The 57473-nt window shown below is 49.7% G+C and carries 57 protein-coding genes, 4 tRNA genes and 2 pseudogenes (1 of these 63 only partly in view); 14 read left to right on the top strand and 49 right to left on the bottom strand.

The window, feature by feature from the left end:
* The 8 genes from NSQ24_RS02685 to NSQ24_RS02650 form a co-directional block, all read right to left on the bottom strand.
* Window positions 1-166, bottom strand: the 5' portion of a protein-coding gene (locus tag NSQ24_RS02685) for a siderophore ABC transporter substrate-binding protein (RefSeq protein ID WP_024984291.1). It extends 830 nt beyond the left edge of the window; only the first 166 of its 996 coding nucleotides appear in the window; its start codon is at window positions 164-166; its stop codon lies beyond the left edge, outside the window.
* Window positions 167-294: 128 nt separating this feature from the next.
* Window positions 295-1053 carry an ABC transporter ATP-binding protein gene (locus NSQ24_RS02680; protein WP_003392803.1) on the bottom strand — a complete coding sequence of 253 codons (759 nt, stop codon included), beginning with the start codon at window positions 1051-1053 and terminating at the stop codon, window positions 295-297.
* Window positions 1047-1997, bottom strand: a complete 951-nt coding sequence (locus NSQ24_RS02675) for an iron chelate uptake ABC transporter family permease subunit (protein ID WP_003392805.1) — start codon at window positions 1995-1997, stop codon at window positions 1047-1049. The genes NSQ24_RS02680 and NSQ24_RS02675 overlap by 7 nt, the downstream gene beginning before the upstream one ends.
* A complete protein-coding gene (locus NSQ24_RS02670) occupies window positions 1987-2940 on the bottom strand; it encodes an ABC transporter permease (protein WP_003392809.1) in 954 nt (317 codons plus the stop codon). Before NSQ24_RS02670 ends, NSQ24_RS02675 begins: the two co-directional genes overlap by 11 nt.
* A 242-nt stretch (window positions 2941-3182) precedes the next feature.
* A complete protein-coding gene (locus NSQ24_RS02665) occupies window positions 3183-3731 on the bottom strand; it encodes an NADPH-dependent FMN reductase (protein WP_003392811.1) in 549 nt (182 codons plus the stop codon).
* Between the two features lie 69 nt (window positions 3732-3800).
* Window positions 3801-4190, bottom strand: a complete 390-nt coding sequence (locus NSQ24_RS02660) for an MFS transporter (protein ID WP_339168007.1) — start codon at window positions 4188-4190, stop codon at window positions 3801-3803.
* A gap of 445 nt (window positions 4191-4635) precedes the next feature.
* Window positions 4636-4923 (bottom strand): HesB/YadR/YfhF family protein, encoded by a 288-nt coding sequence (locus tag NSQ24_RS02655; RefSeq protein WP_003392817.1) that lies wholly within the window; start codon window positions 4921-4923, stop codon window positions 4636-4638.
* Window positions 4924-5197: 274 nt separating this feature from the next.
* Window positions 5198-6142 (bottom strand): DMT family transporter, encoded by a 945-nt coding sequence (locus NSQ24_RS02650; protein ID WP_122958028.1) that lies wholly within the window; start codon window positions 6140-6142, stop codon window positions 5198-5200.
* A 134-nt stretch (window positions 6143-6276) separates the two neighbouring features.
* On the opposite strand from NSQ24_RS02650, the gene NSQ24_RS02645 reads away from it, so the two are divergent.
* Complete coding sequence (locus NSQ24_RS02645; protein WP_122958027.1) at window positions 6277-7656, top strand: PLP-dependent aminotransferase family protein; 1380 nt, start codon at window positions 6277-6279, stop codon at window positions 7654-7656.
* An 8-nt stretch (window positions 7657-7664) separates the two neighbouring features.
* Here the strand turns inward: NSQ24_RS02645 and NSQ24_RS02640 are convergent, their stop codons facing one another.
* From NSQ24_RS02640 to NSQ24_RS02625, 4 genes are all read right to left on the bottom strand, one after another.
* Complete coding sequence (locus NSQ24_RS02640; RefSeq protein ID WP_122958026.1) at window positions 7665-8798, bottom strand: NADH-dependent flavin oxidoreductase; 1134 nt, start codon at window positions 8796-8798, stop codon at window positions 7665-7667.
* Between the two features lie 131 nt (window positions 8799-8929).
* Window positions 8930-9964: an LLM class flavin-dependent oxidoreductase gene (locus NSQ24_RS02635; protein ID WP_003392825.1), complete on the bottom strand. Its 1035-nt coding sequence runs from the start codon at window positions 9962-9964 to the stop codon at window positions 8930-8932.
* A 165-nt stretch (window positions 9965-10129) separates the two neighbouring features.
* On the bottom strand, window positions 10130-10432 hold the full coding sequence (locus tag NSQ24_RS02630; protein ID WP_003392827.1) for a metalloregulator ArsR/SmtB family transcription factor: 303 nt from the start codon (window positions 10430-10432) through the stop codon (window positions 10130-10132).
* Between the two features lie 77 nt (window positions 10433-10509).
* Window positions 10510-11487 (bottom strand): NADPH:quinone oxidoreductase family protein, encoded by a 978-nt coding sequence (locus NSQ24_RS02625; protein ID WP_172920442.1) that lies wholly within the window; start codon window positions 11485-11487, stop codon window positions 10510-10512.
* 103 nt (window positions 11488-11590) lie between these two features.
* Between NSQ24_RS02625 and NSQ24_RS02620 the strand changes: the two genes are divergently transcribed.
* The gene (locus NSQ24_RS02620) at window positions 11591-11866 is read left to right on the top strand and encodes a hypothetical protein (protein WP_003392831.1); all 276 of its coding nucleotides are present in this window, start codon (window positions 11591-11593) and stop codon (window positions 11864-11866) included.
* Window positions 11867-11939: 73 nt separating this feature from the next.
* Here NSQ24_RS02620 and NSQ24_RS02615 read toward each other — a convergent pair whose 3' ends face one another.
* The 8 genes from NSQ24_RS02615 to NSQ24_RS02580 form a co-directional block, all read right to left on the bottom strand.
* Window positions 11940-13664: an ABC transporter ATP-binding protein gene (locus tag NSQ24_RS02615; RefSeq protein ID WP_024984283.1), complete on the bottom strand. Its 1725-nt coding sequence runs from the start codon at window positions 13662-13664 to the stop codon at window positions 11940-11942.
* Window positions 13665-13892: 228 nt separating this feature from the next.
* Window positions 13893-14432 (bottom strand): GNAT family N-acetyltransferase, encoded by a 540-nt coding sequence (locus NSQ24_RS02610; RefSeq protein ID WP_003392834.1) that lies wholly within the window; start codon window positions 14430-14432, stop codon window positions 13893-13895.
* 206 nt (window positions 14433-14638) lie between these two features.
* Window positions 14639-16069: an amino acid permease gene (locus NSQ24_RS02605; RefSeq protein WP_339167188.1), complete on the bottom strand. Its 1431-nt coding sequence runs from the start codon at window positions 16067-16069 to the stop codon at window positions 14639-14641.
* Between the two features lie 192 nt (window positions 16070-16261).
* Window positions 16262-16450 (bottom strand): 4-oxalocrotonate tautomerase, encoded by a 189-nt coding sequence (locus tag NSQ24_RS02600; RefSeq protein WP_003392838.1) that lies wholly within the window; start codon window positions 16448-16450, stop codon window positions 16262-16264.
* A 25-nt stretch (window positions 16451-16475) separates the two neighbouring features.
* The gene (locus tag NSQ24_RS02595; protein WP_327925712.1) at window positions 16476-17657 is read right to left on the bottom strand and encodes a M20 family metallopeptidase; all 1182 of its coding nucleotides are present in this window, start codon (window positions 17655-17657) and stop codon (window positions 16476-16478) included.
* Between the two features lie 382 nt (window positions 17658-18039).
* Window positions 18040-18552, bottom strand: a complete 513-nt coding sequence (locus NSQ24_RS02590; protein WP_003392842.1) for a DinB family protein — start codon at window positions 18550-18552, stop codon at window positions 18040-18042.
* Window positions 18553-18659: 107 nt separating this feature from the next.
* Complete coding sequence (locus tag NSQ24_RS02585) at window positions 18660-19832, bottom strand: MFS transporter (protein WP_339167187.1); 1173 nt, start codon at window positions 19830-19832, stop codon at window positions 18660-18662.
* Between the two features lie 423 nt (window positions 19833-20255).
* Window positions 20256-21176, bottom strand: a complete 921-nt coding sequence (locus NSQ24_RS02580; protein WP_339167186.1) for a DMT family transporter — start codon at window positions 21174-21176, stop codon at window positions 20256-20258.
* A gap of 213 nt (window positions 21177-21389) precedes the next feature.
* Between NSQ24_RS02580 and NSQ24_RS02575 the strand changes: the two genes are divergently transcribed.
* Together NSQ24_RS02575 and NSQ24_RS02570 are read left to right on the top strand one after the other, a co-directional pair.
* Window positions 21390-22772 (top strand): PLP-dependent aminotransferase family protein, encoded by a 1383-nt coding sequence (locus NSQ24_RS02575; RefSeq protein WP_339167185.1) that lies wholly within the window; start codon window positions 21390-21392, stop codon window positions 22770-22772.
* Between the two features lie 441 nt (window positions 22773-23213).
* Window positions 23214-24335 carry a GNAT family N-acetyltransferase gene (locus NSQ24_RS02570; protein WP_339167183.1) on the top strand — a complete coding sequence of 374 codons (1122 nt, stop codon included), beginning with the start codon at window positions 23214-23216 and terminating at the stop codon, window positions 24333-24335.
* Window positions 24336-24484: 149 nt separating this feature from the next.
* On the opposite strand, the gene NSQ24_RS02565 is transcribed toward NSQ24_RS02570, so the two are convergent.
* Together NSQ24_RS02565 and NSQ24_RS02560 are read right to left on the bottom strand one after the other, a co-directional pair.
* Entirely contained in the window at window positions 24485-25120 is a 636-nt protein-coding gene (locus tag NSQ24_RS02565; RefSeq protein ID WP_031933386.1) for a C39 family peptidase, read from the bottom strand.
* A complete protein-coding gene (locus NSQ24_RS02560; protein ID WP_003392852.1) occupies window positions 25107-25679 on the bottom strand; it encodes a GNAT family N-acetyltransferase in 573 nt (190 codons plus the stop codon). Before NSQ24_RS02560 ends, NSQ24_RS02565 begins: the two co-directional genes overlap by 14 nt.
* Window positions 25680-25810: 131 nt before the next feature.
* On the opposite strand from NSQ24_RS02560, the gene NSQ24_RS02555 reads away from it, so the two are divergent.
* Window positions 25811-25966 (top strand): hypothetical protein, encoded by a 156-nt coding sequence (locus tag NSQ24_RS02555; RefSeq protein WP_003392854.1) that lies wholly within the window; start codon window positions 25811-25813, stop codon window positions 25964-25966.
* A gap of 333 nt (window positions 25967-26299) precedes the next feature.
* Here the strand turns inward: NSQ24_RS02555 and cyoE are convergent, their stop codons facing one another.
* The gene (gene cyoE, locus NSQ24_RS02550) at window positions 26300-27244 is read right to left on the bottom strand and encodes a heme o synthase (protein ID WP_003392856.1); all 945 of its coding nucleotides are present in this window, start codon (window positions 27242-27244) and stop codon (window positions 26300-26302) included.
* A gap of 273 nt (window positions 27245-27517) precedes the next feature.
* Between cyoE and NSQ24_RS02545 the strand changes: the two genes are divergently transcribed.
* Window positions 27518-28132 carry a helix-turn-helix domain-containing protein gene (locus NSQ24_RS02545; protein ID WP_338462796.1) on the top strand — a complete coding sequence of 205 codons (615 nt, stop codon included), beginning with the start codon at window positions 27518-27520 and terminating at the stop codon, window positions 28130-28132.
* A 54-nt stretch (window positions 28133-28186) separates the two neighbouring features.
* On the opposite strand, the gene NSQ24_RS02540 is transcribed toward NSQ24_RS02545, so the two are convergent.
* The 7 genes from NSQ24_RS02540 to NSQ24_RS02510 form a co-directional block, all read right to left on the bottom strand.
* On the bottom strand, window positions 28187-28504 hold the full coding sequence (locus NSQ24_RS02540) for an HAD family hydrolase (RefSeq protein WP_081924473.1): 318 nt from the start codon (window positions 28502-28504) through the stop codon (window positions 28187-28189).
* Window positions 28505-28538: 34 nt separating this feature from the next.
* Window positions 28539-29291: a metallophosphoesterase family protein gene (locus tag NSQ24_RS02535; protein WP_003392865.1), complete on the bottom strand. Its 753-nt coding sequence runs from the start codon at window positions 29289-29291 to the stop codon at window positions 28539-28541.
* 92 nt (window positions 29292-29383) lie between these two features.
* A complete protein-coding gene (locus tag NSQ24_RS02530) occupies window positions 29384-30034 on the bottom strand; it encodes a DUF6198 family protein (RefSeq protein WP_003393069.1) in 651 nt (216 codons plus the stop codon).
* 489 nt (window positions 30035-30523) lie between these two features.
* A complete protein-coding gene (locus tag NSQ24_RS02525) occupies window positions 30524-32494 on the bottom strand; it encodes an FtsX-like permease family protein (protein ID WP_327955957.1) in 1971 nt (656 codons plus the stop codon).
* 95 nt (window positions 32495-32589) lie between these two features.
* The gene (locus tag NSQ24_RS02520; protein WP_171506039.1) at window positions 32590-33348 is read right to left on the bottom strand and encodes an ABC transporter ATP-binding protein; all 759 of its coding nucleotides are present in this window, start codon (window positions 33346-33348) and stop codon (window positions 32590-32592) included.
* A gap of 96 nt (window positions 33349-33444) precedes the next feature.
* The gene (locus NSQ24_RS02515) at window positions 33445-34452 is read right to left on the bottom strand and encodes an ATP-binding protein (RefSeq protein WP_339167181.1); all 1008 of its coding nucleotides are present in this window, start codon (window positions 34450-34452) and stop codon (window positions 33445-33447) included.
* Window positions 34427-35104: a response regulator transcription factor gene (locus tag NSQ24_RS02510; RefSeq protein ID WP_172920434.1), complete on the bottom strand. Its 678-nt coding sequence runs from the start codon at window positions 35102-35104 to the stop codon at window positions 34427-34429. The genes NSQ24_RS02515 and NSQ24_RS02510 overlap by 26 nt, the downstream gene beginning before the upstream one ends.
* A 237-nt stretch (window positions 35105-35341) precedes the next feature.
* Here NSQ24_RS02510 and NSQ24_RS02505 point away from each other — a divergent pair, with 237 nt between their 5' ends.
* Window positions 35342-36061 (top strand): glycosyltransferase family A protein, encoded by a 720-nt coding sequence (locus NSQ24_RS02505; protein WP_003393058.1) that lies wholly within the window; start codon window positions 35342-35344, stop codon window positions 36059-36061.
* Between the two features lie 153 nt (window positions 36062-36214).
* On the opposite strand, the gene NSQ24_RS02500 is transcribed toward NSQ24_RS02505, so the two are convergent.
* Window positions 36215-36619 carry an ASCH domain-containing protein gene (locus NSQ24_RS02500; RefSeq protein ID WP_152562264.1) on the bottom strand — a complete coding sequence of 135 codons (405 nt, stop codon included), beginning with the start codon at window positions 36617-36619 and terminating at the stop codon, window positions 36215-36217.
* 418 nt (window positions 36620-37037) lie between these two features.
* Here NSQ24_RS02500 and NSQ24_RS02495 point away from each other — a divergent pair, with 418 nt between their 5' ends.
* Entirely contained in the window at window positions 37038-38288 is a 1251-nt protein-coding gene (locus NSQ24_RS02495; RefSeq protein WP_003393054.1) for an MFS transporter, read from the top strand.
* A 44-nt stretch (window positions 38289-38332) separates the two neighbouring features.
* On the opposite strand, the gene NSQ24_RS02490 is transcribed toward NSQ24_RS02495, so the two are convergent.
* A complete protein-coding gene (locus NSQ24_RS02490; protein ID WP_122958184.1) occupies window positions 38333-39223 on the bottom strand; it encodes a LysR family transcriptional regulator in 891 nt (296 codons plus the stop codon).
* Window positions 39224-39369: 146 nt separating this feature from the next.
* Between NSQ24_RS02490 and NSQ24_RS02485 the strand changes: the two genes are divergently transcribed.
* The 3 genes and pseudogenes from NSQ24_RS02485 to NSQ24_RS02475 all read left to right on the top strand — a co-directional run bounded on the left by NSQ24_RS02485 (window position 39370) and on the right by NSQ24_RS02475 (window position 40975).
* A complete protein-coding gene (locus tag NSQ24_RS02485) occupies window positions 39370-40584 on the top strand; it encodes an MFS transporter (RefSeq protein ID WP_031933395.1) in 1215 nt (404 codons plus the stop codon).
* A 119-nt stretch (window positions 40585-40703) separates the two neighbouring features.
* A pseudogene (locus tag NSQ24_RS02480) lies at window positions 40704-40790 on the top strand (short-chain dehydrogenase); the annotation flags it as partial.
* Window positions 40787-40975 carry a hypothetical protein gene (locus NSQ24_RS02475; protein WP_172920431.1) on the top strand — a complete coding sequence of 63 codons (189 nt, stop codon included), beginning with the start codon at window positions 40787-40789 and terminating at the stop codon, window positions 40973-40975. The pseudogene NSQ24_RS02480 and the gene NSQ24_RS02475, both read left to right, overlap by 4 nt.
* Here the strand turns inward: NSQ24_RS02475 and NSQ24_RS02470 are convergent.
* Window positions 40960-41553, bottom strand: a complete 594-nt coding sequence (locus NSQ24_RS02470) for a TetR/AcrR family transcriptional regulator (protein ID WP_031933396.1) — start codon at window positions 41551-41553, stop codon at window positions 40960-40962. The two genes, NSQ24_RS02475 and NSQ24_RS02470, sit on opposite strands and share 16 nt — an antisense overlap.
* 185 nt (window positions 41554-41738) lie before the next feature.
* Here NSQ24_RS02470 and NSQ24_RS02465 point away from each other — a divergent pair, with 185 nt between their 5' ends.
* Together NSQ24_RS02465 and NSQ24_RS02460 are read left to right on the top strand one after the other, a co-directional pair.
* Window positions 41739-42368: a DUF2306 domain-containing protein gene (locus NSQ24_RS02465; protein WP_339167177.1), complete on the top strand. Its 630-nt coding sequence runs from the start codon at window positions 41739-41741 to the stop codon at window positions 42366-42368.
* A 75-nt stretch (window positions 42369-42443) separates the two neighbouring features.
* Window positions 42444-43280 carry a DUF92 domain-containing protein gene (locus tag NSQ24_RS02460; protein ID WP_031933398.1) on the top strand — a complete coding sequence of 279 codons (837 nt, stop codon included), beginning with the start codon at window positions 42444-42446 and terminating at the stop codon, window positions 43278-43280.
* Between the two features lie 104 nt (window positions 43281-43384).
* Here the strand turns inward: NSQ24_RS02460 and NSQ24_RS02455 are convergent.
* From NSQ24_RS02455 to sigW, 11 genes and pseudogenes are all read right to left on the bottom strand, one after another.
* Window positions 43385-43483, bottom strand: a pseudogene (locus NSQ24_RS02455) (oxidoreductase); the annotation flags it as partial.
* A 33-nt stretch (window positions 43484-43516) separates the two neighbouring features.
* Entirely contained in the window at window positions 43517-44554 is a 1038-nt protein-coding gene (locus tag NSQ24_RS02450; RefSeq protein WP_339167176.1) for a sensor histidine kinase, read from the bottom strand.
* A gap of 4 nt (window positions 44555-44558) precedes the next feature.
* Window positions 44559-45227 carry a response regulator transcription factor gene (locus tag NSQ24_RS02445; protein WP_031933400.1) on the bottom strand — a complete coding sequence of 223 codons (669 nt, stop codon included), beginning with the start codon at window positions 45225-45227 and terminating at the stop codon, window positions 44559-44561.
* 37 nt (window positions 45228-45264) lie between these two features.
* Window positions 45265-47430, bottom strand: coding sequence for an ABC transporter permease (locus tag NSQ24_RS02440; protein ID WP_339167175.1), 2166 nt, complete (start codon window positions 47428-47430; stop codon window positions 45265-45267).
* Entirely contained in the window at window positions 47420-48199 is a 780-nt protein-coding gene (locus tag NSQ24_RS02435; RefSeq protein ID WP_031933401.1) for an ABC transporter ATP-binding protein, read from the bottom strand. The genes NSQ24_RS02440 and NSQ24_RS02435 overlap by 11 nt, the downstream gene beginning before the upstream one ends.
* 248 nt (window positions 48200-48447) lie before the next feature.
* Complete coding sequence (gene glmS / locus NSQ24_RS02430; RefSeq protein WP_031933402.1) at window positions 48448-50280, bottom strand: glutamine--fructose-6-phosphate transaminase (isomerizing); 1833 nt, start codon at window positions 50278-50280, stop codon at window positions 48448-48450.
* Window positions 50281-50743: 463 nt separating this feature from the next.
* Window positions 50744-52090 carry a phosphoglucosamine mutase gene (gene glmM / locus NSQ24_RS02425; RefSeq protein WP_003393033.1) on the bottom strand — a complete coding sequence of 449 codons (1347 nt, stop codon included), beginning with the start codon at window positions 52088-52090 and terminating at the stop codon, window positions 50744-50746.
* A gap of 47 nt (window positions 52091-52137) precedes the next feature.
* A complete protein-coding gene (locus tag NSQ24_RS02420; protein WP_339167172.1) occupies window positions 52138-53379 on the bottom strand; it encodes a CdaR family protein in 1242 nt (413 codons plus the stop codon).
* Window positions 53372-54193, bottom strand: coding sequence for a diadenylate cyclase CdaA (cdaA, locus tag NSQ24_RS02415; protein WP_003393030.1), 822 nt, complete (start codon window positions 54191-54193; stop codon window positions 53372-53374). The genes NSQ24_RS02420 and cdaA overlap by 8 nt, the downstream gene beginning before the upstream one ends.
* Window positions 54194-54301: 108 nt before the next feature.
* Window positions 54302-54925 (bottom strand): zf-HC2 domain-containing protein, encoded by a 624-nt coding sequence (locus tag NSQ24_RS02410; RefSeq protein ID WP_003393028.1) that lies wholly within the window; start codon window positions 54923-54925, stop codon window positions 54302-54304.
* A 17-nt stretch (window positions 54926-54942) separates the two neighbouring features.
* Window positions 54943-55506: an RNA polymerase sigma factor SigW gene (gene sigW, locus NSQ24_RS02405; RefSeq protein ID WP_003393025.1), complete on the bottom strand. Its 564-nt coding sequence runs from the start codon at window positions 55504-55506 to the stop codon at window positions 54943-54945.
* A 179-nt stretch (window positions 55507-55685) separates the two neighbouring features.
* Between sigW and NSQ24_RS02400 the strand changes: the two genes are divergently transcribed.
* Window positions 55686-55835, top strand: a complete 150-nt coding sequence (locus tag NSQ24_RS02400; RefSeq protein WP_003393023.1) for an aspartyl-phosphate phosphatase Spo0E family protein — start codon at window positions 55686-55688, stop codon at window positions 55833-55835.
* 78 nt (window positions 55836-55913) lie between these two features.
* Here the strand turns inward: NSQ24_RS02400 and rocF are convergent, their stop codons facing one another.
* The 5 genes from rocF to NSQ24_RS02375 form a co-directional block, all read right to left on the bottom strand.
* Entirely contained in the window at window positions 55914-56810 is an 897-nt protein-coding gene (gene rocF / locus NSQ24_RS02395; protein WP_003393022.1) for an arginase, read from the bottom strand.
* Between the two features lie 186 nt (window positions 56811-56996).
* Window positions 56997-57070, bottom strand: a tRNA-Gly gene (locus NSQ24_RS02390).
* A 64-nt stretch (window positions 57071-57134) separates the two neighbouring features.
* Window positions 57135-57211 (bottom strand) — tRNA-Pro (locus NSQ24_RS02385).
* A gap of 77 nt (window positions 57212-57288) precedes the next feature.
* Window positions 57289-57365 (bottom strand) — tRNA-Arg (locus NSQ24_RS02380).
* Window positions 57366-57393: 28 nt separating this feature from the next.
* Window positions 57394-57469 (bottom strand) — tRNA-Lys (locus NSQ24_RS02375).
* Between the last annotated feature and the right edge of the window lie 4 nt (window positions 57470-57473).

Here is a 57473-nt window from a genome sequence, read left to right as displayed (position 1 = left end):
GCTCTTCGCCTTGCGCTTCCGTTGCCGGCGTTCCTTGCGCTCCCTGCGCTTGCGGCTGCTCTGCCGTGCTATTAGTGCTGCCGGTCGTGCTGGAACCGCCCGAACCGCATGCTACTGCAAAGACTGCCAGTACGGCAATCATGAGATATACTGCTACCTTCTTCATGTCGTCACCTCTAAAAGGGATTTTTTATATTGCATCGATGATTGTCTGGAAAAGAGTCTGGCTATTTAAAAACGGGATTTCTCTTTTTCAGACACCATCGAAATGATGCCTGACACAATAGATTTTCATCAAGAGAAGTAAATACAGATTTTATTGTCATCGATGTGCTGGATCGGAATGTCCATGTCATAGACCTCTTTCAACACGGGAGACGTGATAATCTCCTCGATCGTTCCCTCCCGGACGATCTTTCCGTCCTTGAGCGCCACGATGTAGTCGGAGTAACAGGAGGCGAAATTGATGTCATGGATGACGATCACCACTGTTTTCCCCAGCTCATCCACCAGTCTGCGGACAATCTTCATGATCTGTACGGAATGCTTCATGTCGAGATTGTTGAGCGGCTCATCCAGCAGGATGTATTCGGTGTCCTGAGCAATGACCATCGCGATATAGGCGCGCTGCTTCTGTCCCCCGCTGAGCTGGTCCAAATATTTGTCCTGCATGTCATGAAGCTCCATATAGCGGATCGCTTCGTCGACATGCTTCCAATCCTCCTCTGTCAGCCGTCCCTGCGAATAGGGGAAGCGTCCAAAGGAAACCAGCTCGCGGACCGTCAGCCGCAGATTGATGTGATTGGACTGCTTCAGAATGGAAATCTTTTTGGCCAGGTCGTTGCTTTTGCACTTGCCGACTTCCTGACCGTCAATGTAGATATCCCCTTCGTCCATGGCGATCAAGCGGCTGATCATCGACAGCAATGTGCTTTTGCCTGCCCCGTTTGGACCGATAAAGGAGGTGATTTTCCCTTTGGGGATTTTTACAGAGACGTTTTCCACTACTTTTTTCTGTCCGTATTTTTTGGACACGCTTCTTACCTCTACCATGATTTATTCTCCTTCAATAGTAGATAGATAAAATACACGCCGCCGACAAAGTTGATGATGACGCTAAGGGTTGTCGAGAAGGTAAACACCCTCTCTACGATGAGCTGCCCTCCGACGAGTGCAATCACGCTGATGAAGATGGAACCGAGAATCAAATACTTGTGGTTGTAGGTTCTCATGAATTCGTACGTGACGTTGACCACAAGCAGTCCCAGGAAGGTGATCGGCCCGACCAAAGCAGTCGAGATCGAGATCAGAATCGCTACGGCGACCAGCAGCCTTTTGACTACATAGTCGTAATCAACCCCCAGGTTTATGGCTTGATCTCTCCCCAATGACAGGACATTGAGGTATTTATTGAACCGCCAAAAATAAGCGAATACAAGCACCATCAGGATACCGGCGATGCCGATCAGATTGTTGTTGATGTTGTTGAAGCTGGCGAAACTCTTGTCCTGGATGACCTGAAACTCGTTCGGATCGACCAGCACCTGCATGAACGTCGCCATGCTCTGGAACAATGTCCCGAAGATGATGCCGATCAGCAGCAGATAGTAAATATTTTGCTGATCCCGTTTAAACAGGATCTTGTACAAAACAGCCGAGAACAGAACCATCAGGCCCACGCACAACAGAAAGTTCAAATTGTTGTCTACCATGGTGAGCGACTTGGAGCCGAATACGTAAATGACGAAGGTTTGGATCAGCATATAAAGCGAATCCAGGCCCATGATGCTCGGTGTCAGGATTCGGTTGTTCGTAATCGTCTGAAACACCAGTGTCGAGTAGGCGATGGCTGTTCCCGTCAGAATAATCGCCAGTACCTTCAAGCTCCGCCGGGGAAGGATGTAATCCCAGTTGCCCCCTGCTTTGATTGTCATAAAAATGGCGATCAAAACGAGGGCCGCCGCTGCCAACCAGACCATTTTCTTTTTATATGCCATATGCCTTTCTCCTCATCAGTAAATAAGCAAAGATACCACTTCCGAGCACCCCGACGGTCAGGCTGATGGAAATTTCGTATGGGTAGATGATGACCCGGCCAAGGATGTCGCAGAAGAGTACGAATACGGCTCCCAATAAAGCGGTATGAGAAAGGCTGTTTTTCAGGTTGTCGCCACGATAGATCGAAACGATGTTCGGGATGATCAGGCCCAGAAACGGAATCATCCCCACAGTCAACACGACGGACGCGGTGACCAGGGCAACAATCACCAATCCAATGTTGACCACCCGCCTGTAATTCAGGCCCAAATTCTTGGAAAAGTCCTCGCCCATCCCGGCTATCGTAAATTTGTTGGCGTACAGGTATGCGATAACAAGCAGCGGAATGCTGATGTACATCAGCTCGTAGCGCCCTTTCATGATCATGGAAAAATCGCCCTGCAGCCATGCCGACATGTTCTGGATCAGGTCGTACTTATACGCGATAAAGGTAGCGAAGGAGCTGATGATGTTCCCGAACATCAGTCCGACGAGCGGGATGAAGATCGTATCCTTGTACTTGATCTTCTCCAGGATTCTCATGAACACAAAAGTGCCCAGCAAGGCAAAGACGAAAGAAATCAGCATCTTGACCAACGGACTTGCCGTGGTAAACAGCATCAGCGATACGAGAATCCCCAATCTGGCGGAATCTAGCGTCCCTGCTGTCGTGGGAGAAACAAATTTATTCCGGCTTAGCTGCTGCATGATCAGACCGCAAATACTCATGCTGACGCCTGCAATAATAATGCTGATCAGACGGGGAAGCCTGCTCACGAGCAGTATTTCGACCTGGTCGTCTGTCAGCTGGAATACATCCAGCGGGGAAATGTCCTTTACACCGATAAAGACAGACCCGAATGAGAATAGAAGCAGTGCAAGAAACAAATATCCGATTTTCATTGGCTCTTTCCTTTGTGGTCAGGTAAGATTCTCAGTCAAAATGCCTATGAAGCACAAGAATATGTACTTCCGGCATCCAATAATGATATTCATTATCATCTGATTACATTGAGTATTATACCCATTCATTTACATACAGTCAATGAGAATGATTAGAATTCTCAGTGGCGGATGTGCTCTTGATGCGTCCATGAATGATAAAACCCGGAGCGGCGCCCCGGGCTTTATCCTTTTACATCTTCCTATCTCAGCTTTTCGGTGTACGCAACCAACTGGGCAGCAAATGCGTCCAGCCTTTGCTTCAAATCCTCGGCTGTAACGGCGTACCGTCCATTCTCAAGTATAAAATCGCTTTTGCAAGACGCCACCTGCATGGGGATCGCCACGCCCAACAGTCCCCTCACGACAATGCGCAGATGATCGATCGGCTGCGTACTGCGGATGCCGCCCCCATTGCCTACGAGCCCCACCGGTTTGTCCCGGAACATATCCATATTGAGAATATCCAACGCATTTTTCAGGACACCCGAATACGAATTGTGGTAATTGGGCGACCCGAGTACAAATGCATCTGCTTGCCCGGCCAGCCGGATCAGCTCGCGAGCGGTTTCATCGGGGTGCTTTTCCGGTTCATAGTGATATTTCGGATCGGCGATAGGCAGCGGACGTACCCGTAAATCCCAGACATTCGCTTCACAGCCTTTTTCCCGCAGCCGTGCGGCGATCTCCTCAATCAAAGCCGTTGTATGCGCAGGCTCCGCTACACTTCCCGATATGAGCAAAATTCGCATCAGATCATTCTCCTCTCTTATTGATGCTCAGATACCGCAAGTCAGCTCCCGCACAGGCAGGCAAAGGCATCAGACACATTGCCGACGCTGGAGCGGAGGGCCATCACCTTTCCCAACATTTCGTTGGGGGTCCTCAGCTGCAGAACAGTCGTCAATGTCGTGCCGGATATCGTATTTCCAAAGCCTTGGATCAACGCCGATAGAAATGTTTAAATCTTTTTTGTCAACAGCCAGCAACGGGATGCTCGCTTGAATAGCCGGAAAGAAAAAGGCCCGCAGGCAGGTCATGACAAAGCTGACGATCATGATGTGCTCCAATGTCAACACATCGGCAGCATGAGCAATGGGAATGGACAAGGTAAGCAATCCCCGTGTCCAACCGCAAAACAGCATGATCGCTTTGCGGTCTACTCGATCGACAATGACACCGCCTATGATTCCGAGAAAAAAATAAGGAATCTACGGAGACAAACAGCACCGCTCCCGCTCCCAGTGCACTGTCGCTGTATTGCAGGGACAGCAGTGTCAGTGCAAGCGTATAGACCGATGTGCCGAAAATAGACGAAGCATCTGGAAACCAAAGCAGTTTAAGATTGCGCTTCACGATTTTTCCTCACTTTTACTTATGTAGTAACTCCTTTACTGTCATTACATTGCTCCAGATGTCTACTCCAGCTAAACTGCCTTGCCTTTTGCAGCTTCTGATACCTTTCCTCGTTTTCAGCACTTAAAATGTCCGATATTTCTAACAATTATATCCGTACTGCTATTTAAAGTGAAGGCGCTTTTATGCGCCTTCACTAAACTCTCCCCGTCAAATCCCGTCAAATCTTCCAGCGTATCCGATCATCGACGAAACAAAAAATTCCACTCATCGCTTCTAAACAAAAAAGCCAATAGCGAATCAAGCGTACAAGTATACAATCTCATCCCGGTCCTTCCGGTAATCCACCAGCATGTCCTTGCCGTCCAGATACCAGATTTCATCCTCTACGATGTAAAAGGTAATGCCGTTCACTTCAGTGGAGAGACCGATATTGTCCGGCTCTTCTTTGGTGAATCCCATGGAAAACGAGTCCTGAATCGTGCTGCTGCCGCCATAGCGGGCAAAAAAACGAACGTAGTCCCCCGATTGAAAGCCGCACTCCTCCTCGAACCAGGCAAGTGCCGACTGTGTAACTGTTAGTTTCATGCGCTAGCGCCCCTTTCGGCAAAAGGCTGCCGATGGAATAGGTGATGCAGAAAAAGAAGACAGCTGTTTTCCCCATGAAAAGGCCCTTCTGGGAGACAAGTGGACGTACCAGAGAGGAATGCGCCTTCTATGCAAACAGAAAACAGCCTGGATCAAACTTTGCTATACATACAGTATAGGCAACTTACTATACTATTTCAATCATTTAGTTTATAAATCAACCAAAAAATGATGAGCTCCTTCACAAGGGTCGGATGGTATGAACCCAAACCATTCATTGGTCCAAAGCTTTATCACCTGAAAGCGCACTCTTTCTGCCGGACGAGAACACATTCGCCCCGACAACCCCGATGAGGATCAAAGCGCCGCCAACGACATGGAAAATCTCCACTCTCTCGTTTAACCAGATCACACCCGCAATTATCGTTACCAGCGTCGATATTTGATTGCATACACTCATCTTGGAGGCTTCGATATGCGACAAGGCATAATTGGACAAAAAGGAGGTAACGAGCGACGACAGCACGCCCAGGTACAGGACGCTGACCAGAAAGGACGGATTCGCCAAAGGCTGAAAGAAAGCGGCGAGCGTCCCCGCCGAGATATGGCTGACAACGGACATGCCGTTGAAAAACAGGAAGCCGAACACGGTCATTGCATACGTGACATCCATGTAGTGGTGTTTCTTCACAACCTTGCGGGCCATCACGCCATAAGCGGACAAGGAAAGAGCGGACAAAAACACCAAAACGGTTCCCGTCAGATTGGCGGATTGCGGGTCGACCCCTTTGGAGGCGAAGATGTAAACCACTCCCGCTACGGACAACAACGTAAACACCTTTTGCATCCCATTCGTATACTCCTTTAGGAAATAAGCGGCCAAGATCATGGTGAAGATCGGTACGGTAGCCTGAATAATCCCTGCCTCCGATGACGACGTATAGACCAGGCCAAACGCCTGCAGAGCAAAGAAGATGACGGGATAGAACAGTGCCACAGGCAAAAATGAAACGATGTCCCGCAGCGTGGTCCGCAGCCTGACCCAGCCCAGCAGAACGGGAATCGAAGCCGCCAGAAACGACAGGGTAAACCGGTGAGCCAACGTATCCAGCGGATCGCTGATCGCAAGCGCCACCTTCACGAACAAAAACGACAATCCGACGATAAGAGCGTTCAACACCGCCGCCAGATACGCTTTTTGAATTGTCTTTTGTGTCATATGATTGCCTCCTCATGCATGGCGTAACTGTGATTTCATGACCGGTCATGGCTCTATCGTAAATGGCAGGCACGTGTGCTACAATTCAAAAAAAACAAATCTGTATCGGTACAGATTTGTTCTGGAGTGAGATGATGCACAAATATTTGCAGTTGCTAAGCGAGCTGGAATCAAAAATCGAAAGCCGCCAATGGACAGATGGAAATAAGCTTCCCTCCATCAGGGTCCTTGCAGACAGGTATGGATGCAGCCAAAGTACAGTTATCCGCGCTCTGAATGAACTGGAGAGGCGCCACGTCATCTATTCGGTCCCGAAAAGCGGCTACTATGTAGTGAAGGGGGCGCTTGCCTCACCCAAGGAAGGTACTGGCGTCATCGACTTCGCTACTTCCGCTCCGGATCGCAGCGTCTTTCCCTATCTCGATTTTCAGCACTGCATCAACAAGGCCATCGACACTTACAGCGGCGACCTGTTCGTGTACGGGACACCGCAAGGACTGGATACCCTGATCCAGGTTGTCCAAAAGCAATTTGCCGATTATCAGGTTTTTGCCAGCCCGAAACAGATCTTTATTACCTCGGGCGTTCAACAAGCCTTGGCCGTTCTCGCTGGGATGCCTTTTCCCAACCGAAAGTCAAAGGTCGTCCTCGAGCAGCCCGGCTATCACTTGTTGATTGAATACCTTGAGACGCACAACATCCCGGTCGTAGGTGTAGGGCGAACCGCAAAAGGACTGGACCTGGAGGAGCTGGAGAGAATTTTTCGCGGAGGGGACGTCAAATTTTTCTATGCGATGCCGAGATTCCACTCTCCCTTGGGTACGTCTTATACAAAACGGGAAAAGCTCGCCATCATCGAATTGGCCGAGAAATACGACGTGTTTGTCGTAGAAGACGACCACATGGCCGATTTTGAACAAGACAGCAAGGCGGACCCTTTGTTTGCCTACGACAGGTCCGCCCGCGTCATTTATTTGAAAAGCTATTCGAAAATCCTTCTGCCCGGCCTGCGGGTGGGAGTCGCCGTTGTCCCGGACCAGTTGGTCGATGTCTTTCAGCGGTACAAGCGATTACTGGACATCGATACCTCGATGCTGTCCCAAGCAGCGCTTGAGATCTACATCAAAAGCGGGATGTTTGAGCGGCACCGGCACAAAATTCGCGCGTCCTACGCCAGGAGGTCGAACGTATTGGCAGCGTCGATCAAACATCATTTCGGGCCATTGAGCGACATTTCCGCTATCTGCGATGCCAGCCAGCCGATGATTCATACCCATGTTGCGTTGGATCGGAGCATTTCCGTCCCGAGAGTCATTTCCCTTCTGAAAAAGAAAGGCGTCGTAATCGAGCCGATCGACAAGCATTATTTGACTGCCTATCCAAAAGAAAATCTCCTGAAGATCAATGTGTCGAACACAAAGGACGAGGATATTGACCAAGGAATTTGCCGCCTGGCGGAAACGGTCAAAAAGCTGGCGAATACAAAGCGCAGATCAGCTGCCCGCGATCAGTGACAGCCGGCTTACTTGACAGGCGTTTCTTTTTTCACCGGAAACCAGCCTTCGACGGTCATGATGCGCTCCCACAGCGGATCGGGAATTTCCAGTTTCTCCTGGTCGTTTGGACCCACCGTGGTGGCGATTTCGTCCTCTTTGCCGTCCATCACTTTTTCCACCCATTCCGGTTCGATAATGATTCCGCGTCCCAGCGCGATCAGCGGCACTCCCGTCTGTCTGGCGGCCAGCACATCGTCTGCCGTATACAAGGAACCGACGCCGATTACCGCCGTGCGATCACCGATCCGCTCTCGTATCTGCTCGATTCGCGTGCGGGCCGAATCGCCGCCCCGTCTCGGCTTGGACCAAAAATCCTGCAGCGACACATGTAGATAGTCGAGTTCCTTATCTGCGAGAGCGTCCACCAAAACGAACGTGTCGTCCATCGTAATTCCCTTTTCATATGGCTCTTCCGGTGAAAAGCGATATCCTACGAGGAACGGGCGGTCTGCGTGTTTGGCCACCACTCGCTTTACCTCGTCTACGACGGCGAGCGGAAAGGCAAGGCGTTTTTCCAGGCTGCCTCCCCAGCGGTCCGTACGGCGGTTCGTATGGCCGGAGAAGAATTGCTGGACCAGGTAGAAGTTGGCGCCGTGAATTTCTACACCGTCAAAGCCGGCTTCGATGGCGCGGCGGGTCGTTTCTCCGTATGCGCGAATGATCTCCTGAACCTCTTCATCCGTCAGCGCACGGGGAATGGGCGCATTGTCATCAGCGACTTCACTTGCGCTGACGATCTCTCCTCCGGGAACAAGCTCCGGCGGAGCCATTCGTCCGGCATGAAATATTTGCAGGACTGCCTGCGCTCCCTTTTCCTTAATGGTCGAAGCCAATCGGCGCATGCTCGGGATCATTTCGTCACTGGTTCCAGAAAATTCGCCGGGGAAGCCCTTGCCGTTCTCTGTCACATAGATGCAGGCGGTAATCACCATGCCCACGCCGGTAGCGCGACGGGAATAGTAGCGAAGTTCCGCATCGGAAACGGTCCCGTCGTCATTCGAAGAATAATTGGTCAGCGGAGCCATGACGATCCGGTTTTTCAATGTGATTCCGCTGCGAAAAGTAAAGGGTTCAAACAAAGGCGTATATTTTTCTTTCATGTACCGTACACTCCCAACATATTTCGCTATTGTGTCCAATTTGGCTTTTGCTCTCCAATCACTGCTCGCGTATCTCGTCCCTCCAGGTCCGCCCGAGTCTCCCCATCATATTCTTGCCTGGGATCCAGCCTTTACTCCGCTGCAACCTGTTTTACGATCTCAAAGGAGCGCAGGCGAGCCTGATGATCGTAAATCGCGCCGTTGATGATGATCTCGTCGGCTTGCGTGGCATCCAGCAGCTCCTGCAGCTTTTCTTTGACGACCGCGGGACTGCCGATAATCGACGCCCGCAGTTGGGCATCTATGCTCGCTTTCTCATAATCGGCCCAAATTCCCTCCATGCTCTCGACCGGCGGCTGAAATTTTTGCGGACGGCCTCTTACCAGGCTGAGGAAATTGAGTTGCTGCGAGGTTGCCAGACGTTTCGCCGTTTCATCGTCATCCGCTGCGATCACGTTTACCCCGACCATCGCATACGGCTCCTCCAGCACTTCGGATGGGCGGAAGGCACTCCTGTACAGCCGGAGCGCCGGCAAGATATTGTCCGGCGAAAACTGGCCCGCGAAAGCGAAGGGCAAGCCCAAAAGACCCGCCAACTGGGCATTATACAGACTGGAGCCCAAGAGCCAGATCGGGATGTTCATGCCTTCGCCGGGAACAGCCCGAACGCGCGGCCCATCCGAACCCTCTGTGGAAGTCGGGTTCAAATATTCCCGCAGCTCCGCTAGCTGTTCCGGGAAGTCTTCACCGCCGCTCTTGCTGTCTCGGCGAAGCGCGCGGGCCGTGAGGTGATCCGTACCCGGCGCTCGCCCCAGTCCAAGATCGATGCGGCCCGGAAACATGGACTCCAGTGTGCCGAACTGCTCGGCGACGACGAGCGGGGCATGGTTGGGCAGCATGATGCCGCCGGAACCGACCCGGATCGTCGAGGTGCCTGCCGCCACATATCCAATCACCACGGACGTCGCGGAGCTGGCGATTCCCGGCATATTGTGGTGCTCAGCCAGCCAGTAGCGGTTGTACCCCCACTTTTCCGCATGCCGGGCCAGATCCAGCGTGTTTCGGAAGGAATCGGCCGGTGTCCCTCCCTCCAGGACAGGCACGAGATCCAGTACGGAAAGCGGGATGTCGCGAAGCTGTTTGTTTCTTTCAGTCTGCTTGGCCATTGTTTTCATCCTTTGCTATGAGAAGATCGTTCCCCTGATCATTCTTACAAAATTACATATCTGAATATCTAGATTTATAGATGATAGAACATCCGCATACATGGCTGGGTCTCGCAGCAACGCGGGAAACACATCCATGTACATTTCGGCTGTCTGGACAGGCAGCTACAAGTCGTGTTGGATAAACGCAGCCAACTCTTTCAACTTCTGCTCATTTCGCTTGTAGTAGGTCCACTGGCCGTATCGGTATACTTCCAATAGGCCTGCCCGCTGAAGTGTCAAAAGGTACTGGGAAACGGTCGATTGCGATAAGCCAGCCTTTTCCTGAATGTGGCTTACACATACCCCGATTTTTCGGCAATCTCCTCCTTCTTGCGGGGGGAAGTGTTTCTCCGGTTCCTTCAGCCAGTCCAGAATTTGCAAACGCGTTTCATTAGATAAAGCCTTGAAAATGAGAAGGGGATCCATGCCCTTTATTATATCTTTATATCCCGATAGATCAATGCAGCAAGTGTAGGCAAAAAAAAAGAGAGGGCTCCCCCCTCTCAGCGTACATCCAGCAACACTTTTCCCGTACTCTGCCTGCTTTCTACCCACTCGTGGGCCTTGGCCGCCTCGGCGAGAGCAAAGCGTCTCCCGACTTTGATCTTGAGGCGCCCATCCGCCAAATACGGCAGCACCCGCTCCGCTGTCTCGCGCAAAAGCTGCGGCCGTTTGCTGCGGGTCGTTCCCAGGCTGAAGCCCAGCACGGAGCGGCAACTGGTATGCAAATCAATTGTTCTGATTTGTCCGACTTCCCCGCTCGCATTTCCAAAGTGAACCAGCCGTCCGTATGGAGCCAGACATTCCATGCTCTTTTCCGTGACCCGGCCAGCGATCGAGTCCAGAATAACATTCGCGCCTTCCCCATCGGTCCATTCGTTTACCTTTTCGGCAAAGTCTTCTCTATCCGTAAAAATCACATGATCGGCACCGGCCTCCAGCGCGATCGCCGCCTTGCTCTCGCTGCCCACTGTCCCGATGACCTTCCCTGCCCCCAGCAGCTTCGCTAGCTGGATTGCGGTCGTACCAATGCCTCCCGCCGCGGCGTGGATCAGGACGGTTTCTCCCTTTTCCAGCCGCGCTACATCAGCGAGGAGCTTGTAGGATGTAAACGAAACGATCGGGCAAGCTGCTGCGGTGTCAAAGTCGAGCTGGTCCGGAATAGCAAACGTGAGGTTCTCGTCGGCAACGATATACTCCGCGTAAGAGCCGTTGTGAGGGAATGCGATGACGCGCTGGCCCACATGCAGCGACTGCACCTCGGAACCGACTCTCTCAATCACGCCGGCTGCGTCGAGACCGGGAATAAACGGCAGATTTCCTCCGCCCTTTTTTCCGTAGCGCGATTTGATATCCGCAAAATTGACGCTCGTTTTTTCTACCCGGATCAATACCTGCTTTGGGTGTATGGACGGCATCTCGACTTCCGTATACACCATGCCCTCGGTTCCGCCAAAAGCTGTGACAAGAACTGCTTTCATGTACCTCTCCCCCTTTTGCCGCATTGGATCAAATGGAATTTCGTTACATTCCGATGAGGCTCTGTTATTATAGTACTAGACACCTTGTTTCAGGAGTGATCGCATGCTTGCCGAAAAGCTGTTTAGCAAAATATCCAGCTTGTTATTTTTGTCTACGCTTGCGATAGCACTGGCTGGATTTCCCCAATCCACACTCTCCGTCTATTACGCGATCCTGATGCCGCCTTTAGGTTTGGGACTGTCGTTGGTTGGAGTCTACCTCGGTGAAAAAGGAGTGCTTCGATTCATCGGTATCTGGGGAAATGCTGTTCTTCTCGTTTTTTCTGCCTTTACTTTGTTTACCTATACTTTATTTGTTTCTCTTTGGGGGAGTCTGTAGACAACGCTCTTTCTGTTGCACCTACAGACTCCCTCGGACTTGCGGAGCCAACCCAAACCTTTTTGCCGTTTTCTTACTGGTATACCGCGCCAAACTGAGCCTGGTGCAGCCGGTGGTAAATGCCGTCCGCAGCGATCAGCTCCTGGTGCCGTCCCTGCTCAGCAACACCGTCTTCATTGACCACGACGATTCGGTCCGCATTTTTGATCGTCGTCAGACGGTGCGCCACGACGAGGGTCGTACGCCCCTGGGACAGCTCGGAAAGCGACTGCTGGATCGCCAGCTCCGTCTCTGTATCCAGCGCCGAGGTGGCTTCATCCAAAATAAGGATCGGCGGATTTTTCAAAAACATGCGGGCGATGGCCAAACGCTGTTTTTGTCCGCCGGAAAGCTTCACGCCCCGCTCTCCGATCACAGTATCCATCCCTTCCGGCAGGTTCCGGATCACGTCATCCAGACGGGCTCGTCTCGCTGCTTCCCAAATCTCGTCCATACTGGCATCGAGCTTGCCGTACGCGATATTTTCCCGAATCGTCCCCGAGAACAGGAATACATCCTGCTGAACAATCCCGATCTGCTTTCTGAGCGAAGCTAAAGTCATCTTGCGGATATCGATTCCGTCGATGGTAATGCTGCCTTCATTCACCTCGTAGAACCGCGGCAAAAGACTGCAGATCGTCGTCTTACCCGCACCCGATGGCCCGACGAAAGCAACGGTTTCTCCGGCGCGAATGGACAGGTCGATGTTTCGCAGAATGCTCCTGCCCTCTTCGTACCCGAATGTCACCCCGTTGTAGCGAATATCCCCCTTCAGGTTTGCCACTTCAATCGCATCGGGCGCATCTGCCACATCCGGTTCTGTGTCGAGAATCTCTACATAGCGTTTAAACCCGGCGATTCCCTTCGGATAGCTCTCAATCACCGCGTTGATTTTCTCGATCGGGCGGAAAAAGACATTGGTCAACAGCAGGAACCCGACAAACTCTCCATACGACAGCTCGCCTCTGATCACAAACCACGTACCGCAGATCATGACAAACAGGGAGATGAGACGCATCATCATGTAGCTGATCGACAAGCTTTTGGCCATGATTTTGTATGCGAGCAGCTTTGTCTGGCGGAACTGCTGATTATTGACGGCAAACAGCTCTTTTTCGTAGGCTTCATTGGCAAATGCCTGAACCACGCGAATGCCGCTGACATTGTCCTCCACCCTCGCGTTGAACTCACCCACATCGCCAAACAAACGGCGGTATGTCTTGGTCATTTTTTTGCTGTAAACAGTCGCAACGACAGCCATCAGTGGAACGACCAGGAACGTTAAAATCGCCAGCTCCAGATGAATGTATGCCATCAGTCCGAATGAGCCGATCAGTGTCATGACCGCGATGAAAATATCTTCGGGTCCGTGGTGGGCAATTTCCCCGATCTCGTTCAAATCATTTGTGATCCGGCCGATCAAATGCCCTTTTTTGTTGTTGTCGAAAAAACGAAACGACAGCTTCTGGAGATGCTCAAACAGCTTTCTTCGCATATCTGTCTCGATGTTGACCCCGAGCATATGTCCCCAATAGGTGACGATATACTGGAGGACCGTGTTCAGCGCATAGATGGCAAGCAGGCCCAAACATGCCAAAAGAATCAGCGACCAGTCTTTGCCGGGCAAGAGCTTGTCGACGAACTGATTGACAGCCAGCGGAAAGCCAAGCTCAAGCAAGCCGGCGATCACCGCACACGAGAAGTCCAACAAAAAAAGTCCTTTATAGGGACGGTAATAAGAGAAAAAGCGCTTGATCAATTTGGGATCACTTCCTTCCTGCTTCGTTACCTTTGCGATACATGCTATCATACCAATCTTCCCAAAATTTGAAAATGGAGTTCTCGGCTGGCAGTTTTGAAAAGGGGAGCGATTGGCTTCTGGTCAGTGTCACGGCAAAAAGGCTGCCGAATCATCGGCAACCCGCTTTCCTCTGTTTTATCTCTCTATACGTTTTATTCGCGTATTCAGTTATGTTCAGTCCCGTATTTATTGCTTCAAATCCAATACTTCATCCGGATCGGCCACGTCTCGCCCGTAATATCGCTTTGCACGGAAGTTGTGGATTTCCTGGCAAGCCTTCGCCATTTTTTCCAAAATGACCTCTTGCGGCTCGTCCTGATCCGGACTCCAGTAGTAAATCTTCATCTCGTACGTCTCGCCGCTGTCATCCTCCCGGCGGTACTGGATCCGGTCCGCCTTTACAAACCCGTTTTTCCGATAAAAGTTGACCCGTTTCCACGTGTCCTCGTCTTCCCGGTCGATCGGCTCCACTTCGAGGATGATCGTCTTTCCTTTTTCTTTCAGCCGGTTGAGCAGCTTGGTTCCGATCCCTTTCCCTCTCGTCTCCGGGTTGATCAGCAGGTAATCGATGAAGAGAAAGGTCGGAAATTCCGCATACAACAGCAGATAGTCCTCTGTCTCTTCCTTGTGGTAAACATCCTTGTCCTCGATCAGAGCCTGCAGCTGGCGCGGGTCCTTCATCTCCTGCTCAGGAAAATATTCGCTTAAACGCTCGTACCATTCCATGACGACTCCCCCACATTCGATCACTCTAACTATCTGTCATAGCATTTCCATGAAGAAACGATTCCACTCGCTTTGGAGAGAACCTTCTGCAATATAAAAGCCGCTTGCTGTGAGGTAGACAATCCAAAAAAGAGGACGCTCCATAGCGGATTCGCCCCCCTTCATGGCACGCAGCGCTGGATGGCTCTAGCGTATCCGGGCAACTGCTACGACGAGATCTCTTTGTCTATTGGATCTGTCGGTTGCTGAAAGGCTGTCGGATTGGCCTTCTTCCAAATAAAGTAACAAATCGTGATCAGGATCAGCCACGGAAAACCGAGCCTCAGCGTGTCCTTAAACTCCGGCTGAAACCAGGTCGACAAGACGACAGACGCAAGCAAAACGGCTCCCAGGACACTCAAATACGGATAGCCGATCATCCTCACGGGCAGCTTTCGCCCCCCCATTTGCTCCCATTTCCGGCGGAAGAACAGGTGCGTCACGAATACCATGAACCAGGCGAACATCGCACCGAAGCTGGAAAGCGAGATCATGACGGCAAAGGAGCTGTCCGGCACCACCATGCCTACGATCGTCGCAATTGCAATCCCGATCGTAGACAAAGCAAGCGCCTTTACCGGAACGCCTTTTTTGCTCAGTTCGCCCAATTTTTTCGGGGCAAAGCCTCCACGGGACAGCGAGAATACCATCCGGGTCGAGATATACAGCTGGCTGTTCATTGCCGAGAGAGCTGCCGTCAGGACGACGAAGTTCATAATTCCTGCTGCGCCCGGAATGTGGATGAGCTCGAACACCTTTACAAATGGGCTCCGATCGCTTCCCGTCTCGTTCCAGGGCACGATCATCAGCATCAGGGCAAGCGTCAGGATGTAGAAGAGCACCAGCCGGACAACAGCTGATTTTAATGCGATGGGTACGGCCTTCTCCGGTTCCTTTGCTTCCCCGGCGCTGACCGCGATCATTTCGATGCTGAGGTAGCTGAACAGCGAGATGAAAATGGCAATCCACATGCCCCAGAATCCATTGGGGAAAAACCCGCCGTTGGCCGTGAGATTCTGGATGCCCATTTCCGGATGGCTGCTGCTCCCGAATACGACAAAGGATCCCAATACGATAAACAGGATAATAGCCGTTACTTTAATCATAGAGAACCAGTATTCAACAGTACCGAACAAATTGACACTGGTTGCGTTTACATAAATGAGGACGGCGGAGAAAATCAAAATCCAGACAACTCCCGGCACAGCGGGAAACCAGTATTTCATGTAGACGGACATCGCTGATACCTCGGTTCCGACCGCACACACCAGGCTGAACCAGTACGAATACCGGACTGTAAAGCCAGCCCACGGGTTGATATACCGCTCGGCGTGTGCTCCGAATGAGCCTGTGGTGGGATGAGCGACCGTCATTTCAGCCAGGCAGCCCATCAATAGCAGAGCAATGACTGCGCCGATCAGATAGCTGACGATGACACCGGGACCGGCGAAGCCGATTGCCATCCCGCTTCCGAGAAAGAGCCCGGTTCCGATCGCTCCGCCGATGGCAATCATCGTGAGCTGGCGGGTCGTCAACCCGCGCTGCAGCCCTTTCTCCCGCTCCATAATATCTTGAAAATGAACGTTCTTCTCCGACATCGCAGCTCCCCCTTTTTCCAAACGCTAGGCAACCACACTGCACGTATTTCCGAACTTTTCGCGAAATTCATTGCACATGATCTTCCGGGCGTAGAGCTCTTCGGCAAAGCATTTGGTCACGGGTAACGTTGAATTCGCGATAAGGCCCTCCTTTCATCTTTTCATGCTTCGTTTGCAGCATCTAATGTGAACTCAAGATTGCTTCTCTTTGGTGACGCCGCCAACACCCCAGTGCGTGGGCGGAACTTCGGACACAATTACGCGCACCTGTTCAGGTCTGACCTCCAGGCTTTCGACGACAGCTTCGGTGACACTCGCGATCAATCGGGCGATTTGCTGTTTGTCTCTTCCTTCCAATACCTGAATCTGTACTATTGGCATGAATCCACCTCCTATTCGGCAGTTGTCAGGAAGCAAGGCACAGTCTCTCAACGAGCCGGGCAAATATGCCGACCCCTACGGCCAAGGCATCCTCATCAATCGTAAAGCGCGGATGATGATGGGGAAAAGTGATGCCCTTCTCTTTGTTGCCTGCCCCGATCAAGAGAAAGCAGCCGGGGGTTTTCTGCTGGAATGAAGAAAAGTCTTCCGCTGCCATAACCGGTGCCATCCGTTCGATCGCATTTTCTCCGCAATACTCTCGTACAGCGGCTTCTGCCTGCCTGGTCACCTCCTCATCGTTTATGACTGCCCGGTATCCAAAATCGTAGCGGAATTCATAAGAAGCGCCGTGGGCTTCCGCGATCCCTTTTACGATACGCTCCATCAGCGGAGGGACTTGTTCGCGAAACTCAGGCTGAAAATACCGCACCGTCCCCAAAATTTCGACCGTGCCGGGGATGACATGAAAAGCCGTTCCAGCCTGAAACTTCGTAATCGACAGAACCAGCGTTTCCAACGGATCGGTATTGCGGGAAACGATCTGCTGGAGGTTGCTGACGACTTGGGCGGCAACCGCGATACTGTCAACGGACAGATGGGGCATTGCAGCGTGGCCGCCTTTTCCATGAATCCTGATCGTAAAAGAATCGCCAGCGGCCATAGCCGGACCGTAGAGAATACCAATTTTGCCGTATTCCAAAGGGGACCATAGATGGGCGCCGACGATCATGTCTACTCCGTCCAGCACTCCTGCACGAACCATCTCTTCTGCCCCGCCCGGCGGCGACTCTTCCGCGTGCTGAAAGAGAAAACGGACCTCACCGTTCAGCCTGCTTTTGCTTCCGGACAGTATTTTGGCCGTCCCCAGCAGCATTGCCGTATGGCCGTCATGACCGCAGGCATGCATGACGCCAGGATTTTGCGAGACAAAATCAAACGTGTTTTCCTCCGCAATCGGCAGGGCATCCATATCGGCCCGAATGGCGATGACCGGTCCCGGCCGTGCTCCGCGCAAACGGGCCATTACGCTTGTTTGGGTCGGCCTGGACAGTTCCAATCCTCCAAATGAGGTGAGTGTGTCGCAGACGAACTGGGCTGTTTTTTCCTCCTGGTAGGACAGCTCTGGATACCGGTGCAAATACCTGCGCCATTCGATGACCTCCATCTGAATCTCGTCGACCAGCCTGCGTAGCTGCTCTGCTGCCATTCAGGCACCTCCCCTCTCCGCGAGTTTTTGTCAGTTGGAAACGAAGAATATCAATCGATAGCGACGTTTTTTGTACGACAGTATCGAGCAGCATTTGTTCTTGTTCCGTTGGCTAGGATTTTATTATAAGCTTCCTCAAAAGCACGTACAACACACTATTCAGAATATTCTAACCCAAAATTTGTATGCTCATTTCCAGAAAAGCAAACGGTCAACCGGTACAATCCGGTCGACCTTCAAAGGAATTGCATTACATTTTTCTGTTGGCCGCTTCCTCCCCAAATGCCGGAAGTGGCAAACACGCCGGAGCTTGTCATATGCACCAGTCAAACGCAGCCGTCCAAACCGAGCCGTCTAAACGCTGCCGCCAAACTCGATCAACCTATTCGTCCTGCTTAGCGTACCAAAAAAGCGCAAATTCTGTCATGACCGAGGCGTGGCCGATTTGCCGCAGCATGGCGGAAATATTGCCGCGATGATACGTGCCATGGTTTACGACCTGCAAAACAATTTCGGCATAGCTCGTTTTCCGGAACCCTGCATATGGATTGTCAAGCTCGATCGTCTGGTCCATGTTGTCCTGCCTGCTGAAAAATGCTTTGTACCGCTCCGACAAGTCTGAAAACAACGCGTCCAGCTCCTCGATGCTTTTGGCTTCCGCCTGTTCTATCAGCTGATTGGCAGATGCCAGCGCTTCATTCATGCTTTTGCCGGAAAGAATGTCATACCAACAGTGATCGACCATATAAATATGGGACATTACTTTTGAAACGGAAGGAAAGACGCTTTGCATCTCCATCGTGTATACGTCTTGGGGCAGTTGTTTTAAGTGATTGAAAATGGTTTGATTTGCCCATACATGGTAGTCGTACATATTGAATACAAGCTTTTCCATAATAGTTCCTCCCTTTTTCGGAAACCCATCGTCTGCATCAGTATGTAGCCATCATAAAACAGCTTCCCTGACATCGGCGGTCAGGGAAGTTTTGATCATCTATATTTTTAATTTTGAGCCGGCTTTGCATCATTTCTCCCGCTCAGTGAAACACAAGCGAGGGCGGCAACCAATCCGAGCCCTACAATCAAGCTCGCCAGCCACGGATTGTAAAGGACGGTTGAAGCCGCATTGACCATGACTCCCCCTGCTCCCGCTCCAGCCGCCAATCCCAAATGAATAATCGATGTTTGCAAGGAAAGTACGAGATTCGCTGACTGAGGGGCCTGCTGAATAAAGAACGTTTGAATCGCAGGAGCGGTCGTAAACATGGCAAGCACGATGACGGCTATCAGGAGGCAACCGATTGCCGGCGATGAGGAAAACAGAGGCAAGAGCGCCAATGATACCACATGAACAGCCAATCCGATCAAAATCATCCGAACAACTCCCCACTTGTCGACGACAAATCCGCCCAATCGCGACCCGATCACGCCAAATATGCCAAACACGAGCATCAGCATACCGACCGTAGAGAGCTTCATCTGCAAAATGGACTGCAAAAACGGCGTCAAATACGTAAACATGACGGAATTTCCCGATTCCCTGAAAAAAGTCAGGAACAAACCGCTTACGATGACGAGATTCCCCAGTACCTTAAACTGGTCTTTGAACGAAACGGGAGCGTCTCCCTCAATCTTGGGGAACCTGCGGAAAATGACAACCATGACAAGCAGACTGAAGAGGCCCAATATGAGAAAAATGGCTTGCCAGCCAAGCCAGCCGGCAATGGCTATCCCGATCGGCACTCCCAATACCATCGCACTGCTGAACCCAAGGATGACCGTTCCAATCGCGCCGCCCATTTTTTCGGCAGGCACCAGTTTTGCGACAGAGCCGAGTGCGACGACAAGATATACGCCCGAGCTTGCACCCAGGATCATTCGAGATACCATCAGGGTCGCATACTGGGCGCTAGCAAACGAGACGAGACACCCGAGGATAAACACAGCAAGTGAACCAACCAGAACCTGTTTGCGCTCCATACGGGACGTAAACGACACAATGATCGGGGTTCCAATCGCAAACGCGAGCGAATAAGCGGTGATCAGCTGCCCCGCCAGAGCGGTGGATATATGCAATTCTTCGGCGATGACATTCAGGATTCCGGATACCACCAGTTCAGAAGTCGCTGTGAAAAAAACGCCGAATGCAAGAAGGTAAACATACAGTTTCTTCATCATTGTTATTCCTTTCTGACCTATTCACGGGCTTTTGGTCGATGATCCTGTTTCGGGCGCTGGCAGGGATTTCTGCCGCTTTCGTCACCCCGCAGGTCTGGGCGGCTATCCCCGCGCTTGTTCCCCTCAAAACATCATGAAGGCGATGGGAATTGCCACAGCAGGTTTACAGCGATATGCTTCGCCCTTTCGCTGCTCTTGTGGGCAAGCAGCGGTGTACTGAGGTCCGTTGCAGCAAAAGAAAACGCGGCCTGAAAATAGAACAGACACATAGGCTAGGTATCATGCCGCTCACAAAAAGCGGCTGATAACAAGCAATGCACCGGGGCTTGCGCGATTTGGTCTTCGTTTTGCCAGGGTTTTGCCCGAGTTTTGCCCGGTTTCTGTTTGAACCAATCGCACAAGCCCCGCTCCCTCTGCCGACTATTTCATCGATTTGGAATGTGATGTGGCCTGAACCTTTCTCACGGGCGCATTCTTCCCTACCATTACGGAAAGCACGACAATGACAGAGGTTGCTATCGTGAAAAGCGTGATCGATTCGTTCAACAAAAGAGCGGAGAACAGAATCATCAAAAAGGGCTGCAAATACTGCATCTGGCTCACCCGCGAAATTCCCCCCATGGCAAGGCCGCTATACCACGCTACGTATGCCAAAAACTGACTGACGACGGCAAGGTAGATAAAACTGATCCAGGCTTTCAGGGGGGCGTGCAGCATTTCCCCTGTGACGTTCATCAGGACAGGGACGACGATAAACGGAACCGCAATGACTAGTGCCCAGGCTATTACCTGCCAAGCGCCCAAGTCCCGTGCCAGCAGCCCTCCCTCGGCATAGCTGAAGGCGAGGATGATGACTGCCGCAAGCAGCGCGAAATCGGCATACTGCAATTGGCCGAATCCGAGGTGGAAGGCGTACGCGATAACCGCCAGAAAGCCTACCACACTGGCCACCCAATACTTGAAGGAAGGAAGCTCTCTTGCGCGAAGCATGGCGCAGCCTGCAGTAGCCAATGGCAACAAGGCGACGACTACGGCTCCGTGAGAAGCAGGCAATCTCTCCATCGCCCAGGATGTGAGTAAAGGAAAGCCCAGGACAGCACCGAGAGCGACGACAATCAGTCCTTTAAACTGTTTGGCAGACGGAAGCTTCTCCCTCCGAATCAATAAGACAATCGCAACCAGGACCGAAGCGATCACCGTTCTTCCCAGCCCGACAACTGTGGGGCCGAAATATTCGACCGCTATTCGCGTGGTCGGAAGCGTTAAACTAAAGCAAAACACCCCGATTACACCGAGCAACAACCCTAGCCGTTCTTTCTTTTCCTGTTTTTCTCCCAGCATGACAATCCCCCACTTTTTGCTCGCAGCCGGGGGTCAGGCATCTGTCCCCCGTTTGCCCAAGCTGCAAGCGAAATAAATGAACTGTACCACTCCAAATTTTCATACATTGCTTCCAAAGACATGTCAGAATAATTACACTATAGGGGAGACAGACAGCGATTGAAATCGCGCTTTTCCTCATCTGTCCTGGTACAGAATCGGGAGGTTTACCTTGTGGCCGCAAAATACGAGATGATTATGAGCGTAATCAAGCAGCAGGTGGCAAACGGAACAATCGGTCCCGGAAGCAAGCTTCCCTCGGTCCGCATGCTGGCCGACCGATTTTCCTGCAGCAAAAATACCGTCATTCAGGCTTACAGCGAGTTGGAAAAAGAGCATCTGGTGTATTCCGTTCCGAAAAGCGGGTACTATGTGGTGAATGAATACCGCTCGCCGCATGATGAGCTTACAAACAAAAAGGTTGATTTTTATTCCGCCGGTCCGGACAGGGAAGCGATGCCTTACATTGAGTTTCAGCATTGCATCAACCAGGCCATCGACATTTACAAAGAAGAGCTGTTCAGTTATTCCGATCGCCAAGGCTTTTATTCCCTGCGCCTCCAGCTCATCAAATACTTGCAAAATCTGCAGGTGTTTACAGATCCGGAGAGGCTTTTCATCACGTCGGGAGCGCAGCAGGCTCTCCATCTGCTGGTGTCTATGCCATTTCCCAACGGCAAAAGAAATATCCTTATGGAACAGCCAACCTACTTCGGGTTTATAGAGGCAGTGGAGCTTCAGAACGCCACGGCATTGGGCATCGAACGGACAATGAAAGGACTTGATCTCGACCGTTTGGAATATATGTTCCGAAACAATGACATCAAATTTTTTTATACCGTCCCGCGGTTTCACAATCCGCTTGGTCACAGCTATACAAATGAAGAGAAAAAACAGATTGTGAAGCTGGCGCAAAAATACGATGTGTACATCGTTGAGGATGATTTTCTGGGCGATCTTGATCCGAACCCCAGGCATGACCCCATGTTCTCCTACGATCCTTCCGGGCGAGTGATCTATCTCAAAAGCTTTTCGAAAATCATGCTGCCCGGACTAAGACTTGCCGCCGTCGTCCTGCCCAAGCTCATGATCCACACATTTTCGCGCCATAAATTCAGTGCAGATTTCAACAGCTCCGCACTTTCTCAAGGAGCCTTGGAAATTTATTTGAAGAGCGGCATGTTCCAGGGACACATCAAAAGAATAAAAAAGCTTTATCAACGAAAGATGAAGCTGCTTCAAGAAGCCTGCGACATCCACTTGCCCCCCGGCGCTTCCATCTCCAGGCCGACTTCCGGTTTTTATCTGGCCGTCTCTCTCCCTGAACATGTGAAGGCCGGGCGGATGGCCGATTTGCTGCTCCGGGCAAATGTCTACGTCGATGACGCGGTGCGCATGTTTTTGCCTGAATATCGCCAGGAAAATATGCTGCGCCTCTGCATCTCCCAGGTGAGCGAGGAGCAGATTGGCCGCGGGGTCGAACAAATCGCCCGGTGCATTGTCTTTCTTCAAGGGAAAAAGGATCATTTTCATTCCAGACCATCTTTGCTGCTGTAAGCCTGAAGCTGTACCCTTTTTTGGAAAATACAGGTTGTATCTGCAATCCATTTGCGTTATTCTAATGGCATCTCGCTTTTGAAGGGAATGATTGGCATGAAACGCCGGGCTTATTTTCCTTATGGAATGATGATGAACTAAATAGTGCAGATGGTGCTTCCTCTGCAGTTTTATAAGGATATCGCTGCTCATGGCTCCTATAAAAAGGGGGTTTATTTGCTTTGCAGATAAACCCGGCAACAATAGGCCGATAGAGACCGCAGGCGTTGTCTGCGGTCTTTTTGCGCCCAAAAACAGGCGTACGCAGAGATTACGGAACGAAAAGGCCGCGATTTTATCAAAATCCGGGCGATGCGCAAGCAAGGCAGTTGCCGTCATGGAACAGCGTTTTAGCCGTTATGCGATTTTATGCTTTTCCCAAACAAAAGGAGGTTTTGCTTCATGGAGCTGCAAAGCAAAAACTATACAAAGGCCCTGGACATTTTTCAGGATTGCAAGAACCACTTGTGTATTCACGGAGTGATCCATGGCCTCATACCCGGCCGAATTTTTATGGCGGATGATTCTGCTACGGCCATGGTGGCAAGCACAGAAGGAATATATCTGGGCGGCAATCCCGATAATGATCTGTTTTTACGGGAGATGAACAGCCTGTTACGACATGAGATTTTTCCCAAGCTTGACGCCGACGATGTGCTGGACTATGTCGTCTATTACCCGCAAAGCCCGCTGTGGGAAGCGAAAATGGATATCGTGATGAAAGATCTGTACGCGATGAAAAGCGGCAGAATGACTTTTTCTCACGATCTGGGCAACACGGATGCACCGCTTGCCGACAGTGTCATCCCTGTGGATCAAAAGCTGCTGGCACGCGAGGATTGCATCGGTGTGGACGACGTTTTGGAGGAAATCTCGAACCAATGGCCTTCGCTGGAGGCATTTCTAGACAAAGGTTTCGGATGCGTCGGCATTGAGGAAACAGAGCGAAGACCGGTCATTGTCAGCTGGTGCCTGACAGATTGGGTGGTCGGCAGCGAGTGCGAGCTGGGCGTTGAAACCGCAGAAGGCTACCGGGAAAAAGGCTGGGCCAAAAAGACAGCCGCAGGCGCTCTCGCACTGGCCCGGAAACGGGGCCTCACACGAGCAGGCTGGCAGTGCTGGTCCAGCAATGCAGCCTCTCGACGAACGGCCCTTTCTGTCGGATTCAAGCCGCTTGCCGAATACCCGGTCCTGTTCGGGTGGACGAATCCGCTGAACAATTTTCTCGTAAACGGCAATTATTACATGCAAGGAGACGGGACTGTGGGCACTCAAAAGGATTATGCCCGCGCCGCATGGAGCTACGCCCAGGCCCTTGACAAAGGCTGGGACTGGGACGGCATGGCCTCGCTGTATTGGAATGCGGCCTGCCTGTTCTACCGGATCGGCGAGAAGGAGCGCGCCAAGCATTATTACCGGATCGCTGTGGAGAAAGGCTGGGACGGTACCGAGTGCCAGACCGCCGCAGACTATGTGTACTCCGAAGCGGATTCCGCGGCCATAGCTCTGGAATTGGCGAAATAAAAACGCAGGCGACCGACGCATTGGCGCCGGAGAGCAAATCCCGGACTGTCCCTCCGTATGAATTTTGCAGTAAACAAGTTTAGCTGAAACAAACAAAAAATGGATAGAGTTTCAGGCATCAACTGAAGCTCTATCCATTTCTATTACCTTTATTGCGAAGGCTTGATCAATACCCCCCGCCCGGCGTAAAAACGGGCGAAGACCTCGAAGCTTAACCGGACATTTTCCTGACTGGCGGGCGTGTCCCCGGATGGATTGTGAAAAACGACCTCCCGGGTTTGAGCATTGCCGCCAAATACATACACCAGATGCCCGCCTTGCCGGGGCGGCGTCACCTCAGGCGTGCGGATACTCGGGTGGACAGAAGCAAAGAAGACATGGCCTTGATCGAGCAATTCGCCGATCTCTTCAATCGGTGTATGCTCCTTGACCTCGGCTGCAAGCCCGAATTTGTCCGCGACAAAGGAAACAAAGGGACGGTAGAACAAGCCTTTGATCGTCCCGTCCCCGTTCTCGACATACCCTCCGTATTCCCGGCATTGTTTCATTAACTCGATGGTTGGAATGATTTGCTTTTGCCGATGGGCGAGCAGCATTTTCAGGCAAGCCATGCCGCAGATGTGAGCGCTCCAGGTCGCATATTCCTCCCGGTTGGAGGCGCCGGACAGATGCCACAGGGGGTCATCGGCAGGAAGCATGCGCCCGGACAAAAAATCCGGCACCAGCTCCCGAGATTCCCATTGCGAAAAATAAGGCACTACAGCCATATTCTCATTCCTTTCCATGGCGATTTGTTCGCTCCCGATCAAAATGAAGGTACCAGTACAGCGCAGTCTCGCCGCTGCTTTCGGGAATGCCTTTATACACAAAAAAATCAAAGCCGCCTATGACAAAGCCGCAGCTCTCGTAAAATTTGCATGCGTTTACATTGTTGCTTTGCGTCTCCAGCATGATGCCGGCCATTCCGCCCGCCTTCGCCCAAAGCACGGCCTGCTCGATTAATTTGCGGCCGATACCAAACCTTCTGCAGCTTTTGTCTACTTTGATGTCTTCTATATAAGCGAAATGGTTCCAATTCCGCTTCAACACAATCAGGCCCGCGACTTTATCGTCTGCCAGTGCGACATAGATGATTTGATCGGGATTGCCGATGTATTCGGAATAGTCCACGTCTTCCTCTTCCAAATAGCTTTTCTGATAAGCAGGCACTTCTCTGACTGTATACCCGATTCGCCCATCGGTTACGGATAGGACAAGCTCGGAATCAACGAGAAAGCTGCCATCGATGCTATCCACGCGGTAATCTCCGTGAGCGTCCTTCAGTTCCGCTATTTTTATATTCATTGTCTTCCTCCCGTACTTAACTGGCCCCCACAAGAAGACCGACAATCCAGCTACTCTCCCTTTGTTCTAAATGGACAGCCTTGCTTTGGATATACTAAGTCCAAATTCATTGTCCATACATGAAAGGAGGATTGTTCCCCATCGACACACACCGCGAGGACCATTTGCCCGATTTTAAACAGTTGACCGACCGCGTGATCGCCCCGCCTCCCCAAGGTCCAATCATTGGCATTCGGACCAATCTGGACAAAGAATCCGAGGATGCGGGAAAAGAAGCGCCGAAATAGGCGATCCAGCCTCTTGTCCGAAAGGCTACAGGCACAAGCCGCCCAGCTTTGGTACGACGGCTTGTGCCGAACCATCAAGGGCGCGGATTTGGCCTGGGGGAATCAGCCACTCTTTTGCATCCCCTCTGGCATGTTGCTCGCGCAGCCGCTGCCTTCCATAGTTGCAGTCCGCCAGGGAATACTTACTATTTGTCCATTCTGCTGCCTAAGTCCTTCTCTTTATATCGGGCAGCTCAATTTTTATCCGGGAATAGAAAAAGACAGCCCCTTTTCAGAGCCTGCCTTTGCCATTGCGAATACCCGCCAACATATGAATTTGTCGGACTGGTATGCTTACAATTCCAGAAAGACGCCCACCAGCGAATAAAGAATCACGGTAGAAAACAAGACGGTCATGTGCAGCAGTGAAAACAGGAACAGCGATTTTGCCCACTTCTCCGGGTCCATTTTTTTATAGCCATACACACTTAAAATCAGCCATGCGACACTCAACAGAAGAGCCACCAGCATCAGTCCGAGGCTAAGCGAGCCAAGCAGAAAGCTGGTCGCGATCAATACGACCAAATACACATTCGTTTGGATATAGGTTCTGCGGACGCCCTTGACTACAGGCAGCATGGGAACCTTTGCTGCCTTGTACTCATCGTGCTTGCGGATCGCGATTGCATAGAAATGGGGCATTTGCCAAATTACCATGATCACAAAGAGGCCCAGGATCGCCGGATGCGTGATATCCGGATGAATCGCTGCCCACCCGATGAGCGGAGGAGCTGCTCCAGAGATGCTTCCCACCTCTGTATTGTAGATCGTCCTTCGTTTCGTCCACATCGTATAAGGGACGACATAAAAAAACAGTCCCAAAAACCCCAGCAATGCCGCAAGCGGAGTAGTCCATGCGAGAGCCGCCAGTCCCAGGATCGTCATGACAATCCCCAGCCACAATACCGTCTTCGGCTCTATTTCCCCTGTTACAGTAGGTCTGTTTTTGGTCCTCTCCATCACAGAGTCAATGTCGCGGTCATACAGGTTATTAAAAGCCCCCGCCGCCCCCATTACCAGACTCGAACCGACGAAAGCCAAGATGATTTCCGGAAGCTTTTCAAACGGGCTGATCTTGTACGTATATAAGGCCAATGTCAATCCCGCAAACATCGGAATCAAATTCGACTTGATAATCCCCGTCTTCACGGTTTGCGCCAAAATCTTTGACAATGTCTGTTTCGGAGCCGTTGAGAGGGCTTGTTGTATGTTCGTATCGATTTTTTCGTCCTTTTGCATTTTCCCTATCTTCCTTTTCTAATCTACCCGAAATGTGACCAGCTCTTTTTACTCCTACCTAGTATATCAATTTATCATTCATTATGTTGCGAGTTCAAACAATTGGCACACACCAGTACCTGCCAAATGGGAAATGACTATCCCGAAAGACGCTGCAAATAACGATTTAAAGTAGAAAAATACAGATGTTTCCTTATATACTCATTGGAATTTACATACTAATCGGTATATTAATAGTATATGGGACGGCAGTCAAGAAAGGAAGGACGAGCGGTGACGAGACGACGATTGACCCAAGAGGAGCGCAAGCAGGAAACACGGCAATTGCTTCTGGAATCGGCAGCGAAGACTTTTGCCCAGCTCGGTTTTCACGGGGCCTCTGTCGATAAAATCGCGGAGTTTGCCGGGTTTAGCAAAGGAGCCGTTTACGCCCATTTTCAGTCCAAGGAAGAGCTGTTTCTTGCTATATTGGAACAGCAAATGAAATTGCATGTGCACACTATCCATAAAATTATTAGCCAACAGCCTTCACTTGAGCATTTTCATGAGACGATGAACCGCTATTTCCATTCAGCCAGACAGCAAACCCGGACCTGGAGCATGCTGAACATGGAATTTCTTTTATATGCGATGCGAGAGGAATCGGTTCGCCAGAAGTGGTCGAGCATGATCTTGGAATCGGCAGAACAACTCTCAAAGACAATCGAGGAAATGATGGCAAAGGAGCATTGCGAGGCGTCTTTATCTGCGGAAGAAATGGCGTGGACTCTATTGTCGCTGGAAAATGGCATGGCTATCTTTTCTTCTATTGTGGAAAACGCCGCTCCTCCCGATTTATTTGGAAAAGCGCTGCAAAGCATGCTCCAGCCCCCTCGTGAGGAAGAATAGGTTTCCCCTGATGGGAGGGGGCAGCATGTCAAATGCAGGGTTGGGCGTTTGTGATCATCTATACGGAAATAAGGGGTGAACATGATCGTGCCATACAATATGGATTAGCTCCCCCAAATCGTCAATGACAGCATCCGCCTCTGCTACAGTTTCAAACTGTTCATTTCTCTTCCAAACCGCCTTCATTCCGACAGCCCGGCTGGCTCTGACATCGTTCTCCGGATGATCCCCTACAAATAGAGCATCTTCTGCCGGAACGCCAAGCTTTGCAAGCGCCCGAAGAAAAATCGCCGGGTCTGGCTTTTGCAGCCCTTCCCATTCCGATATCAATGCCTTATCGAAAAAATGCTCAATGTGCAGCGCCGGACACACCCCTTTGCGCTTTCATGCCTCGCTAAAAAAGCGGCTATCCAGACATACGCTCAAACACTTCCATTGCTTGAGCAGCCGTGGGGACCTGGACGACATTCTCCTCTGCGAACTCATGGGCTTGTGGATCGTCACTTCTTCTAATTTCGCTTGCGGCCGCTTCTACGTCGTAAGCCGTCCGCCGAAACTCGCATCCGTTCGGGCCAAGCAGCAGCCAATAGGCACCGGGCTGGTCGGCATAGGGCATACCCACGCTTCCTGCATTGATGACGCGAGTTTTTCCGGCAAGCAGTTCAAACTGAATATGCGTGTGCCCGCAAACAACCGTTCCTTGCTCAACTCCCTGAAAGATAGCGTCCAGCCTTTCCTGCTGCGTGAGCGGTGTAAAAATCACCTCGTCGCTATGCGGGGTCGCATGACAGAACAATACCTCCCCAATCCCTTCGATATCATGGACAAACAGTTGCGGCATCTGCGACAAAAAATCGCGCTGAGCGCGTGTCAACTGTTTGGCGACCCATTCGGTCTTTTCACGCCCCTTCGCTGACATTCCGGGACGAAGCGGCTCACCGTCAAAAGCCATGACGACTTCGCGATCACAGTTGCCACGTATGAAGCGGACCTTTGTTTCCAGCCGGAAAAGACGCTCGAGCGTCTGTGCAGGCATTGGCCCAGAGACGATATCTCCCCCAATGACAATCAAGTCCGGCTTCACGTCTTCAAGCTCATCCAACACAGCGTGTAGGGCTGGCAAATTGCCATGGATGTCATAAAGTGCTGCCACTTTCATCGTACATCTCTCCTTTCGACCATCAAACCGTACTTTTAAAAAAACCACCACGGAAACGAAATGCTTGCGTGGTGGTTTTGCTTTGTGCCAGGTTAAACCGCTGTTTTCTTTGGCGCTCTTCCGTACGGGACGGCCATCATTCGCTCCCACATCGGGATAAACTGCTTGATCAACGGCCCGATCGCTACTGCCGTCACCAGTGTACCGATCGAAACCGGCCCTCCCAAGAGAAAGCCCACGAGCGCAACTGTACATTCGATCCCGACCCTGACTTTGCCGATCCCCCAGCCCATTCGTTCATGCAGCGCCAGCATAAAGCTGTCGCGGGGTCCGGCCCCGATTCGCGGCGAAATGTACATCCCTGTTCCGAACGTATAGATCAGAAGCCCGCCCGCGAACAAGACGACGCGCTCCGTCAAGGTTTCGCCGGTAGGAATCCATTCCAGCCACAAGAATAAGTCAATGAACAGCCCGAAGAAAAACATGTTTAAAAACATGCCCACGTTTGGCCTGATCTTTCCGATTACGTAAGACGCGAGTATGATGAGCGCTCCAACGATTTGCGACCAACTGCCGATGGTCAGTCCAAATGTCTTTTGCAATCCAATGTGCAATGTATCCCACGGAGCCACACCGAGATTCGCTTCGATCATCATCCCGATTCCAAAGCCCATCACAGCCAGGCCCAGCATGAAAACGGCATACTGAACCGTTACCGGGCTTGAAAAAAACTTCTTTATCATGATTGGTTCCCCCTGTTGTGTTGGGGTGGTCAGCCCCTATTTTCGGTTGTCCTCTTCAGGACGCATAAGGGGGAGATTGTGCGAATGCTATCCATTGTCCGAAGACGGGCATCACGTGTGTATCCATAAGCTTCACCTTCTTTCTGCAAAATTGAATATTTGGACTACTTGACCGAGTAAATGACCCTACAGGAGGAACCGGCTTCAAGCTCACGCCATCTTGCATCTTATGATAATTTTTCAGGATTTATTTCTCTTTCCCTCTCCCGTTGAACGAAAGGACTTGCTTATTCTCTCTTTTCTACCATTCTCGTTTCCACTTGTCTATAGGAAAAAGGCAGTCCCATACCAAATCATGGTGATGTAAGGAACCCCTCTTGGCTATTTGGGAACAGGAAGAGTGCAGATAAGCAAGAGACTCTTTCAACTTTCATTCACGCTGGAAAGTTGAAAGAGCCTTCTTCAGGCAGCCAGAACGGCAGAATTTGACTAGTCGTTTAGACTGGAAAGATACTTTCTCTTTAACCCGAAGTAAAAAAGAACCTGCAAGAAAAGGTACACGGCCACCACATACAACGCCTGCAGCATCGTATAATGGATTTTTGAGTAGTTGGTATTCACCAATGCGATATAGTACAAAGCCATAGCAACACCAAAGATGGCTGGTACCGAAAAGATCAATTTTAACTGTTTCGTCAGATTTTGCGTCATCTCGCGGTTGGTGATCCCGATTTTTCTCAGTATCGTGATTCTCTGCGTTTCTTCCGCAATATCTGTAACAATTTTATAGAACAGCACAATACTTGAGGAGATCAGGAGCAACGCTCCCAAAAACGCCATGGAGAAGTAAAAGACGCCATTTATTTGTACATCTATTTCTACTTTCTCGGCCTTGGAGAAAGGGCGATATGCTTCCAGCAAGGTCCTTTCGTTTTTCGGTCCACCCAAAAAGGTTTTGTCCTTCCAGATGGACTCATCAGCGTGATTCGCTTCCCGCAAAGTGCGGAGCATCTCAGCAAATATCTTGTTTTTATCACCGCTGGCGAGGTTGATCAAATGATACTTGGAAGTATCGGGATAGCCGCTCTTTCTGCGGATCATTTCATAGTCTGCATCATCGACTACATAGATGTGATACGTTGAATACGCATTGGTATACTCTAAATTTGCAAACTGAGCCATATCACTTTGAATCCGATCTTTCGAGACGGTAAATACATCGGCAGGGTCGACCTGACGAAAGAAGTCTGAAGAGCTCATTGTTATATTCGCCTCATCGAATGATGTGCCTGGGCTTTGCACGCTTTTTTTATTCATCAAAAACATGACATCTTCAGCAGGTTTCGTTTGAATCTCTCCGCCATCAAGAAATACATCCAGCATGTAGCCTTGTTTTACGTCCTTGTTTGCAGCCATATGCTTGTTGTAATTCCTTTCGCTAACAAGGACACCGTTGAAATACGTACGCTCACCCGTTTTCACTTTGCCATCCTTCATTTTGTAAATCGGTAAGGAAAGATACTCCAAGACCGCATATTTCTCGAGCTTTCCGCCGCTATCTTCAATGACTTCCCGCATCTCATCTGGCGAAACATGATTGTATATACCATCTTCAACGAACATGAAGTCATACGGCCTCTCCAAATCATTGAATGTAACGGTATTTTTATGGATCGTGTAACCGACTCCGATCAGAAAAACACCCAGTGACACCATGAGGGAAACCACGTAAAGAATCGTCCGGTAGGATAAAAAACGGTGTGCAAGATTAGACAGAACCAGCAAGTTGTTATTGTACACCCTCGGAAATTTACGAATGAACAATTGGCATGTGCTGATCAATGTACCGAAAATGAAGAATGGACTAGCTAATACCACCATCGCACAAAGCGCAAGCATCGCCTTGCTACCATCAAAGATTTCATCCGTGTAAATTTTCGGCAATAGGTACAAGGCTAGTCCAAATAACAGGATAGATACCAAGCCGACGAAGGGATTGGCAGTGGCTACTTCTTTTTTCGAGCTGGATTGAATGACTTCAATGATGGACAGTTTGGTCAAATATCTCTCTGTAAAAAATGTGCTGATGATATAAATCGGCAAAAAGACACCGATCGTCAGCAAAAAAGAATCAAAGCCGATGCTGTATTCGATAGTTTTCAGCAATTTGCCCAGAATCAGGTAAAACATCCTCGAAAAAAGCAATCCTGCCGTAATTCCGGTTAGCAATGAGATGGAGATAATGATGATATTTTCTCGTCGCGTCATCTTTTTGAGGTCTCTGGCAGTCATCCCCAATGTCAAATAGACGCCAAATTCTTTTCCTCGGAATTTTACAAAATACGTTTGCGTGTAGGAGATAAAAACGATACAGAACAGCACGATCGCCACAAACGAAAAATTGAACACACTTTTCGTGTTGTCCGGGATGCTGTCGTTAAAAAACAAGGTTCCATACATAAATAGAACAGCGACAATAAAACTGTTTACGAGATAAAAGGAGATATAACGGGCGAGGTTGTACTTCAAATTTTTATATACAATCGCGGAAAACGTCATTGGAGCTCTCCCCCAATCATGCTTTCAGCTTCCAGGATGCGGTCAAAAAATTCCTTTCTGTCGCCACTCGATGCGATTTCCATCTTGATCGCTCCATCTTTGATAAAAATGATTCTTTTGCAAAAAGACGCAGCAAAGGGGTCATGACTGACCATGAAAACCGTGCTGTTTCTTTCTTCATTGATCTTTTTCAGCGTATTCATAATATTTTTGGAGGATTTTGAATCGAGATTTCCCGTCGGTTCATCGGCGAATACGATGGCGGGGTCATTGATCAACGCTCTGGCTACAGCTGCTCTTTGCTTTTGTCCACCCGATATATGATAAGGATATTTATTTTGGATATGCTCGATTTCGAAAAATGCTGCAAGCTCCTGAACTTTTCCGTTAATTGTTGCCGGGTCGATCTTGTCCAGTATCAAGGGAAGGGAGATGTTTTCCGAGATCGTCAGGCTGTCCAGCAAGTTAAAGTCCTGAAATACGTAGCCTACACTGTGCCTCCGAAAAAGCGCCATTTCCTCCTTCGACAGGTTTGTGATGTTTTTGTCCTCGATAAAGATTTCTCCCGACGTGCATTGATCGATACCAGACAGCAAATTCAGCAAAGTGGTTTTGCCGCTACCGCTCGGCCCCATAATGCCAACAAAATCGCCTCTCCTCACACTGAGGTTTATTCCATGCAAAGCCGTAACTTCTTTGGCTCCTTTAAACGAGTTGTACACTTTTGACAGGTCATTTACTTTTAATACTTCCATCAGAAAGAAAACCTCCAATACGCAACGTTTGTTCTGTTCTAAGCAGAAGTTTATAGGAGGAATGGATAACAAAATATCGATTTTGCTCTCAAAGTCTTACAGTTTTGAAAGAAAAACGATGTCGACCGTCGTTCCTTTATTCTTTTGTGATTGAATGTGAATGTGATGTCCCAATCGATCCGAAATAAGCTTGACCATATAAAGCCCGATTCCTGTGGCATTTCTGTCCCGTCTCCCGCCATCTCCCGTAAAAAATGGATCAAATACGCGATGGAGATCCTTTTCGTCAATCCCAATCCCCTCATCAATAATCGATAGAATCACCTTGTCCCGTTCTTTTCTTGCGCGAATCATGATTGATTCGCTCCGCTCTGCTATGGAATACTTGATGGCGTTTGACAGGACTTGCTCAAGCATATACTGTGCCCATTTTTTATCGGTCAAGATTTCAAATTCTTCCGGTATATCCACAATCGGTTCGATTCCTTTATACCTGATTTCTCTTCTTCTTTCGTTCAAGGCTTGATAGACGAGTTGCTTCAACGGCATGCGCTGAGCGATAAAATCCCTGGAAAACTCTTCGATTCTAAGCAAGTTCAGAGCTTCCTCCAGGTTCTTTTTCAATCCTTCATTCTCTTCCTTGATGTCTTCCAAATACTCATCATTTTCTCTTTCCGCAAGTCCGATTTCACAAGCCAGGTGGATGACGGAAACCGATGTTTTCATGTTGTGGATCCATTGTGAAAACAAGGCATTTTTATTGTTCTGTTTGACTTTGTTATCATAAAGCCTTGCGTTATAGTGACGATGGAGTTTGGAGAGCGTCTGAAAAACAAGCTTGTCTTTGTGATTCGAGACATGCTTGGCGTAGTCCGGACTCTTCCCTCCGTCCTCGATCTCGCTTACAAATTGATGATATTTGTATACTTCGTAGCCTACATAAAGAATGAGCAGAGTACTGCTCAACAGGATCGGATATACATACTCCGCGCTATCCAGCAAAAGCATATAAAATAAAATGATCAAGAGCGTATTCATCGTGTACACGAAGATCGTCACTTTCTTGTCCTGGATCACTTCAATCAGTAACGGAATGAAAGACATATCCCAACCCCCTTTTCGTCGTGATGACATCCTCAAGCCCCAATTCCCTCAGCTTTCCCTTTATTCTGGACATATTGACATTGAGCGTATTTTCCGCCACGAAGGTGTTATAATCGGTCAGCACATCAAACAGATCATCTCTGCTCACCAGTTTCCCTCTGTTTTGCATCAATAATTTGATGATTTTATACTCATTCTTCGAAAGCTCTACGGTTTGATTTTCATACTGCAGCTTTAAACTGTCCTCCAGCAGCACCAGCTTCCCCTCTTCGATCCTGACCCCATCCGAGTATTGCATGGACCTCCGCAAGGCCGCGTTAATTTTGGCCATAAGAATCCCGACACTAAACGGTTTGGTGATATAGTCATCCGCCCCTAGCTCCATTCCTCTGATTTGTTCTCCTTCTTCATTCCTGGCGGATAATATGATGATCGGTACGGCGTGGGTTTTCCTGATTTGTTTCAAGTAATAAAAACCATCAAACGTCGGCAAATTGATATCCAGAATGATCAGATGAGGTTCTACCCGGTCAACTGTTTCCACGACCCGCTCAAAATCCCCGACAATGAAAACTTCATAATCGTATGCGGTCAAATACTGCTTGATATATTTGATCAGCTTCACATCGTCTTCTATTAAAAGTATTTTCATCGCTTGCCTCCCGAATCAGGATTGTTGGATGCATCGCTTTTTGCTTTGCATGCCGTGGCCTGCATACATTATATCCCTTCCTTTTTTCAGGGCGAAACCGGGAGAGTCTCTTCAGCTAAGACCAGGGGCATTTATGTGCGGATATCACCGAGAGGTATCCGACTACAGCAAAACCTGGAAAACTCCAATACCATGTAATATTTACAGCTTTGCTTGGTAAAGGAGAGTGAGGACTTCTTGGCAAAACGAAAGAAGATCATCGTCCGGATTGCCTTTAACTCCAAAAAGCTAAAGTACAACCGCAAGAAGAGATTTACGACGAAATGGATTAAAAGCCGGATGAAAATATTTATGCGGTATACGCGGAGAAGTTTGCAAAGACAGACCAATCAAGGCTTTGTCGCTCTCGTGGAGTATGAGGACCGCTCCCGAAGGAAAATAAAAAAAGAGCTGCGCAAGTACAGCAAGCTCCCTAAAAATATCAAATTCATCCCCAAAAGCAAGTACCAGAAAAGTATCAGGAAGCGCCTCAAGGGCTATCATTATTTGTATTTGGTGCGGTTGGATTCAGACGATTTGTACCGCCGAAGCTATATCCAGCAGCTCAAGAATCACCGCAGAAGAAAGGGAACGTCCGCGGTGATCAACCAATTTGGCTACATGTATGACTCGAAAAAGAAGCGAATTGCGCCGATGTATGCAAAGTCGCCGGCATTCTATACGTTAATCTATAAAGTAAAAGATTATTTGAAAGGAAAACGGTATCGGCTTGCCGGGGGACATCCCGCCGTCATCCGCCTGCGCCACGACAAATTGCGTCTGCGCAACTATGTACACGTCATCCACTCGGGCAATACGACAAGCAAATTTCGTTCAAAGCGGAACAAGGTCATCAACAAAAGACGTATTGTAAAAAATCGGCGCCAGGTCAAAAGGATCCTCTCGTCTTTTATGTAAAAAGGACCTTCTCATCGTTTTATTTTACAAGAAAAAAAGGTGCCGATTTGGCATCTTTTTTATTCTTGAATCGAAAGCGATATGCCAGGAGGCTTAGTCTGGTTGGTGTTGAAACACAGGCCCTCCATCTTTTTCGTCGGCTTCACCATCTCGTTATTCATGGATTAACTCAAATAATTCGACAATCAAAACCGTATCATCTGTTAACGTAATCCCGATATCTTTCCAAGCAAGCCGATGGTCCTCCTGGAATTGAGCGACATCGTCTCCGTTTCCTTCTCCTTGGACAAGCCGCATATCTGGGTTTCCAAACGTCGTTTCAAAAACCTCCTTCAGTCTCACATTGCATCTGGGATTGCCATGCTTGTCATAGACGGTGACAATTTTTCCGACCGGCTCGTATGTTTGCTGCAATTCTTCCGCGGAATATTCTTCTTTGGGTGCACAAGTAGCCGTTTTCTCCCCCCTGAGGATTTGCTGAATCAATCTCTCGCCCAAGCCATTATCCTCTTCCCAGCCAAATATCATTTTGTGATTATGTACTGTAATTTCTGACATAGACTCTCCTCCAAAAGCTCACTTATCCATTCATCATAACATTTTGGCGAGTTGGCTTCATAGCTTGCCTGCCCTGTTATTCCCGTCAGCCTTTCCTTTGCCTGCCCATTTGGCATTGCCGCAAGTACTCGTTTTACCAGTTTTCGAATCGCTTATGGCCGCGGCGCAGGCATCAAAAAAGACGCTTCCGTGAGGAGCGTCTTTTAGCATTCCGAACATGTGTTCTTTTTTTGAAACATCCAAACTAACCAGACGTATATTCGACCTTCATATTAGTAGTATAAACCATTCTGAATTATAAGTCTATATTTACTTGAAAAAATGCTTTAAAGTTTGTATACCCGGCCGGGAAACTTGTGGTGTGTATCTGTTTGTAAACAGGAACATGCCTGCTTTGACAATAATGAGGAGGATATGGATGAAAATACGTTCATGGAATAACAATTTGAAAACCCGGTTAATCGGGGAAGCACTGTTTAACATGCTGTTTTGGATGTACTTTCCGTTTATCACTGTATATTTTGGTGCGGCATTGGGCAATCACATCGCTGGCATTTTGATGACGGTCCCTCCGATCTTCAGCCTGATCGGGAGTCTGCTCGGAGGAGCTTTGGCCGACCGGTGGGGAAGGCGTCCTGTCATGCTGCTGGGCGCTTTTCTTCAGACGGTGATGTTTGCCTTGTTTGCCGTGTCTTGGTCCCATTGGATCGATTATATCGCATTCATCGGTCTTGGTCTGGGAGGAGCCATTTACAGGCCGGCAAGCTCCGCTATGGTTGCCGATCTGGTTCCCGCACAATCCCGCCGCCAAGTATTCGCAACGTTTGCGACGGCCAACAACATAGGAGCGGTTCTCGGACCTGCACTTGGAGCCGTTTTCTTCTTTCATTACCGGCAAGAGCTGCTGTGGACCTGCGCACTGGTCTTGCTGCTGTATTTCATTGCCATGTATGCAATCGTCCATGAAACATTGCCGCGGTCGGCGAAAAACCCGGAAGCGCCGGCTTCGATTTCCCGCGCTTTCAAGGAACAATGGAAAGGCTACGGCGTTATTCTTCGCGACAAAGTGTTTCTGGTGTATACGTTGGCAGGCATCTTTGCGCTGATCCCGATCATGCAGCTGGATCTGTATTTGTCAGTATACGTGATCAATGAAGTCCCTGCCCAGCCACTGTTCCCGTGGAATGGCGATACCCTTTTGCTTTCCGGTACGGAGATATATGGATGGCTGCTGGGATTTAACGGTCTTTTGTTTGTCCTCTTCATCCTGCCTGTCACGAAGTGGTTCAACCATTGGCAGGAGCGCAATGTCTTTATTCTGTCGACGCTGTTGGCCGGCGGGGGCACATTCCTCGTCGGGATCAGCACGAATATATGGTTCCTGTTTTTCGTTACGGTTATCTTCACCTTTGGCGAGATCGTGCGCTCACCCGTGACACAGAGCTTTATCAGCCGCTATGCCCCGGAGCATGCCAGGGGGCAATACATGGGTGCTGACAGCTTGCAGGCCACGATCGGGAAATTTTTGGCCCCGGTCACCGTCTTCCTGTCCGGGTGGATGCCGCCTATGGGAATATTCAGCCTCATTTTGGCGCTCGCCTTGATCAGCACCGCGCTATACATTCAGTTATTCAGAATGTATGTGGAGAAGCCTGAAGCGGCGGGCTGATGGAAGCTTCAGCCCAATGCCGTACTAAGATCGATACCGTACCGTCAAATCGATTCCATCCTGCCAAAATAGTTGATCACAAACTGCTTGAATCGCAAGGCGGCAGGCGACAAGTACCGATCCTCAACATACGCGATCCCGATCACGCGTCTGCACTTTGGCTGCCGGATCGGGATATACACGATTTTGCTCTTGTCCAACCCTACGTCGGGGAGAAGCGAGAGGCCCAGACCAGCGGCGACCAGCCCTGCAACGGTAGACACTTCTTCTCCTTCGAACGTAACTTTCGGATTCATTCCCAATTGCCGGAACAAACCATCGGTAGTTTCACGCAGCGCGTACCCCTTTTTCAAAAAGATAAAGGGTTCGTCCGCTATTTCTTCCATCGAAATGCTCTGGGCATGAGCCAACCGATGATTCGTGGGCAGGATCACAAAAATCTCCTCGCTCCAGAGAGGCTTCCATTGGATCGGCACTTTTGTTTCGGTTGGCTCTGCTACAAGACAAAGGTCGAGCTTGGCGGCGTTCATCTGCTCTAACAGCGAGTAGCTGTGATTTTGGGTCAGCTGAAAACGGATCGCCGGGGAATGGACACGGAAGGCGCCAAGCAAGTCAGGGATCAGGCTGGTGCCGAGCGTATGCAAGAACCCTAACGCGACTTCTCCATGCTCCGGATTCACCATATCGTGCAGCTCCCGCTTCCCAACGTCAAATTCCATCAAAATGCGATTCACCCGCTTCAAAAAGAGCTGGCCATATCGATTCAGCACAATGGTACGCCCTTGTCGGTTGAATAACGGTACCCCAAGCTCCTCCTCCAGTCGGGCAATGGAACGGCTGAGGGCTGGCTGGGAAATGGACAGGTACTCGGCCGCACGCGTCACATGCTGCAAGTGAGCCAAGGTTTGAAAGTATTCGAGCTGTTGCCACTCCATGTTTGAATCCTCCTTTCTGTAAACATCGTGTGCTGATTTATCTATTACCCGTGTGCATGAAAAACATAATTACAATGAATTATACATCATGAGTTGCCGGTGATAGTATAAAAATGCGTACGGAAGAAGGTAAGGAGGTTCTTGTCATGGGTTACATTCAACAAGGCACCGCTGCTTTTCGCAAATCGAACCTGGCCTTTTTTGCAGCCGGATTCAACACGTTTGCGATTCTTTACAGCACGCAGCCATTAATGCCGGAATTCACCAAGGAATTTCACATCTCCCCTGCAATGGCCAGCCTGTCCCTTTCTTTGACCACCATATCTCTGGCGGTTAGTATGCTGTTGTTTGGCTCGATATCGGAAGTATGGGGACGCAAGCGAATCATGATGATCTCCATGCTATCCGCCTCCGTCTTGTCCATTTTGACTGCCTTCAGTACAACGTATGAAAGCCTGCTGGTCTTCCGGGTGATTCAGGGATTCGCTTTAGGCGGACTCCCCTCCATCGCAATGGCCTATTTGGGAGAGGAGATGGAACCAGCCAGTCTCGGTGTGGCGATGGGCCTGTACATCAGTGGAAACTCGCTGGGAGCCGTAGCAGGCAGAATCATTGCCGGAATGATGACAGACATGTTCAACTGGCACGCAGCGCTGGGAACCATTAGCGTCATCAGCATTTTGGCCAGCCTGATATTTTTTGCGAGTTTGCCCAAGTCCCAAAACTTTCACCCGCGTTCTCCTGAAATTGGCAAGCTGCTTGCGTCTCTGGTTGATCACTTGAAAAATCCGGCATTGCTTTCGCTCTATGTCATCGGGTTTCTCATCCTTGGCAGCAACATTGCCTTGTTTAACTACATCGGGTATGTCCTGACCGCGCCACCCTACTCATTGAGCCAGACGGTGATCGGCTGGATTTTTATCGTCTATCTCGTAGGCATGTTCAGTTCCGTCTGGATGGCAAAAATGGCAAGCAAATACGGTAGACAGAAGGCGCTTTTGCTCTCTTTGCTGATTACCTTGGCCGGAGTCATTCTGACATTGGATTCCCATGTGTGGCTCAAAATATTGGGCTTGCCGATCGTGTCTTTCGGATTTTTCGGCAGCCACTCCATCGCCAGCAGCTGGGTGGGATACCGCGCTCATCACGATAAGGCGCAAGCTTCTTCGCTCTACCTTTTCTTTTACTATATAGGCTCCAGTATCGGAGGGACGACAGCCGGCGTGTTTTGGTCTTCCCAAGGATGGGGCGGAGTCGTCGGTATGATCGCGGGATTTTTGCTGATCGCACTTGTACTTACGTTGCTTCAAGCAAAATGGGTTACGGCCGTGCAACATAAGAAAACCATTTCCTTTAAATGAAGCCATGCGTTGAAAAAATCCTCATCTGGCGAATGAGGATTTTTTTGTGTTTGAAAGAGTTAGCTGCCTCTCTAGGTTGTCTCATGCCGATACGCCTGCCGAATAGGAGAGCAACATTTGCGGATGTCGCAGCTTTCCTGGCCTCTCCGGAAAGCCGGTGGATTACTGGACAGTGCATCGATGCTAGCAGGGGATCGCATTTGTGATTTATCTCTTTCTTGCCAAGCGGGCTGCCGATCGTTTTCTCGGCAGCCCCAAAACGGTAACGTCCCGTTTTCACTTTGTGATTTTCTTTCGCCAAGATATTTGTAGGGCAGTTGAGATTCAACCGTCTGTCTTGGCTCCATTTTTCGTCACAAGCATGTTGTTCAACGGCTATGCAATCAAGTAGCTCTTGAGTAGCCTTTCCGTATACTTCATATTGCGTTCGATCGGGGCATTGCTGCCCGTCAAACGGCTCGCCATGATGGCCCCTTCCATGGAATCGATCAAAAAAGCGGCCATTTCGGCAGCATCCATATCCGGACGAAACTCCTTGTTGCATATGCCTTGCTCAATGATCGATTGAACGAATTTGACCATGCCCGCGTAAGCTCCTGCGGCCTTCTGACGGAGTTCGGGGAACGTTCCGTCGCTTTCTACCGCCGTATTCAGCAGCGGACATCCGCCGGGTATGGGCGGGTTGTGGACAGCATCCTGGTAAACCGCCGAGATTTTCAGCAATTTATCGAGCGTACTCGTCCCCTCTCCCACAGCTTGTGTAAAAAACTGCTGCATGATTTGCCCCGCTCTCTCAAAGGCAGCCAGCACAATCAGTTCCTTGGTTTCAAACCGCCGGTAAATGGCTCCCTTCGGCAAACCGGTTGCTTGCATGATTTCTTGTATCGACGTTTGAGCAATGCCTTTCGTATTAAACAAAAGCATGGCGGCATTAACGATCTTTTCCTTTATCTCATCTGATTTCTTCATATGATTCATCCCCCTGGCAGGCAGTCCTATTCATTAGAACCTTCCGCGACTTCTTCATATTGTCACGAATTACGAGAAGCTGTCTATTTTAAATTAGCAGAAGACACCGTATAATGAAACCGTTCAGACCGGACGGTCCGGTCTGATCTATTATACATAAAAACAGCAAAGGATGGTTTGCCAGTGTGAAAAATCGAACGAAAGAAAAGAATGGCGTTGTTATTCTGCTGTCAGTCGTCGCGTTGATGTGGATCATGCATACGGTAACCAAAAATTTCGTGTCTGATCCCGAATTCATCAAGCTTCTTGCAACCAGGGATTCCTTTACCGCCGACCGGGCATTGTGGTTGTTTATGCTGAGGGCGCATATTGTGCTTGCGATTGTCTCTTTGATTACGGGGCCTGTCGGCATGCTGCGAAACATACGTACCCGGTCAATCGCCTGGCATCGATGGAATGGGCGAATCTACGTCGTTTCTATCCTGCTGAACTTCATTCCCGGGCTTTACGTTTCGTGGTTTGCGGCGGGAGGCTTGACAGTTGCCGGTTTCCTCCTCTTGAATTTGCTCTGGCTCGGGACCACTTGGCTCGGATATCTCCATATTCGCCGCAAGCAAACTGCCGAGCATTCCAAGTGGATCACACGCAGCTTTTTTCTTACTTACGCGAATCTGGCCATTCATCTCCTGCTCCCGCTCGGCCAGCACGCAATCGGGCTTACGTACGCCTCTGCGTATGCGTTCGCCGTATGGGGGAGCATGCTGCTCAATCTGGGATTGGCAGAGATTTTCATCTGCAAGAAATGGATGACCTAGGAGTGGTCAACCTTCTCATTTTCGAAAGCCCGCTGAGCTAATGTATAATAGTGTAAGCAAAGGGGGCGGAGAGCGGTGGAGTGGTTAATAGGTCTGGCCTGCAGCGCCGGGATTGCTGGAGCGGCTTATGCAAAACGGTCGCTGTCCGGTTCCGGCTTTTTCGCGGCGGTGATGCTGGGCACGGTGATGTACGCGCTCGGCAGCGCGGTCTGGTTCGGCTCCCTTATCGCTTTTTTTGTTTCGTCGACGTTATGGTCCAAGTGGAAAAAGCATGCAAAGGCAGAGGCAGAGAGCGGTTACGAGAAAACCGGGAGGCGCGATGCGGGCCAGGTGCTGGCGAATGGAGGAGTGGGGCTGCTGTTATGCGCGGCAAACTGGGCGTATCCGCATCCGCTTTGGTGGTACGCCTTCCTCGGCGTAATGGCGGCGGTCACAGCCGATACGTGGGCTACCGAAATCGGCGGCTTGAGCCGGACGCCTCCAATATCGATCAAGACGGGTCGGCGCGTTCCGCCCGGCACGTCCGGAGGCGTCTCAGGCCTCGGTATGGTCGCTTCGCTGGCTGGCGGCCTATTTATTGGCGCTGCAGCGTGGATGCTGCTTGTGGTGGTGCCCGGCCAATCCGCACCGGATACGACCTCGGCGGCTCTTAGACCGGCGGCCTGGATCGGAATAGCCGGTCTGGCGGGCATCATTGGATCGCTGGCCGATTCGTGGATCGGTGCGACATGGCAGCAAATGTACCGTTGCCCTGCTTGCGGCCGGGAGATCGAGCAGGTCCGCCACTGCGACAGGCCAGCCGAGCGGATCCGCGGCCGCTCCGGCTGGAGCAACGATACCGTCAATGTCGCCGGATCGCTTGCTGGCGGCGTAGCAGCCGCCTCGCTGGCTCTGGCACTCGGCTTGGCCTGATGGGAAAAGCCGGAAGGACCTTGTATCGTTGAACGATGCCTGGTCCTTCCGGTGATGCCACATGCCTTGTACTATAGACGTACGGAACGTTAATAGAATTCCTATTAAAAAATGGTAGGCACCATCCCCCCGTCCATACGGATTGGAGAACCTTTACATGCGGATGCATCAGGGCTGCATACGAATGCGGCCAGCCTGCCTATTCAGCTTGATAAACTTTCTCCACGATGCATAGCTTATTGGTTCACATGCGGAAATCTTAGTGATATGGTCAGCCCTGAACCAAGCGCTGATTTTGCATCCAACTGAATGGCTAAATCATAGGCCATCTTGCTTACCAAAAAGAGTCCCATCCCCGTAGCTTGCCTTGTACAAGTACCTCGCCTTCCGGTAAAGCCCTTATCAAATATAAATGGCAAATCTTCTTGAGGGACACCAGGCCCATTATCACTAATATGTAAAATAGTTTGATCACTCCCTTTGTCGTAAACCGTTTCAAACTTCAAAATGGGACTATCCTGATTCTGTGCAACATGTTTTGTACTATTAGCGATTATTTGTTCCAATATAAAAGCTAGCCCTTTGCGATCGGAAAGAATTTCCCGCTCCTCACCTATGAATTGTATTTGAAAACCGGATTCATCCAGTAGCGTTTGATGATCTTCAATTGTCTGTTTACAAAAAGCCAGTAAGTCGATAGGTTCAAAAAAATAATCTTTATGAGTAGCCCCTAGTCTTGCAAAATACAAAATTCGCCCTACGTCTCCAAGCATTTGATCTCTAATATGAATCATACGCTGTCTGACAAGGGGAGACATTTCATCACTCCGGTTATCTAATACCAATGTCATTAGTGACAGAGGCTTTTTAATTTCATGAACCCATCCTTCTATATAGTTTTCATAATCGGTCAACTCAATAACTTGCTCATTAAGCTGCGCCTGATATGACCTTATGACGCTCCCCATTCTACGGATAAACGGCCAATATGTCTTCGGAGATAGCCTGCATAATATTTCTTCGTTCGTCTCATTCGCCTCTAATAAAAAATCTTCAAAGGCCGCTTCGATTATTTTTTGCTTTCTGATGATAATGAATACAGACAACGATATCATTGCTAGAGTAAAAACAATCATGAGTCCTACTAACACCTTAAAGGTTTCCGGGTAAGCCAGCCATGCGAAAAAGATAAATAGAAGATCTGTAGTAATGAAAATAAGAAACCATTGTTTATAAGCATGAAAACAATCAAAGATTTGCTTTATCCATTTCATGCCTTCACCTACCCCTAAGTCGATAACCTTGACCTCTTATAGTCTCAATTTGATCTTCCAAGTTTAACTGTCGTAGCGTTTTGCGCAAGCGAGTCAGATTTACTTGAAGTGCATTTTCGTCGATATATTGGTCTGTTCCCCATAAAAGTTCACGTAATGTAGACTTGGATACAATCTCAGGTCTATGCTGCACTAAAGTCAATAAAATTTTTCCTTCATTTGCTGATAATACTATCGATTGAGATCCCTTATACAAGGTAAAGGTATTGGGGTCTAGGAAAAAACTGCCGCCATTTATCAAGCCTGGTCGTCCTTCAAATCTTCTTAGCAGGTTTTGAATGCGAGCCAACAATCTATCTCGATTGCACGGTTTTGTGAGATAATCATCTGCACCTAAATCAAGACCATGCAATTCATCCTGCAACTTATCTCTAGATGTAAGAATCAATATGGGACCAGTTCCTTGTGATTTTAGACTTTTGCAAATTTCAAATCCCGATTGTCCCGGTAAATTGATGTCCAACAAGACTAAGTCTGGTGCCAAAGTGGCTATTTGAGCCACTATATCTTGGAAGTCCGCAATGGCAGCCACTTCATAACCAGCTTTTTGCAGTATATCGATTAATTCTTCCCTCATCAGCGGATCATCTTCAACAATGGTAATCCTCGCCACTTCAGCACCACCCTTCGATGTAAATTGCAACTGTTTTTTACTCTATATTTGGTTTCCAACGCAATTTATCTAGTTCATGATCTGCTGAACGGGCAACTGCTACTCCATAAATCCCCAAAATTACGATTACAATACAGGCAGAGGCAAGGGCAATCGGATAAAGGGACGCTTTGTCATCGATGTGAATCATAACAAATGCAATCATAGCCCTTATGCCAACAGCTCCACTCACGCATGCAAGAGATACAGGTAACAGAAAAGTCAGCAACACCTGTCTGTGGATGGATTTCTTCATTTGATTACGTTTTGCCCCCAACATGGAAAGCGTTACATAGCGTTGTCCAGTCTGTTTCACCTGTGTCAAAAATTGTAAAGCCAATACCGTACAAGCAATAATCAAAAACAAGAATCCCATATATAGTGTTGCATAACTCCCAGCAACAACATAGAAGAGTTTGCGTCCAAAGTTTTGCAAATAACTTTCAAACGTGAAGCCTGAAGCTTTTAATAAATCTCTGGCCTCCATCATTGGTTTCAGTAAACCTTCCTGGTCTTGCAGCTTTTGCGGGATTCGAAAATTCCAATACGCCACATAGGTTTCCGTATTCATTAATTGTTCAAACATATGATCAGGGACGATAAATGCTGAAAAAATTTGTACGGAGCGGTCTGCTACTAAACCTCTCATTGGAATTGAGGGGTGTATATATACCGCCTGACCATGAATGCTCATCAAGCTTTTGCCCTCTTTGGCAGCCTTTTCAAGAATATGATCTAGTACAGGCATGCTTTCCAGATTATCCATCGGCATAAAATCCGGATTAAAGTATAAAGCAATTTCATCTGAATGCAGGTTCAACGTTTTTTTTCCTACGGCTTTTAAAAGACCATTATAAGATGATTCTGGAATGAGGTAAGGTGCTGTTGTATCCGTCTCCAGAACCCCAAAAAGATTAAGTGCTTCAGGGTTTTCCGAACTGAAACTGTAATTCTGTATTTCTCCCGATAAAACTTGCTCTTTATAGTTGTCTGGCAGAGCCATAATCATTTGTTCTCTCAATGCAGACCAGTCTACCAAAGACAAAGGGATGCCGTCTTCGCCGCGTTCATCCTTATATTTCATTCTCCCAATTTTCAGCAGGTTTAAGTCCTCTACATATGGTTCCATTTTTTCCGAAGCAAGAAATTGCTCAATTTTTTGACTATCTCCATTAACAGTAAAATCATAGACAGAGGAACTCCTAGCAAAAACATTTTCTAACCCTATAAAAGTTGAAGCACCATCTGCTATCAAAATGATAGACAACGTGATTAGAATAGATGTTACTGCAACAGAAGTAGATCTATTGGCTACGTTTTCTTGAAACTGCCTTACTGTAAATGTGTGCAGACCTTTTGTAGATTTATTTTTAGACAAGCTTGCCAATAAGCCTAGCAATTTCCCAAAACCCCTCATAAAAAGGACCGTACCTAAACTTCCGAGAGCCACTGCCACAAACAGAAGCAGTCCGGCAATATCCGTGAAACGATATAAAGCAACCCAATATGCGACACCCAGGAAAACAGCGCCTGCCAATAAAGTGAGTACATTGCCCGTAAAATGCCCCATATCTTGTTTCTTATCCATTTGCTCATAAAGTAATTGATGCACCTCTTGTTTAAACAACCTTCCGCCAAGAATGGCCAGTGCTATAAACTGAATGGATAAAAAACCGATGATGGTAAAGAAAATCGCACCTGCCGACAAGCTTATTTGATGACCGATAATTCCCTGTCCGACTAGTTTAGAAACCGTCAAGCTGATTATTTCTGCTAAGAATCCACCAATCAAGAGCCCTGCAATGAGTGCCAAAATAGAAGTAATGAACCCCTCTGCCAATAGTTGAAGAACAAGGCGTTTCTTGCGCATTCCCAACAAGAGATAGAGGCCAAACTCTTTACTCCTTCGATTTAATTGGTACCGATTCGCAAATAAAATCAAGAAAAACAATAAAAATAACGCAAATAGATACACAATGGGCATTTGAGCTAAAAGCTTGTCGATCGAATCACTTTCAAACTCCTTTAAGAACAAAATAACATCTTGTCTGCCCAGTGAAAGAATGATATAAAACGACGCTATTGCGATTACAAGTGTTGCAAAGTAAATGAGATTCTCCTTGCGACTTCGTTTCGCATTGCGATAAATCAGCTTAGAGAACATTTGCGCTTCCTCCCCCAAGCTGAGCTAGTACCTGCAAGATTCTTTCATAAAATTTCTCGCGAGTCTCATCATGTTTGCGACGCAGTTCATGAAATATCACACCATCTTGAATAAAAAGGATTCTTGAGCAAAAACTTGCTGCATTAGGATCGTGGCTGACCATTAAAATAGTTCTTCCGCTCGTTCTATTCATACCTTCCAGCTTATTCATTAAAGTTCTTGCAGAGCGCGTGTCCAATGCCCCTGTCGGTTCATCCGCAAGAACGATATCTGGATCAGTAATGAAACAACGTGCGGCAGCTACCCTTTGCTTCTGTCCCCCAGACATCTGAGACGGGAATTTATGAAGGATATCCGTAATTTCTAAAAAACCGGCTAGCTCATCTAATTTAGCTCGTGCTTTTGTAAAATCCACCCCATGAATCGATAAAGGCAATAGTATATTTTCTTGTCCCGTTAGATTATCCAGCAATTCAAAGTCTTGAAACAAATATCCAATCCGACTGCCGCGATACTCAGCTAAATCCTTACTGTCGAAAGCACTGATATTTTTACCGTGTAAAAGTACACGCCCAGATGTTGGTTTTATTATGGTTGCAATGCAGTTTAATAACGTAGTTTTGCCAGAACCGCTTGGTCCCATTATTCCCAAGAATTCTCCGGGGAGAACATCAAAACTGACACCGTTTAAAGCTTTTGTTATATTGTTCTTCTTCCCGTAGTTTTTTTGCAAGTCTTGAACCTCTAGTAATTTTCCTTGTCTGACCACTGTATAAGGCTCCTTTCTTCAACAACTAGAATCGAATTGAGCTATACACATTATAGTCAGTACGAAAGACGAGAAACACTTACAAATGGCGTAAGGAAAAATGCAGGACATGAAAAAAGCCGAGCAAATGTCAGAAAATAATCCTGATCTGCCCGGCTTAATGCGACTTTTAATTGCTTCAGCACAAGTTTAAACTGCTGGTATAGGACTTTATTTGCTTTTTGCACTTATGCTACTTCAAAAACCCCTTACTCCACCGTAACACTCTTCGCCAGATTCCGCGGCTTATCAACATCAAGCCCGCGCGCAGCAGAAGTGTAGTACGCCAGCAATTGCAATGGAATGACGGTCAAAATTGGCGTTAACATCGGCGTGGTGGCTGGGACGTGGATGACGCCGTCCACCGATTTGGCCAGGTCGCGGTCTCCTTCGAGAGCAAAGCCGAGCACATGGGCGCCGCGGGCTTTGACTTCCACGATATTGCTGACCATTTTTTCGTAAATGTCCGGTTGGGTAGCCAGCGCCACCACCGGGACGTTTTCTTCAATCAGCGCAAGCGTACCGTGCTTCAGTTCTCCCGCCGCGTACGCTTCGGAGTGAATATAGGAGATCTCCTTGAGCTTGAGCGAGCCCTCCAGGGAGACCGCATAGTCCAGTCCCCGTCCGATAAAGAACAGGCTGGTCGCGTCCTGGATGCTTTGGGCAAACTGGCGGATCGGCTCGACGTTGGCCAGGATGGCGCCGATCTTCGCCGGCAGCTCCTGCAGATGCTCGACTACCTCTGCGATCTCTGCAGCCGCCAGTGTCCCTTTTACCTGCGCGAAGTACAGCGCAAACAGGTACAGGGCAATCACCTGGGACGTATAGGCTTTCGTCGAGGCCACCGCCACTTCCGGGCCGGCCCAGGTAAAGATTACTTCGTCCGCCTCGCGGGCTACGGAGCTGCCGACGACGTTGGTGATCGCCAGAACTTTGACCCCGCTCTTCTTCGCCTCGCGGAGCGCGGCCAGCGTGTCTGCCGTCTCACCGGACTGGCTGATGACGATCATCAGCGTCTTGTCGGTGTAGATCGGATCGCGGTAGCGGAATTCCGACGCGACGGCCACCTCTACCGGTACGCGGGTCCACTTTTCCAGGACGTCCTTCCCGACCAGTCCAGCGTGCATGGACGTTCCGCACGCCACGATATAGAGGCGGTCGTAGGAGGCCAGCTCCGCATCGCTCATATTCAGCTCAGGCAGGATGACCTGCTTTTTCTCCTGGTCGATCCGTGCGCCCATCGTGTCGCGTACGGCTTGCGGCTGCTCATAGATTTCCTTGAGCATGAACGAATCGTACCCGCCTTTTTCTGCTTGGACCAGATCCCAGTCTACGTGGAACACATCGCGCTCGATCTTCTCGCCGCTTTGGGCATCCATCAGCTGAACGCCTTCCCGGGTCAATACCGCCATTTCGCCTTCATTGAGGATATAGACATCGCGCGTGTGCTCCAGGAGAGCCGGGATGTCCGAGCCGATGAAGCTCTCTCCCTCTCCGATTCCGACGATGAGCGGACTTGCGAGACGCACTGCTACCAGCTTATCCGGCTCGTGCTCCGTCATGATTCCCAATGCGTAGGCACCGCGCATGCGCTGTACGGCCTTGCGGGCGGTAGACACGATGTCCCCGTCGTAGAGATCCGCGAGCAGGTGCGCGATTACTTCGGTGTCCGTCTCCGAGGTAAAGGCGTATCCTTTTGCGATCAGCTCTTCCTTGATCGGCAGAAAGTTTTCGATGATGCCGTTATGGACGACAGCAAACTTGTGGCTCGAATCCGTATGCGGGTGGGAGTTTTCGTCAGACGGTTTTCCGTGCGTCGCCCAACGCGTGTGTCCGATCCCTGCATTTCCGGCCAGCGGCTGTGCTGCCAGCTTTCCTTCCAAAACAGCGAGGCGTCCTTTTGCCTTGTCTACGAGCAGCCCCTGCTCGGTCAATACCGCGATTCCGGCCGAGTCATACCCGCGGTACTCCAGCTTGCGAAGACCTCCGATAATTACCTCTTGCGCTTGTTTATCGCCAATGTATCCTACAATTCCGCACATGTGTGTTTGTCCCCTTCCCTATGACGGGGGACACAACCCAGTTGTCAATGGTACGGGGGTTGCTCCCCCGCCATTCCAATTGTATATGTGGTCAGCTTGATTTTTTCGATAAAACCATTCCATAAAACAATCATCTGTATCATGCGCGGGTCTTGTGCAACAAGTCGCCCTGTTGTTTTGCCCCCGCGCTCCGCGGCCGCGATACTCGGCCGGGAGGCATCCGCCGAATGCTTCGATAAACCTCCACCTCGTCCACTGCACTCCACGTCGGGCAGCTGCAGTGCTGGCGCTTTCCCATCAAGATCGATGCTATGTCATTGTCTCTTTTCGCTGCACTCCCCCTTTTTCATTGTGAGCCCAGGCACAAACCAAACTTTATCATAGATCCCTGTCCTTCACAATCATTCTTTTGTCTTATACTTGTATGCAAAAGGGAGTGGCGCTGTACCACTCCCCTGACTTTTTACACGAGTTCCTTTTTCACGACCTCAACGATGCGGTTCACCAGCTCATCCAGTTGTGCTTCGTCTGGGCCTTCTGCCATGACACGGACGATTGGCTCCGTGCCGGACGGACGCACGAGCACGCGGCCGTTGCCAGCCAGCTCGGCCTCCACTTCACGGATCGCCTGTTCGATCGCTTCGTTTCCGTTCAGCTTGGTCTTGTCTTCTACGCGGACATTGACCAAAAGCTGCGGGTATTTGGTCATAACCTGCTTCAATTCAGACAAGGGCTTGCCCGATTCCTTGATGATGTTCAGGAGCTGAAGGCCGGTCAACAGGCCGTCTCCCGTCGTGTTGTAATCGAGAAACACGATGTGTCCGGACTGCTCGCCGCCGAGATTGTAGCCGCCACGCAGCATCTCTTCCACGACATAGCGGTCTCCCACCGCAGTTTTGGTCGTGTTGATCGCGCATTCTTCCATGCCTTTGAAAAAGCCCATGTTCGCCATGACCGTCGTCACGACCGTGTTGTTGTTCAGCTTGCCTTTTGCCTTGAGAGCCCGGGCGCAGATCGCCATGATGTAGTCGCCGTCTACAATTTCACCGTTCTCATCTACCGCAATACAGCGGTCGGCATCGCCGTCAAAGGAAAGTCCCAGATGAGCCTTGTGCTTGACGACTTCCTCCTGCAGGCGTTCGGGATGCGTGGACCCGCACTGCTCATTGATGTTGACCCCGTTCGGATTCGCTCCGATGGTGATCACCTCTGCTTCCACGTCCGCAAACAGCCTTGCAGCCAGCGAGGAAACGGCACCATTGGCACAATCCAGCACGACCTTCAGCCCGTCAAAACGTTCCGTTACTGAGCTTTTCAAATGGGAGAGATACTTCTGTCCACCCTCCAGGAAGTCCAGCACCGCTCCGATGTGCTCCCCAGTCGGCCGCGGCAGCGTGTCTTCAGCCGCATCCAGGTATTGTTCGATCTCTGCTTCCACCTCGTCGGAAAGCTTGAACCCGTTGCTCCCGAAAAATTTGATTCCATTGTCCGGGTAAGGGTTGTGCGAGGCGGAAATCATGACACCGGCATCTGCTCCCAGCGCTCGTGTCAAATAAGCAACGCCGGAAGTAGAGATTACTCCCAGACGAACTACTTCTGCTCCAACAGAGAGGAGACCGGCCAACAGCGCGCTTTCCAGCATTTGACCGGAAATGCGCGTGTCGCGTCCAATGACTACCTTGGGCTTGCCTTCCTGTTTATGTCTGGTGAGAACGTAACCGCCTACGCGCCCGATTCGAAACGCCAGCTCCGGCGTCAACTGCGCATTGGCTACACCGCGCACACCATCAGTTCCGAAATACTTCCCCATGTTTGTCCCTCATTTCTTTCCTTGTACAAAACAGCTTATGCCCAGCGCTATTTTTTGGTGATTTCCACAGTAACCTTCGTGATCGCATTCTTGGCCGTCTTGACGTAATCCGGCTGGTTAAAGATGTAGGTGATCGGCACCTCATACACTCCCGCCGGCATGTTGCTGACATCTGCCACGACCTGCACATCCTCCGGTCTTAGTTTCTCCAGTATGGTCGGCGCTCCAACCGTGTCGACGTCCATCGTGGACATCTCTTGCCCCGTTCCGGACAGTACGCGCGCCTCCATGTCTTCGGCCAGACCGCTGATGCGGATTGGAATCTTCTCCAAGCGTTTGGTTTCGGACGGCACGACCTTCAGGGCTACCTTCAGGTAATCCGGCTCCACCTTTACGATGTTCTCCAATATCGGCATCTTTCGTTCGATGACGCGATCCGAGGTCACATCGCTCAGATCGATTTCCGGCCCCGGATACGTCTCCGATTTCATCGCATCGATGACTTCCTTCGGACCGTATACGGTGACCTCATCCACATTCGTATCCACACTAGCCAAACTATATCCATCGGGCAATTCATTCGTCAAGTTTAATTTGATCGGCACCTGTACATACGGGCTTGTCACCGGCACGCTGATCTCCGCCGTGAGCGGGATAACCTCCGCGCCCTGCAGCGTATTCCCCGACTTGTCCATCACCTTTAACGGCACTGTCGTCTTGATCGGAGACGTAGCCCCTTCCAGATCGACGGGAGCCTTTACTGCGGCTACCTTGTCGGCCTGACTCTCCGGTACCCGGACAAGTACGCGGAACGGCTTGACCAGCGGCTCTCCGGCTTTGTAGCCGGGGGCGACCTGGCCGAGCAGCTCGACCGTGACTTCCCGCTCTACGGTTTTCTTTTCCTCGAGCGTAATTTCGACAATACTGGGAATAATTCCGACTTTCACATCGTCGGGAAATCCTTTGTACTGGACCGGAACACGGTGTGTCCCCTTCCCCTTGTCCATGAGGTCGACATACACCTCTCTGGAGTCCTGGGGCACGAGATTATGCTTGTAAAACGGATTGTTTGTCTCCAGAGCAAGCTGCACGGTACGCGGCATTTTGGCGACGTAATAACGATCCGTGTCATACTTTACGTGCAGGTTGACGCTGTCGATCAAGAGCGGCGGCGCTGAATCCGTGGTCGGCGTTGTGTCGCTTTCCACATTGACCACCGTCCACATCATCACGGCCAACAATAGAGCAACAATGCGCGCAAACCAGTGACTGTTCAACCATTTATCCATGTTGTTTTCGCCTCCATTGCCAACGACTTCCCATGGATTTGCTCTTCAGGGCCGGATGCAGTTGCTCGGTGAGCAATTCAGCCAACTGCTCCTCGGTCAAATTCCGGTTCATTTGCCCGTTCGCGGTAAAGGAAACTTGTCCAGTCTCTTCGGAAACGACAATCGCCATACCGTCGGAAACCTCGCTTACTCCGATCGCAGCTCTGTGCCGGGTTCCCAGCTCTTTTGAGATCGAATTGTTTTCGGAGAGGGGCAAATAGCTCGCTGCTGCCAAGATAATATCTTTTCTCATGATGACCGCCCCGTCATGCAAAGGTGTATTTGGGATAAAAATATTGATCAACAGTTCTGAACTGACTCGTCCATTGATGGCAATTCCCGTCTCCACAAAATCATTCAGGCCCGTTTCCCGTTCAATGACGATCAAGGCCCCGATCCGACGCTTGGCCATGTACGTAACGGACTTGCACACTTCCTGTACGACCCGCTTGACCATTTCCTCATCCTGAATCGTATTGGTGCGAGAAAACAGCTTCCCGCGTCCCAACTGCTCCAGCGCTCGCCGCAGCTCCGGCTGAAAGATGATCACGATAGCCAGTACCCCGAAGGTAAACGCCTGGGACATCAGCCAGTGCAGGGTCTTCAGCTCGAAGTACTTGCTCAGCAGCCAAGTGACGATAATCACCATGATCCCTTTCAGCAGCTGGACCGCCCGCGTCCCCCGGATAAGCATAATTAATTTATAGATCACGTATGTGACGAGCGAAATATCGATCACATACCGCAATATATCCCCATATTCCAGTGATATCATAACGAAGCCCCCATATCTCGCTCCATCTCAATGCGGTCGCTCTTATTCCTGCGGAAAAAGCACGGCTTCTGGCGCCGTGCTCATTATTGTTGTACCCTTTATTTTCTCCTATGGGAAGACGGGAAGCAAGTCATTTCCAATATTTTTCACTTCATACCAAATCCATTCGAAAATGGCTTCGATCGATTCAGCGCTTCCTGCCACGTGTGCAGTCGATGCCAGAACGACCTTCCCCTCAATTGCCACAACGTTCCCTCGCACTTCGCCCTGTACCTCGACATTGCCGTTGCGTACGACCAGATCTCCATCAATGGTGGTGCCGGCCGGAACCACGACGACATTGCGCGTACGGTCAATCTTCAGTTTATCCATGTTGGACGAGGCAATTTGCAGTGTATTGTCCCGTTCATACCAGTTGGCCATCGTGCTCCCCGTCATCAGGAAGAGAAAGACAGCTGCAGCTGTAAGAAACGGATGATTGCGCAGCCAAGAAGAAAAACGTTTTTTCCTCGTCGGCGTTGGCAGTTGCGCAAATACCCGGGCTGTAAAATCCGGAGATACTTGTATATGTGACGCGCTTTGTACAAAAGCGATCGCTCTTTGCAGCTCTTGAAGATGTTGACGACAGGAGGCACATGTTCTCATGTGGGTCTGTAATTTCTGATTGGACAATTCGTCAATTTCCCCGTCCAGAAACTCATGAATGAGAACAGACATTTCTCGGCATTCCATCGTGACTTTCTCCTTTCCTACATGAATCGCAGCTTGCTGCGCAATGCTTCCCGACCGCGATGGATACGGGTTTTGATGGTTGTGACTGGCAATTTGACGATATCGCTAATCTCCTGAAGCGACAGGTCTTCAATATAGCGCAAAATCATGATCGACCTATACTTTGGTGCCAGATGCGACAAGGCATCCTGTACGGTCTCCTGCAGCTCTTGCGTGACAAGCGAGTCTGCCGGGTTCTTTTCGTTTGAGGATAGGCGGGAATACCAGTCCATTCCCTGTCCGGGTTCTACTTCTTCATCCAGGGAAAAGTCAGGCCTTTTCTTTCTGCCCCGGTCAATACACAGATTGGTTGCAATCCTGTAAATCCACGTGGAGAACTTGTAGCTCTCGTCGTAGGTGTGCAGATTGGCATAGACCCGCAAAAAGGTTTCCTGCGCGATATCCTCCGCATCCTGACGGTTACCTACCATCCGGTATGCGAGTTGAAATATCTTGTCTTTATATATTTCGATCAACTCAGCAAAAGCCTCGCGATCTCCGCGTTTGGCGCGCTGAGTCAACCGTTTTTCTACAAAATCCATGCGATCCTCCCCGCAATACCGTAATCCTTATATACGGATAATACCTCAAATGGTTTCAGTTTTGATTATGTTTATCCCGCCAATTTTCTGGGAATGAGTGGAATAAAGATCAAGGTTCTCTCTATATAGTAGTGATGGTACCTCTTTTATCCTGATGGTGTAAAGGGAGCGTGGTTTAAATGAGTCAGGATGATGTTCTGTTCCAAATCGAACAGCTTCGTCAAGAGTTAAACGACAGGTATAAAGAACTGGCAGCCATAACTCCGGAAATGGTCGAGCTGAGCGTACGCCTCGACAATCTCCTTAACCAACTGCATTTCCATCCTTAGTCACTGTAACGCTTTCCCTGGCGCATGTAAAGATGTGGAAACAAAAAAGGAGAGGCCTGTTTCCCTCTCCTTTTGCCCTTATAACAATTTGTCGCCAAAAGCGGAACTCATGAGTGCTACTGCTACACGTGCCGTCACATTTTCCCGGTCGAGGATTGGGTTTACCTCTACAAATTCAGCCGAACAGAGTATGTCCGCATCTGCCAGCATCTCCAGGGCCAGGTGTCCTTCCCGGTAGGATATCCCGCCTATGACCGGGGTACCTACGCCCGGAGCGTCATGAGGATCCAGACCATCCAGATCCAGACTGAGGTGCACCCCATCCGTGTTTTTGGACACGTGAGCCATGGCTTCCTCCATTACGCGAGCCATTCCCAGCTTGTCGATCTCATGCATGGTAAACACCTTGAGCCCGATCCTCTTGATCAATTCTCTTTCCCCTCTGTCCAAATCCCGCGCACCAATGATCACCACATTCTCTGGTTTCAGCTTCGGTGCAAAGCCTCCGATATTGACCAGACGTTCATGGCCAAAGCCTAGACTCGCAGCCAGAGGCATGCCATGGATATTCCCCGATGGAGAGGTCTCTCCCGTATTCAGGTCACCGTGAGCGTCAAACCAAATGACCCCCAGATTTTTCACGTTCTTGGCCACGCCTGCTACTGTCCCGAGAGCGATACTGTGGTCCCCTCCCAGCACCAAAGGAAAACGTCCTTCCTGCATGATACCGCTTACAACCTCAGCGAGCTTTTGATTCGCTTCAACTACCTCGTCCAAATACTTATGGTTCTCTGTCTCTGTAAAATTGCGAGGACGTGTAACGGGAATATCTCCTTTATCCTGGATGTTCAAACCCATTTGCTCCAGACGGGCAATCACTCCAGCGTAACGAATCGCACTCGGTCCCATATCGACACCGCGGCGGTCTGCTCCCAGATCAAGCGGTACACCAACGATACTGATGTTTTTGTTCATACTCGTTACCCCTTCCTCTCGGTTACCTTGTTGTTTGTTACTTATTGTAGCCTTGAAAGAAGAAATGACTCAACTCGACACAAATCTGCATAAATAAACCGATAGGAAAAGGGTCCTAGGAAAAAGAAAGAACGATCTGCCGCTAAAAATAAAAAAGGACTGCCAACGGCATGTCCTTTACACTTATGGAGCGGGTGATGGGAATCGAACCCACGCGACCAGCTTGGAAGGCTGGAGTTCTACCATTGAACTACACCCGCATAAGAAATAATCGCTTGAAAATGCATATAATCCCAATGGAATACACGGGATCATAAGAAGAAATGGTCGGGAAGACAGGATTCGAACCTGCGACCCCTTGGTCCCAAGCCAAGTACTCTACCAAGCTGAGCTACTTCCCGACACAAAATCAATTGTCTAATCCCCGGTGTCAACACTATGCGATGAACAAAGCTTCGCATTATTTTTAGGGGAAAAATGGCGTGCCCTGAGAGATTCGAACTCCCGACCTTTTGATTCGTAGTCAAACGCTCTATCCAGCTGAGCTAAGGGCACATCTCGTTCACTTTAAAAATAAAAAAACTGGTGAGCCATGAAGGACTCGAACCTTCGACCCTCTGATTAAAAGTCAGATGCTCTACCAACTGAGCTAATGGCTCAAAC

Source organism: Brevibacillus sp. FSL L8-0520 (assembly GCF_037963895.1).
Lineage (GTDB): Bacteria > Bacillota > Bacilli > Brevibacillales > Brevibacillaceae > Brevibacillus > Brevibacillus borstelensis.
The sequence above is the reverse complement of the archived record's forward strand: the minus strand, read 5'-3'. Positions and strand labels throughout refer to the sequence as shown.

Excerpts from the sequence above, each read along its gene's own strand:
- NSQ24_RS02680 (WP_003392803.1), bottom strand. The coding sequence starts at position 1,053 with ATGGTAGAGGTAAGAAGCGTGTCCAAAAAATACGGACAGAAAAAAGTA.
- NSQ24_RS02675 (WP_003392805.1), bottom strand. The coding sequence starts at position 1,997 with ATGGCATATAAAAAGAAAATGGTCTGGTTGGCAGCGGCGGCCCTCGTT.
- NSQ24_RS02670 (WP_003392809.1), bottom strand. The coding sequence starts at position 2,940 with ATGAAAATCGGATATTTGTTTCTTGCACTGCTTCTATTCTCATTCGGG.
- NSQ24_RS02665 (WP_003392811.1), bottom strand. The coding sequence starts at position 3,731 with ATGCGAATTTTGCTCATATCGGGAAGTGTAGCGGAGCCTGCGCATACA.
- NSQ24_RS02655 (WP_003392817.1), bottom strand. The coding sequence starts at position 4,923 with ATGAAACTAACAGTTACACAGTCGGCACTTGCCTGGTTCGAGGAGGAG.
- NSQ24_RS02650 (WP_122958028.1), bottom strand. The coding sequence starts at position 6,142 with ATGACACAAAAGACAATTCAAAAAGCGTATCTGGCGGCGGTGTTGAAC.
- NSQ24_RS02645 (WP_122958027.1), top strand. The coding sequence starts at position 6,277 with ATGCACAAATATTTGCAGTTGCTAAGCGAGCTGGAATCAAAAATCGAA.
- NSQ24_RS02640 (WP_122958026.1), bottom strand. The coding sequence starts at position 8,798 with ATGAAAGAAAAATATACGCCTTTGTTTGAACCCTTTACTTTTCGCAGC.
- NSQ24_RS02635 (WP_003392825.1), bottom strand. The coding sequence starts at position 9,964 with ATGGCCAAGCAGACTGAAAGAAACAAACAGCTTCGCGACATCCCGCTT.
- NSQ24_RS02630 (WP_003392827.1), bottom strand. The coding sequence starts at position 10,432 with ATGGATCCCCTTCTCATTTTCAAGGCTTTATCTAATGAAACGCGTTTG.
- NSQ24_RS02625 (WP_172920442.1), bottom strand. The coding sequence starts at position 11,487 with ATGAAAGCAGTTCTTGTCACAGCTTTTGGCGGAACCGAGGGCATGGTG.
- NSQ24_RS02620 (WP_003392831.1), top strand. The coding sequence starts at position 11,591 with ATGCTTGCCGAAAAGCTGTTTAGCAAAATATCCAGCTTGTTATTTTTG.
- NSQ24_RS02610 (WP_003392834.1), bottom strand. The coding sequence starts at position 14,432 with ATGGAATGGTACGAGCGTTTAAGCGAATATTTTCCTGAGCAGGAGATG.
- NSQ24_RS02605 (WP_339167188.1), bottom strand. The coding sequence starts at position 16,069 with ATGTCGGAGAAGAACGTTCATTTTCAAGATATTATGGAGCGGGAGAAA.
- NSQ24_RS02600 (WP_003392838.1), bottom strand. The coding sequence starts at position 16,450 with ATGCCAATAGTACAGATTCAGGTATTGGAAGGAAGAGACAAACAGCAA.
- NSQ24_RS02595 (WP_327925712.1), bottom strand. The coding sequence starts at position 17,657 with ATGGCAGCAGAGCAGCTACGCAGGCTGGTCGACGAGATTCAGATGGAG.
- NSQ24_RS02590 (WP_003392842.1), bottom strand. The coding sequence starts at position 18,552 with ATGGAAAAGCTTGTATTCAATATGTACGACTACCATGTATGGGCAAAT.
- NSQ24_RS02585 (WP_339167187.1), bottom strand. The coding sequence starts at position 19,832 with ATGAAGAAACTGTATGTTTACCTTCTTGCATTCGGCGTTTTTTTCACA.
- NSQ24_RS02580 (WP_339167186.1), bottom strand. The coding sequence starts at position 21,176 with ATGCTGGGAGAAAAACAGGAAAAGAAAGAACGGCTAGGGTTGTTGCTC.
- NSQ24_RS02570 (WP_339167183.1), top strand. The coding sequence starts at position 23,214 with ATGGAGCTGCAAAGCAAAAACTATACAAAGGCCCTGGACATTTTTCAG.
- NSQ24_RS02565 (WP_031933386.1), bottom strand. The coding sequence starts at position 25,120 with ATGGAAAGGAATGAGAATATGGCTGTAGTGCCTTATTTTTCGCAATGG.
- NSQ24_RS02560 (WP_003392852.1), bottom strand. The coding sequence starts at position 25,679 with ATGAATATAAAAATAGCGGAACTGAAGGACGCTCACGGAGATTACCGC.
- cyoE (WP_003392856.1), bottom strand. The coding sequence starts at position 27,244 with ATGCAAAAGGACGAAAAAATCGATACGAACATACAACAAGCCCTCTCA.
- NSQ24_RS02535 (WP_003392865.1), bottom strand. The coding sequence starts at position 29,291 with ATGAAAGTGGCAGCACTTTATGACATCCATGGCAATTTGCCAGCCCTA.
- NSQ24_RS02530 (WP_003393069.1), bottom strand. The coding sequence starts at position 30,034 with ATGATAAAGAAGTTTTTTTCAAGCCCGGTAACGGTTCAGTATGCCGTT.
- NSQ24_RS02525 (WP_327955957.1), bottom strand. The coding sequence starts at position 32,494 with ATGTATGGAACCTTGTTTTTTAACGACAGCATCCCGGACAACACGAAA.
- NSQ24_RS02520 (WP_171506039.1), bottom strand. The coding sequence starts at position 33,348 with ATGGAAGTATTAAAAGTAAATGACCTGTCAAAAGTGTACAACTCGTTT.
- NSQ24_RS02515 (WP_339167181.1), bottom strand. The coding sequence starts at position 34,452 with ATGTCTTTCATTCCGTTACTGATTGAAGTGATCCAGGACAAGAAAGTG.
- NSQ24_RS02510 (WP_172920434.1), bottom strand. The coding sequence starts at position 35,104 with ATGAAAATACTTTTAATAGAAGACGATGTGAAGCTGATCAAATATATC.
- NSQ24_RS02500 (WP_152562264.1), bottom strand. The coding sequence starts at position 36,619 with ATGTCAGAAATTACAGTACATAATCACAAAATGATATTTGGCTGGGAA.
- NSQ24_RS02495 (WP_003393054.1), top strand. The coding sequence starts at position 37,038 with ATGAAAATACGTTCATGGAATAACAATTTGAAAACCCGGTTAATCGGG.
- NSQ24_RS02490 (WP_122958184.1), bottom strand. The coding sequence starts at position 39,223 with ATGGAGTGGCAACAGCTCGAATACTTTCAAACCTTGGCTCACTTGCAG.
- NSQ24_RS02485 (WP_031933395.1), top strand. The coding sequence starts at position 39,370 with ATGGGTTACATTCAACAAGGCACCGCTGCTTTTCGCAAATCGAACCTG.
- NSQ24_RS02470 (WP_031933396.1), bottom strand. The coding sequence starts at position 41,553 with ATGAAGAAATCAGATGAGATAAAGGAAAAGATCGTTAATGCCGCCATG.
- NSQ24_RS02450 (WP_339167176.1), bottom strand. The coding sequence starts at position 44,554 with ATGAAATGGATAAAGCAAATCTTTGATTGTTTTCATGCTTATAAACAA.
- NSQ24_RS02440 (WP_339167175.1), bottom strand. The coding sequence starts at position 47,430 with ATGTTCTCTAAGCTGATTTATCGCAATGCGAAACGAAGTCGCAAGGAG.
- glmS (WP_031933402.1), bottom strand. The coding sequence starts at position 50,280 with ATGTGCGGAATTGTAGGATACATTGGCGATAAACAAGCGCAAGAGGTA.
- glmM (WP_003393033.1), bottom strand. The coding sequence starts at position 52,090 with ATGGGGAAGTATTTCGGAACTGATGGTGTGCGCGGTGTAGCCAATGCG.
- NSQ24_RS02420 (WP_339167172.1), bottom strand. The coding sequence starts at position 53,379 with ATGGATAAATGGTTGAACAGTCACTGGTTTGCGCGCATTGTTGCTCTA.
- cdaA (WP_003393030.1), bottom strand. The coding sequence starts at position 54,193 with ATGATATCACTGGAATATGGGGATATATTGCGGTATGTGATCGATATT.
- NSQ24_RS02410 (WP_003393028.1), bottom strand. The coding sequence starts at position 54,925 with ATGGAATGCCGAGAAATGTCTGTTCTCATTCATGAGTTTCTGGACGGG.
- sigW (WP_003393025.1), bottom strand. The coding sequence starts at position 55,506 with ATGGATTTTGTAGAAAAACGGTTGACTCAGCGCGCCAAACGCGGAGAT.
- NSQ24_RS02400 (WP_003393023.1), top strand. The coding sequence starts at position 55,686 with ATGAGTCAGGATGATGTTCTGTTCCAAATCGAACAGCTTCGTCAAGAG.
- rocF (WP_003393022.1), bottom strand. The coding sequence starts at position 56,810 with ATGAACAAAAACATCAGTATCGTTGGTGTACCGCTTGATCTGGGAGCA.